Consider the following 56,476-nt stretch of genomic DNA (forward strand, 5'->3'; position numbering starts at 1 on the left):
AGGACCGGGATGGACGCACCGCTGGTGTACCAGTTGTCTTGCCAAAGGCATAGCTGGGTAGCTACGTGCGGACGGGATAAGTGCTGAAAGCATCTAAGCATGAAGCCCCCCTCAAGATGAGATTTCCCATAGCGCAAGCTAGTAAGATCCCTGAAAGATGATCAGGTTGATAGGTCTGAGGTGGAAGCGTGGTGACACGTGCAGCTGACAGATACTAATCGATCGAGGACTTAACCAATTGAAAAGCGGAGAAAGCCCGCATAAACCGGTAGGATGATGGAGCTTCTGGCGGAAGAGACGGACGTCTCAGACAGAAGAAGCGAAGCAGCCGTACGGTTTGGCTTTCGCAGCCAGACAGCATGTATTGTTTTAAAAGGCAAAAATCTTCTTCTATTATCTAGTTTTGAAGGAACAACGTTCCTCATAGTTTGGTGGCGATAGCGAAGAGGTCACACCCGTTCCCATTCCGAACACGGCAGTTAAGCTCTTCAGCGCCGATGGTAGTTGGGGGTTCTCCCCCTGTGAGAGTAGGACGCCGCCAAGCTTACATATATGGAGGATTAGCTCAGCTGGGAGAGCATCTGCCTTACAAGCAGAGGGTCGGCGGTTCGATCCCGTCATCCTCCACCATATTATTTCACCTGCCGGTGTAGCTCAATTGGTAGAGCAACTGACTTGTAATCAGTAGGTTGGGGGTTCAAGTCCTCTTGCCGGCACCATCATTGTTTTGATGATTAGAATGTTTTGAGCCATTAGCTCAGTTGGTAGAGCATCTGACTTTTAATCAGAGGGTCGAAGGTTCGAATCCTTCATGGCTCACCATTCATATGCGGGTGTGGCGGAATTGGCAGACGCACCAGACTTAGGATCTGGCGCCGCAAGGCGTGGGGGTTCAAGTCCCTTCACCCGCACCATATGCGGAAGTAGTTCAGTGGTAGAATACAACCTTGCCAAGGTTGGGGTCGCGGGTTCGAATCCCGTCTTCCGCTCCATTATTTCGTATATGCCGGGGTGGCGGAACTGGCAGACGCACAGGACTTAAAATCCTGCGGTAGGTGACTACCGTACCGGTTCGATTCCGGTCCTCGGCACCACTATTTTAATATGCGCCCGTAGCTCAATTGGATAGAGCGTCTGACTACGGATCAGAAGGTTATGGGTTCGACTCCTTTCGGGCGCGCCATATTACGGGAAGTAGCTCAGCTTGGTAGAGCACTTGGTTTGGGACCAAGGGGTCGCAGGTTCGAATCCTGTCTTCCCGACCAGTTTTTCTTTATGTTATGGGGCCTTAGCTCAGCTGGGAGAGCGCCTGCCTTGCACGCAGGAGGTCAGCGGTTCGATCCCGCTAGGCTCCACCAATAATTTAGTCGTTTGCTAGGTAAATGACAGAAATTGCTCTTTGAAAACTGAACAAAACTAAGCGCCAACGTTTTAAAATAGTGAGCACACACTCTAAAAGCAAATGAGCAAGTCAAACATTTCTTCGGAGAGTTTGATCCTGGCTCAGGACGAACGCTGGCGGCGTGCCTAATACATGCAAGTCGAGCGAATGGATGGGAGCTTGCTCCCTGAAGTTAGCGGCGGACGGGTGAGTAACACGTGGGCAACCTGCCTGTAAGACTGGGATAACTTCGGGAAACCGGAGCTAATACCGGATACGTTCTTTCCTCGCATGAGGAAAGATGGAAAGACGGTTTCGGCTGTCACTTACAGATGGGCCCGCGGCGCATTAGCTAGTTGGTGAGGTAATGGCTCACCAAGGCCACGATGCGTAGCCGACCTGAGAGGGTGATCGGCCACACTGGGACTGAGACACGGCCCAGACTCCTACGGGAGGCAGCAGTAGGGAATCTTCCGCAATGGACGAAAGTCTGACGGAGCAACGCCGCGTGAGCGAAGAAGGCCTTCGGGTCGTAAAGCTCTGTTGTTAGGGAAGAACAAGTGCCAGAGTAACTGCTGGCACCTTGACGGTACCTAACCAGAAAGCCACGGCTAACTACGTGCCAGCAGCCGCGGTAATACGTAGGTGGCAAGCGTTGTCCGGAATTATTGGGCGTAAAGCGCGCGCAGGTGGTTCCTTAAGTCTGATGTGAAAGCCCACGGCTCAACCGTGGAGGGTCATTGGAAACTGGGGGACTTGAGTGCAGAAGAGGAAAGTGGAATTCCAAGTGTAGCGGTGAAATGCGTAGAGATTTGGAGGAACACCAGTGGCGAAGGCGACTTTCTGGTCTGTAACTGACACTGAGGCGCGAAAGCGTGGGGAGCAAACAGGATTAGATACCCTGGTAGTCCACGCCGTAAACGATGAGTGCTAAGTGTTAGAGGGTTTCCGCCCTTTAGTGCTGCAGCTAACGCATTAAGCACTCCGCCTGGGGAGTACGGCCGCAAGGCTGAAACTCAAAGGAATTGACGGGGGCCCGCACAAGCGGTGGAGCATGTGGTTTAATTCGAAGCAACGCGAAGAACCTTACCAGGTCTTGACATCCTCTGACAACCCTAGAGATAGGGCGTTCCCCTTCGGGGGACAGAGTGACAGGTGGTGCATGGTTGTCGTCAGCTCGTGTCGTGAGATGTTGGGTTAAGTCCCGCAACGAGCGCAACCCTTGATCTTAGTTGCCAGCATTCAGTTGGGCACTCTAAGGTGACTGCCGGTGACAAACCGGAGGAAGGTGGGGATGACGTCAAATCATCATGCCCCTTATGACCTGGGCTACACACGTGCTACAATGGATGGTACAAAGGGCAGCAAAGCCGCGAGGCCGAGCAAATCCCATAAAGCCATTCTCAGTTCGGATTGCAGGCTGCAACTCGCCTGCATGAAGCCGGAATCGCTAGTAATCGCGGATCAGCATGCCGCGGTGAATACGTTCCCGGGCCTTGTACACACCGCCCGTCACACCACGAGAGTTTGTAACACCCGAAGTCGGTGGGGTAACCTTTATGGAGCCAGCCGCCTAAGGTGGGACAGATGATTGGGGTGAAGTCGTAACAAGGTAGCCGTATCGGAAGGTGCGGCTGGATCACCTCCTTTCTAAGGAAAATAACGTTCGCTTACGTTTTGTTCAGTTTTGAAAGAAGCAATTCTTTCAGAACTTTGTTCTTTGAAAACTAGATAATAGATAGAAGGCAAATTTTTGCGTCAATCTTTTCAAAAACATACCATGTTTATGGTTAAGTTAGAAAGGGCGCACGGTGGATGCCTTGGCACTAGGAGCCGATGAAGGACGGGACTAACACCGATATGCTTCGGGGAGCTGTAAGTAAGCTTTGATCCGGAGATTTCCGAATGGGGAAACCCACTGTTCGTAATGGAACAGTATCTTTACCTGAATACATAGGGTACTGAAGGCAAACCCGGGGAACTGAAACATCTAAGTACCCGGAGGAAGAGAAAGCAAATGCGATTTCCTGAGTAGCGGCGAGCGAAACGGAATTAGCCCAAACCAAGAGGCTTGCCTCTTGGGGTTGTAGGACACTCAACATGGAGTTACAAAGGAACGGGGTAAATGAAGAGGCTTGGAAAAGCCCGTCAGAGAAGGTAATAACCCTGTAGTTGAAACTTCGTTCCCTCCTGAGTGGATCCTGAGTACGGCGGGACACGAGAAATCCCGTCGGAAGCAGGGAGGACCATCTCCCAAGGCTAAATACTCCCTAGTGACCGATAGTGAACCAGTACCGTGAGGGAAAGGTGAAAAGCACCCCGGAAGGGGAGTGAAATAGATCCTGAAACCGTGTGCCTACAAGTAGTCAGAGCCCGTTAATGGGTAATGGCGTGCCTTTTGTAGAATGAACCGGCGAGTTACGATTTCATGCAAGGTTAAGTTGAGAAGACGGAGCCGCAGCGAAAGCGAGTCTGAATAGGGCGAATGAGTATGAGGTCGTAGACCCGAAACCAGGTGATCTACCCATGTCCAGGGTGAAGTTCAGGTAACACTGAATGGAGGCCCGAACCCACGCACGTTGAAAAGTGCGGGGATGAGGTGTGGGTAGCGGAGAAATTCCAATCGAACCTGGAGATAGCTGGTTCTCTCCGAAATAGCTTTAGGGCTAGCCTCATAATGAGAGTCTTGGAGGTAGAGCACTGATTGGACTAGGGGCCCTCATCGGGTTACCGAATTCAGTCAAACTCCGAATGCCAAAGACTTATTTATGGGAGTCAGACTGCGAGTGATAGATCCGTAGTCAAAAGGGAAACAGCCCAGACCACCAGCTAAGGTCCCAAAGTATACGTTAAGTGGAAAAGGATGTGGAGTTGCTTAGACAACCAGGATGTTGGCTTAGAAGCAGCCACCATTTAAAGAGTGCGTAATAGCTCACTGGTCGAGTGACTCCGCGCCGAAAATGTACCGGGGCTAAACGTATCACCGAAGCTGTGGATTGACACCTCTGGTGTCAGTGGTAGGAGAGCGTTCTAAGGGCGTTGAAGCTAGACCGTAAGGACTGGTGGAGCGCTTAGAAGTGAGAATGCCGGTATGAGTAGCGAAAGAAGGGTGAGAATCCCTTCCACCGAATGCCTAAGGTTTCCTGAGGAAGGCTCGTCCGCTCAGGGTTAGTCAGGACCTAAGCTGAGGCCGAAAGGCGTAGGCGATGGACAACAGGTTGATATTCCTGTACCACCTATTCATCGTTTGAACGATGGGGGGACGCAGGAGGATAGGGTAAGCGCGCTGTTGGATATGCGCGTCCAAGCAGTTAGGCCGGAAACGAGGCAAATCCCGTTTCCATGAAGGCGGAGCTGTGATGGCGAGGGAAATATAGTACCGAAGTTCCTGATTCCACACTGCCAAGAAAAGCCTCTAGTGAGATGAAAGGTGCCTGTACCGCAAACCGACACAGGTAGGCGAGGAGAGAATCCTAAGGTGTTCGAGAGAACTCTCGTTAAGGAACTCGGCAAAATGACCCCGTAACTTCGGGAGAAGGGGTGCTTTTTAGGGTGAATAGCCCGGAAAAGCCGCAGTGAATAGGCCCAGGCGACTGTTTAGCAAAAACACAGGTCTCTGCGAAGCCGCAAGGCGAAGTATAGGGGCTGACACCTGCCCGGTGCTGGAAGGTTAAGGGGAGAGGTTAGCGCAAGCGAAGCTTTGAACCGAAGCCCCAGTAAACGGCGGCCGTAACTATAACGGTCCTAAGGTAGCGAAATTCCTTGTCGGGTAAGTTCCGACCCGCACGAAAGGTGTAACGATCTGGGCACTGTCTCAACGAGAGACTCGGTGAAATTATAGTACCTGTGAAGATGCAGGTTACCCGCGACAGGACGGAAAGACCCCGTGGAGCTTTACTGCAGCCTGATATTGAATTTTGGTACAGCTTGTACAGGATAGGTAGGAGCCTGAGAAGCCGGAGCGCCAGCTTCGGTGGAGGCGTCGGTGGGATACTACCCTGGCTGTATTGAAATTCTAACCCGCGCCCCTGATCGGGGCGGGAGACAGTGTCAGGTGGGCAGTTTGACTGGGGCGGTCGCCTCCTAAAGAGTAACGGAGGCGCCCAAAGGTTCCCTCAGAATGGTTGGAAATCATTCGCAGAGTGTAAAGGCACAAGGGAGCTTGACTGCGAGACCTACAAGTCGAGCAGGGACGAAAGTCGGGCTTAGTGATCCGGTGGTTCCGCATGGAAGGGCCATCGCTCAACGGATAAAAGCTACCCCGGGGATAACAGGCTTATCTCCCCCAAGAGTCCACATCGACGGGGAGGTTTGGCACCTCGATGTCGGCTCATCGCATCCTGGGGCTGTAGTCGGTCCCAAGGGTTGGGCTGTTCGCCCATTAAAGCGGTACGCGAGCTGGGTTCAGAACGTCGTGAGACAGTTCGGTCCCTATCCGTCGTGGGCGCAGGAAATTTGAGAGGAGCTGTCCTTAGTACGAGAGGACCGGGATGGACGCACCGCTGGTGTACCAGTTGTCTTGCCAAAGGCATAGCTGGGTAGCTACGTGCGGACGGGATAAGTGCTGAAAGCATCTAAGCATGAAGCCCCCCTCAAGATGAGATTTCCCATAGCGCAAGCTAGTAAGATCCCTGAAAGATGATCAGGTTGATAGGTCTGAGGTGGAAGCGTGGTGACACGTGCAGCTGACAGATACTAATCGATCGAGGACTTAACCAATTGAAAAGCGGAGAAAGCCCGCATAAACCGGTAGGATGATGGAGCTTCTGGCGGAAGAGACGGACGTCTCAGACAGAAGAAGCGAAGCAGCCGTACGGTTTGGCTTTCGCAGCCAGACAGCATGTATTGTTTTAAAAGGCAAAAATCTTCTTCTATTATCTAGTTTTGAAGGAACAACGTTCCTCATAGTTTGGTGGCGATAGCGAAGAGGTCACACCCGTTCCCATTCCGAACACGGCAGTTAAGCTCTTCAGCGCCGATGGTAGTTGGGGGTTCTCCCCCTGTGAGAGTAGGACGCCGCCAAGCAAAACGAGAGGCCAGCAGAGATGCTGGCCTCTTTTGTGCGCAGAAATGATATTTCATAAGAGCTCAAAAGAGGAAACGAGTCCAGGTAAGCCAATACCTGAATGCAGAGCCAAAAAAATTGAACGATGTTTGAACCGTTACGATGTACACGGGGAGCGGCAGAAGCTGATGATAAAGTACCCCAGTCCGGTTACCGCTGTTCAGGTGTTCGAACGCAGGCAGTTAAACTCGGTACCGGGGCTGGAAGGAACTTCTGCTAAAACCGCAGCGTCCTGTGACAGAGCAGAAGGTAATACAGTACCATTTACCAGGATTAATTAGGGCTTAATGCAATTTGCCCAGATTAAAAGGCTATGAATTGTAAATCACAAATAAAAGCAATAACGCTTATATAGAGGAATATCTGATTATGACTCACATAAAGGGCTTCTGACTCATAGTATCTTATAGGCGCTAATTTGAGGTTTTGGGAAAGCATGCATATAAAAATTTGGATTTTGTCCGAAGGCAGCGTTTTACATGATTCAATATGAGGTATAAATATATATAAAAAAATTAATTTTTAGAGTATGCCGCCCCCTGCATTTTGGAGAAAATGGTTAATGCATTTACATAAAGCGTATGTGTTGCAAATTGTGATTTTCAATGTATAATAAAAGTCAAATATAGTCAAAGTCAGAATGGGGGAGGCGTAGTGAAGAATATATCTGATGTTATCGAAAACTATTTGAAGCAGATTTTAGAGATAAGTCAGAAGGATATTTTAGAAATAAAGAGAAGTGAAGTGGCAGATAAGTTTCAATGCGTTCCTTCTCAAATAAATTACGTAATCAACACCCGATTTACGATTGAAAGAGGTTATGTGGTTGAAAGCAAGCGCGGCGGCGGGGGCTATATAAGGATCATGAAAGTAAAATCATACGATCACGCGGAGCTAATCGATCAATTGATGTCTCTTTTGGGCTTAAGGGTTTCACAGTCAACGGCAGAAGGGGTTATTTTCCGGCTGATAAATGAAGAGATTATTAATAAAAGAGAAGCGAAGATTATGATGAGCGTTATTGATCGTTCTGTCATTTACATGGATCTGCCAGAGCGTGATGAATTGAGATCCCGTATATTGAAAGCCATGCTTACCACATTAAAATATAAATAGTCCGGCAGAGGTGATGAGAATGAATTGCCAGGAATGCAATCAAAGACCTGCAACTCTTCATTTTACGAAAATTATAAATGGCGAAAAGACTGAAGTCCATCTTTGTGAAGTATGTGCACAGGAAAAAGGCGATATGTTTATGCCCAATGGAGCACAAGGCTTCTCATTCAATCATTTGCTTGCAGGTTTGCTTAATAATATTGAACCTGGATTTCAGCAGACGAAAGCTAGTTCGTTTCCAAAGCGCGAAGAATTGCGGTGCAGCCGATGTAATCTTTCCTTTCAGCAATTTGTACATGTAGGCAAGTTCGGCTGTGCGGAATGCTATCAGTCCTTCAATGAACAGCTCAATCCTATCTTTAAGCGGGTGCATAGCGGCAATACCGCACATATCGGAAAAATACCAAAGAGGATTGGCGGAACGATTCATCTGAGAAAACAAATTACGGATTTGAAGGATGTGCTGAAGCAGCATATTGATCAAGAGGAATTTGAAGAAGCAGCTGAAGTCAGGGATAAAATACGCTCACTGGAAAAAAGGCATGAAGAGCAAGAGGGGGTCGACCATTCATGAGCCTTGAACGATTTGTTCAAAATGCAATGAGCTCTTGGTTAACAGAAGAAGGTCCTGAAAATGATATTGTTTTAAGCTCGCGTGTCCGCTTGGCAAGGAATTTTAAGGACTTCACTTTCCCTACTTTCTTTAAGCAAGAAGAAGCTCAGCAAATTCTGGGTTTAATTAAAAACAGGCTTGAAGAGTCAGACTCCGTACATCCTGGTGTCGGCAAGCTTGAGTTTATTGACATGGGAGAACTGCAGCCGCTGGAAAAAAACGTACTGGTGGAGAAACACCTGATTAGCCCCCATTTGGCTGAGGAATCGCCTTATGGAGCATGCCTTCTATCTGAAAATGAAGAAGTCAGCATTATGCTGAATGAAGAAGACCACCTGCGCATACAGTGTTTATTTTCAGGGCTTCAGCTTACCGAGGCATTGAAGCTTGCAAATACAATTGACGACTGGGTCGAAGAAAATTTGGATTATGCATATGATGAGGAAAGAGGTTATTTGACCAGCTGCCCTACAAATGTGGGAACGGGCTTAAGGGCTTCAGTTATGATGCATTTGCCGGGCCTGGTGCTGACACAGCAGCTTAACCAAATTATCCCTGCTATGAATCAGCTGGGGCTGGTGGTAAGGGGGATATATGGCGAAGGCAGTGAAGCCCTGGGGAATATTTTTCAGATATCCAATCAAATTACCCTGGGTAAATCTGAAAAAGACATCATTGAGGATCTTTCTATGGTGGTAAAACAGATAATCGCCCAGGAAAGGTCAGCAAGAGAAGCATTAGTTAAGACCTCTAACATACAATTAGAAGATAGAATATACCGATCTTATGGTATTTTATCAAATGCAAGAATTATTGAGACCAAGGAAGCGGCCAAATGCATATCTGATGTTAGAATGGGGATTGATTTGGGCTATATCACCAACGTTTCCAAGAATATTTTAAGCGAGCTGATCATTTTGACTCAGCCGGGTTTCCTGCAAAAATATGCCGGGGGTCCACTGAGAGCCCGGGAAAGAGATATACGGCGTGCTTCATTGATAAGAGAACGATTAAATGAAGAGAAAAACGAAAATTCTGAAGGAGGAATTACCCTATGATGTTTGGTCGTTTTACTGAGAGAGCCCAAAAGGTCTTAGCCTTGGCACAAGAAGAAGCAATTCGTTTAGGACATAACAATATTGGAACAGAACATATATTACTGGGTTTGGTCAGAGAAGGGGAAGGCATAGCAGCTAAGGCTTTGCATGCTCTTGGACTTGGTGCTGAAAAAATCCAGAAAGAAGTGGAAAATCTTATTGGCCGCGGACAGGAAACTGCACAAACTATCCATTACACTCCCCGTGCAAAAAAGGTAATTGAACTATCCATGGATGAAGCGAGAAAGTTAGGCCATTCCTATGTTGGAACCGAGCATGTGCTTTTAGGGCTTATCCGTGAGGGTGAAGGTGTAGCGGCACGTGTGCTCAATAACTTAGGAGTAAGCCTTAACAAGGCTCGCCAGCAGGTGCTGCAGCTATTGGGAAGCAATGAATCAGGCGGCCACCAGGGGAATGCTTCTGCAAATGCGAGCACTCCGACTCTTGATAGCCTTGCCCGCGATTTAACAGCTATCGCCCGTGAAGGCAGCCTTGATCCAGTTATTGGCCGCAGCAAGGAAATTCAGCGTGTTATTGAGGTGTTGAGCCGACGGACAAAAAATAACCCAGTTCTTATCGGGGAGCCGGGTGTCGGAAAGACAGCGATTGCTGAAGGTCTTGCCCAGCAAATCATTAATAATGAAGTGCCGGAAATCCTTCGTGATAAGCGTGTTATGACCCTTGATATGGGAACTGTTGTAGCGGGTACCAAATACCGCGGTGAATTTGAAGACCGTTTGAAAAAGGTCATGGATGAAATACGCCAGGCAGGAAACATTATACTGTTTATTGATGAGCTTCATACACTGATTGGAGCAGGCGGAGCAGAAGGCGCAATCGATGCTTCAAATATTCTAAAGCCTTCATTGGCACGCGGTGAATTGCAGTGTATCGGTGCAACCACTTTAGATGAATACCGCAAATATATCGAAAAGGATGCTGCACTTGAGCGGCGGTTCCAGCCGATTCAGGTCGATGAGCCGACTATCAGCGAATCCATTCAGATTTTGCGAGGCCTTCGTGACCGCTATGAAGCGCATCACCGTGTTTCAATTACAGATGAAGCCATTGATGCAGCAGTTAAATTGTCAGATCGCTACATTTCAGACAGATTCCTTCCGGATAAGGCGATTGATTTAATAGATGAAGCGGGTTCAAAGGTAAGGCTTCGTTCTTACACAACACCGCCGAACTTAAAGGAACTTGAGCATAAGTTAGATGAAGTACGCAAAGAAAAGGATGCATCGGTCCAGAGCCAGGAATTTGAAAAGGCTGCTTCCTTAAGGGATACAGAGCAGCGGTTAAGAGAGCAGCTTGAAGAAACTAAAAAGACCTGGAAGGAAAAGCAGGGGCAGGAAAACAGCGAAGTAACCGTGGACGATATTGCCCATGTAGTATCAAGCTGGACTGGAGTTCCGGTAACGCGCCTTGCCCAGACTGAGTCTGACAAACTTCTTAATATGGAGGAGATCCTTCACTCCAGGGTTATAGGACAGGAAGAAGCGGTTAAAGCAGTATCGAAAGCCGTCCGCCGTGCAAGAGCAGGGCTGAAGGATCCGAAACGCCCGATTGGTTCATTCATTTTCCTTGGGCCGACTGGTGTAGGTAAAACAGAGCTTGCAAGAGCTCTTGCAGAGTCCATCTTCGGTGATGAAGAATCCATGATCCGAATTGATATGTCTGAGTATATGGAAAAACATTCGACATCACGTCTTGTCGGATCGCCTCCAGGATATGTAGGATATGAAGAAGGCGGGCAATTAACAGAAAAGGTCCGCAGAAAACCATATTCAGTAGTGCTGCTGGATGAGATTGAAAAAGCGCATCCTGACGTGTTTAATATTCTTCTTCAAGTTCTTGAAGACGGAAGATTGACGGATTCCAAAGGACGCACAGTAGATTTCAGGAATACCATCCTGATTATGACTTCAAATGTCGGTGCATCTGCACTAAAAAGCAATAAATATGTAGGCTTTAATATCCAGGATGAAGGACAGGATTATAAAGATATGAAAGGGAAAGTAATGGAAGAGCTAAAGCGTGCCTTCCGTCCAGAGTTCCTGAACCGTATCGATGAAACGATTGTTTTCCACTCCTTGGAGAAAAAGCATTTGAAGGAAATTGTCACTCTTATGGCAGATCAATTAATTACACGCCTGAAAGAGCAGGATATCTTACTGGAACTTACTGATGCAGCAAAAGAAAAAGTGGCAGATGAAGGATTTGACCCTGAATACGGGGCAAGGCCAATCCGCAGGGCGATCCAAAAGCATGTAGAAGATTACCTTTCTGAAGAATTGCTCAAAGGCAACGTCCAAAAAGGGCATAAAGTAGTCCTGGATGTTCAAAATGGAGAATTTACGATTAAGCAGGGAGCAACTGTTAACGCTGATTAACTTTGAACAGCAAGGAGGTACACGCATATTTGCAGTGTACCTCTATTTTTTGGCTGTTTTATGGCGAGTGCTTCATAATGGGAAATGATGATTGAAGCGGAAAATTAGAGCCCGGAGCGGAAATTATCAGTCATTAACAAATCTTAATAAAATTAGAAGGATTAAACCGCCAGGACATTTAATATGTTAGTAGTGGTGGCTGCAATTCTTAAAAGATTGCAAATGAAAAGGAGTTAATTATGGCTGCAAAAAAGAAGACAAAATTTATGTGCCAATCCTGCGGTTATGAATCTGCAAAATGGATGGGCAAATGCCCGGGGTGCGGTGAATGGAATCAGATGGTGGAGGAAGTTGAAATCGTCAAACCCGCCAGAAGAGGCGCTTTTTCGCATTCCGACCCTGCCGGATTGGGAGCTGGCCGCCAAAAGGCTGCACCTATAACTACCATTGAAACATCACAGGAGCCCCGGATTGCCACTGACTTGGGAGAGCTGAACAGGGCGCTTGGCGGAGGAATTGTCCAAGGTTCACTGGTGCTGATAGGAGGGGACCCTGGAATCGGAAAGTCCACTCTGTTGCTGCAGGTATCTTCACAATTGGCGAGAAAACAAAAAAAGGTTCTTTATATATCGGGAGAAGAATCCGTTAAGCAGACCAAGCTTAGAGCGGATCGTCTCGGGGCCGCTTCAGAAAATTTATTTGTTTATTCGGAAACAGATATGGATTACATTCAGCAGGCCATTAGCGATGTTCAGCCTGACCTTGTCATAATAGATTCGATTCAGACAGTCTTTCAATCTGAAGTAACATCTGCCCCTGGCAGCGTTTCTCAGGTCCGAGAGTGCACTTCCACGCTGATGCGGATTGCCAAGACAACAGGTGTTGCCATTTTTATTGTCGGCCATGTGACGAAAGAAGGAGCAATTGCCGGTCCCCGGCTATTAGAGCATATGGTGGATACTGTCCTGTATTTTGAAGGAGAGCGGCATCATACCTACCGGATCATCAGGGCGGTTAAAAACAGATTCGGTTCTACAAATGAAATGGGTATTTTTGAAATGAAGGAAAACGGGCTTGAAGAAGTCGGAAATCCGTCGGAAATATTTTTGGAGGAGCGCTCACAAGGCACATCCGGCTCCACGGTTGTTGCTTCCATGGAAGGAACCCGTCCTGTACTCGTAGAAATTCAGGCGCTAATTTCACCTACCAGCTTCGGGAATCCAAGGAGAATGGCAACAGGCATTGACCATAACCGGGTTTCTCTATTAATGGCTGTTTTGGAGAAAAGGGTTGGACTGCTTCTGCAGAACCAGGATGCTTACTTAAAGGTCGCTGGCGGAGTAAAGCTGGATGAACCGGCCATTGACCTCGCTGTATCGGTCAGCATTGCCTCCAGTTTCCGTGATAAACCGACAAAGCCATCTGACTGCCTGATTGGCGAAGTGGGGCTTACAGGGGAAGTCAGAAGGGTTTCACGCATTGAACAGCGGGTGCAGGAAGCTGCTAAGCTTGGCTTTGAACGCATTATCATCCCGTCGAATAACATAGGCGGATGGAGTGTTCCAAAAGGAATAGAAATCGTAGGGGTATCAACTGTGGCGGAGGCTCTTAAATATGCTTTAGGAGGGTGACGATGACAGATAAAAAGGCTTTTGAGAAAATGAAATTGGATATCCTTCAAGTGGTTGCTCCCGGAACTCCCCTGAGAGAAGGAATTGATAACGTATTACGGGCCAATACAGGCGGATTGATTGTAGTAGGCTGCAATGACCGTGTACGCTCTATCGTTGATGGAGGATTTTTAATCAACTGCCCCTGTACATCCAGTACCATGTATGAGCTGGCTAAGATGGATGGAGCGATTATCCTGAATGAAAAAGCCAATCAGATCATTCTTGCCAATGCACAACTTGCGCCGGATACCTCTGTCCCTTCTACAGAAACGGGAATGAGGCATCGGACAGCTGAGCGGGTTGCGAGGGAAACGAAGACACTTGTTATTGCAATATCCCAAAGGCGGAATGTCATTACCCTTTATCAAGGCAATTTCCGCTATGCACTCAAAGATATCGCAGTCATTTTAGCAAAAGCCAACCTAGCCATTCAAACCCTTGAGAAATATAAAGCCGTTCTGCAGCAAAGCATATCGGACTTAGGTTTGCTGGAATTTGAGGAAATGGTCACGTATGCTGACCTTCTTCGGGTATTTCACAGGTATGTAATGGTGCTAAGGATTAAGGGGGAGCTTCTTGCTTATCTGCATGAGCTGGGAACTGAAGGGCGGCTGATCCGGCTCCAGATGAATGAGCTGCTGTTTGACCTTGAACTGGAGGGAAGGCTGCTTATTAAAGATTACAGCTTTGATAAGGAGGAAAAGCCTGAAGGAATTATCGGGCGTCTTGAGGAGATGGCGCAGCTGGAAAAAATGGAAGACAGCCTATTGATCAAGGCACTTGGATACAATGGTTATATACACCTGGACGAAAGCGTAAAAACCAGAGGTTACCGGCTTCTGCACAAAATTCCGCGGCTTCCCTCCTTGATTATTGAAAATCTGATAAAACAGTTCAGTGATTTCACCCATATAAGCAAAGCATCTGTCGAACAGCTGGATGATGTAGAAGGAATTGGGGAAGTAAGGGCAAATAAAATAAAAGAGGGTCTGAAAATACTAAGAAACCAGCTGATTACTGAAAGAAAAATGTAGGGTTTCAAAGTGTGAAAAATTTATGACAGCCTCCTTTTGCAGATGTTCTTTATCAGTTTCTTATTTTTGACACCCCTTTCCCCTGATGCTAGGCTAATGGTACAATCAACCCCGCTTCATGAAAGCTAGTGACAAAATAATTATTTTGCTGAATAAAAGCAACAATTTTGAAAACAGGGTTTCAATTTTTTTAAAGTGTCAATAATGATTAAAAGGAGGTGAGAGGATGTTAAAACGCATTATTCAAGCATGCTTTTTGATTTTAGGCGGAACTCTGGGCAGTTTCCTGATTCCTGAACTATTAACGTTGTTACATGCAGATGATATTGCTTTTATAAACAATCCTTATGTTAGTGTGATTTTAGGCGCAATTATATTCTATCTTTTTACTTTTTGGGCAGTGGAGTATGTAGTCAACTTTATGAAATGGTTTGAAGAAACGCTCGTTAAAGCCCCAATAACAGATATTATATTCGGGAGCCTTGGACTTATTGTAGGACTGTTTGCTGCCTTTTTAATAGGATCTGCTCTTAATTTAATCCAGGTTCCGGTCATTAATACGGTAGCGCCAATTCTCTTAACCCTGTTATTCGGTTATTTAGGCTTTCAGGTGGGATTTAAAAAACGTGATGAATTGCTGCATTTATTCTCAAGAAGTACGAAAAGAAAGGGTTTGGACGGCCATTCAGAAGATGGCGAGGATGATAGAAGCAAGCTGAAGATTCTTGATACAAGTGTTATTATTGATGGAAGAATCGCCGATATCTGCCAGACTGGGTTCCTGGAAGGAACAATCGTCATTCCTCAATTCGTGCTGCATGAACTGCAGCATATCGCAGATTCCTCTGATGCACTGAAGAGAAACCGAGGCAGGCGCGGACTGGATATTCTGAATCGTATCCAAAAAGAAGTGCCGATAAAAGTGGAAATGTATGAAGGCGATTTTGAAGATATCCAAGAAGTCGACAGTAAGCTTGTTAAGCTTGCGAAGATTTCAAACGGCATTGTTGTAACAAACGATTTTAACCTGAATAAAGTTTGCGAGTTTCAGAATGTTCAGGTGCTGAATATCAATGATTTGGCTAATGCCGTAAAACCTGTAGTTCTTCCAGGAGAAGAGATGAATGTACAAGTCATTAAGGATGGAAAAGAACAGAATCAGGGGATTGCATATTTAGATGACGGAACCATGATCGTGGTGGAAGGCGGCAGGGATCATATCGGCAAACGCCTAGATGTTCTTGTGACTAGTGTCCTTCAGACATCTGCCGGCCGCATGATTTTTGCCAAGCCTAAATTGTTGGAAAAAGCATTATAAAACAGGTTAGGGGAAGAGATATGTTTTATGAAGTAGTAATACCTGCAGCAGGCCAGGGGAAGAGAATGAATGCCGGTAAAAATAAATTGTTCATTGAGCTTGCACAAATTCCTATTATCGTTCATACTCTCAAGGTTTTTGAAGGTGATCCCAATTGCCAGGGAATCATCCTCTCCATTAATCCTGCTGAAGAAGCGATATTCTCAGGCCTTATTTCCCTTTATGGTTTTAAAAAGATAAGTAAATTAACGGCAGGCGGCAGTGAACGCCAGCAAAGTGTATTCAATGGAATCAGGGAGTTATCAACTAGTGATATTGTGCTGGTTCACGACGGAGCACGCCCCTTTATCGATTCCGGAATGATTGCCGCGCTGGCAGATGCTGCATCCGTACACGGAGGAGCGGTGGCGGCTGTTCCCGTGAAAGATACCATAAAAAAAGCAAAAGACGGAGCTGTACTGGAAACCGTTGAACGATCTGGCTTGTGGGCGGTTCAGACACCACAGGCTTTTCGTGTTTCAGCCCTGCTTGAAGCACATAAAAGAGCGGAAGCGGAAGGGTATCTGGGGACAGATGACGCAAGCCTGCTTGAAAGATCAGGCCAGCCTGTTGTCATTATAGAGGGAAACTATGATAACATTAAAATAACCACAAAAGAAGACTTATACTTTGCCGAAGCAATTTTACATAAAAAAAGCGGAAGCGCCTTGAACAGCCTCGACTAGCATAAGACGCGTAAGAAAAAAAGGCGCACTTTGGCTTCATTTCTTAGGTGGTTTATGGCCTCGGGAGGCGAGTCACAGCTTTCTTAACTAAAAAAACAGATTACATGTGGAAAAAGGAGAGGGCTGTATGTTTAGAATTGGACAGGGATATGATGTGCACCAGCTTGTAGAAGGAAGGCCGCTAATTATTGGAGGGATCGATATTCCTTATGAAAAGGGATTGCTTGGTCACTCGGATGCGGATGTTTTGCTGCATACTGTTGCTGATGCGTGCTTGGGTGCAATTGGTGCGGGAGATATCGGAAAGCATTTTCCGGATACAGATCCGGAGTTTAAGGATGCTGATTCAGCCAAGCTTCTTCAGCATATTTGGACAATTGTAAAGAAAGAAGGATATGTGCTGGGAAATGCCGATTGTACGATTATTGCCCAAAGCCCCAAAATGGCTCCTTATATTGAGCAAATGAAGGAACGAATTGCTGAACTGCTTGAAGCAGCTCCAGACCAAATAAACGTGAAGGCAACAACTACCGAAAAGCTTGGATTTACCGGGAGAAGCGAAGGGATTGCTGCACAGGCAGTTGTTCTTTTGGTCAAAGCGGATTGAAGCTGTTATTGGGATGCTTTATAATGTGATCCTAAAATGATAAAATGGAATGATAATACCTTAGGAGGCGTCAAAATGACTAGCGAAGTTCGAGTACGTTATGCACCAAGCCCGACTGGGCATCTGCATATTGGGAATGCGCGTACTGCTTTATTTAATTACCTGTTTGCAAGACACCAAGGCGGAAAATTCATCATCCGCATTGAAGATACAGACCAAAAGCGCAACATTGAAGGCGGAGAAGAAAGCCAGCTGAAGTATTTGGATTGGCTGGGCATGGACTGGGATGAAGGCGTGGATGCCGGAGGAGAATACGGTCCTTACCGCCAGTCTGAAAGAAACGAAATATATAGCGGCCTTTATACAAAGCTGCTGGATCAAGGGCTTGCCTATAAATGCTACTGTACGGAGGAAGAAATTGAAGCGGAGCGGGAAGAACAGGTTGCACGCAATGAAACACCGAAGTATTCCGGAAAATGCCGCTATCTGTCCAATGAAGACCGGGCAAAATTAGAAGCTGAAGGAAGAAAACCGAGCATCCGTTTTGCTGTGCCCACGGGCAAGGTTTACACGTTCAATGACATGGTCAAAGATGAAGTTTCCTTTGAATCTGACGGCATCGGCGACTTTGTTATTGTAAAAAAAGATGGGATCCCAACTTATAATTTTGCCGTAGCAGCAGATGATCACCTGATGGAAATTTCCCACGTGCTGCGCGGGGATGATCATATCTCGAATACACCGAAGCAGCTGATGATTTATGAAGCATTTGGCTGGGAGCCTCCTGTTTTTGGCCATATGACGTTAATTGTAAATGAAAGCAGAAAAAAGCTAAGCAAGCGGGATGAATCAATCATTCAGTTTATCGAGCAATATGAAGATTTAGGATATCTGCCCGAAGCCCTCTTCAACTTTATTGCCCTGCTTGGGTGGTCTCCGAGCGGGGAAGAAGAAATCTTCACAAAAGAAGAATTCATCGAGAAATTTGAAGCAGAACGCCTGTCCAAGTCACCTGCTCTTTTTGATCAGCAAAAGCTGGCATGGATGAATAACCAATATGTGAAAGAGATTTCTGCTGAAAGAGCCATGGAGATATCCCTTCCCCACTTAATTAAAGCAGGAAGAGTATCTGCTGATTTGAGTGAGCAGGAAACTGAATGGGTGAAGGACTTAGTTTCACTGTATCAGGAGCAAATGAGCTGCGGAGCAGAAATTGTGCCGCTTTCCGGACTGTTCTTTAAAGACACCATTGACTTTGAAGAAGAAGCAAAGGAAGTTCTTGCTGAGGAACAAGTTCCTGAAGTGATGAAAGCATTTCTTGAGGAAGTTAACTCAATTGAGGACTTTACCGCTGAGGCCGTTAAAAAGGCGATTAAAAATGTGCAAAAGGGCACAGGCCATAAAGGGAAGAAGTTATTTATGCCGATCCGTTCCGCTGTTACCGGCCAGACCCATGGCCCCGACCTGCCTAAGGCAATCGCTCTTTTAGGCAAAGAAAAAATTAAACAGCGTCTAGAAAGCATTTTAAGTTAACAATTTGGTGAAAATATAATATAGTAATAAATAATCTTATACGATAAAAGCGCCGATGGGGAGAAGTATGTAAACAAAGCTTATTAGAGAGAACCACAGCCTGCTGAAAGTGGTTTAAGCCTCTTGTTTCTGAAATGCACCCTTGAGTTCTTTGCTGAACATTTTTCAGTAGGTAAAGACGGTATTTCCTCCGTTAAAGGATATAAGTTGGGGATGATCTGTTTTTGCACATGATGGCAAAAACACTACGACATTCCAAACAGAGTGGAACCGCGCTTGATAAGCGTCTCTGTCATTATGGCAGAGGCGCTTTTTTGTTTTCTAAAAAATAGAAGAGACATAAACAGGGCAAAAAAAGATGGGGAGTCAGGAGGAAACACGGTGTTTAAAGTTTTTAAAGAAGACTTAGATGTGGTCTTTGACCAGGATCCTGCAGCACGCAGCTATTTAGAAGTCATATTGACTTACGCAGGCCTTCATGCCATTTGGAGCCACCGGCTTGCACATGCTTTGTTTAAAAGAAAGCTTTACTTTCTGGCGCGGATAATTTCACAAATCAGCCGATTTTTCACAGGAATTGAAATTCATCCAGGCGCAAAGATTGGAAAACGTTTTTTCATTGACCATGGAATGGGAGTAGTCATTGGGGAAACCTGTGAAATTGGCAATAATGTTTCTGTGTTTCAAGGGGTAACGCTAGGCGGAACAGGAAAAGAAAAAGGCAAACGCCACCCCACTATCAGGGATAATGTGTTAATCGCAACAGGAGCAAAGGTTCTAGGCTCCATTATCATAGGGGAAAACTCAAAAATCGGGGCAGGCTCCGTCGTGCTGAAAGAAGTACCGCCAAACTCGACAGTTGTAGGCATTCCGGGGAAAGTGGTTAAAAGGGACGGGATGAAAATCAATAAAGACCTTAATCATTCAGACCTGCCTGATCCAACTGGAGACAGATTTAAAGATCTGGAAAGACAAATACATGAATTAAAAGCTGAATTAAAGCTTTGGCAGGAAAAAGGAGCAATCAAAAATGGCGATTAAAATTTATAATACCGTCACTAGAAAAAAAGAGGATTTTAAACCGTTAGAAGAAGGAAAAGTAAAAATGTATGTATGCGGTCCTACCGTATATAATTATATCCATATAGGAAATGCAAGGCCAGCTATCGTATTTGATACAGTAAGAAGGCATCTTTCCTACCGAGGCTATGATGTTCAGTTTGTTTCTAATTTCACGGATGTAGACGATAAACTGATCCGGGCAGCCAAAGAGCTTGGAGAAGATGTTCCGGCTATTTCGGAAAGATTCATTAATGCCTACTTTGAGGACGTATCAGCACTCGGATGCAAAAGAGCGGATGCCCACCCCACCGTCATGGAAAATATGGACAGCATCATTGATTTCATTGCCGCATTAATTGATAAAGGCTATGCATATGAATCTGAAGGAGATGTCTATTACAGGACACGGAAATTTGAGGGATATGGTAAGCTGTCGCATCAATCCATTGATGAACTCCGCGTTGGCGCAAGGATTGAAGTAGGCGAAAAGAAGCAGGATGCACTTGACTTTGCACTTTGGAAAGCGGCCAAAGAAGGTGAAATCTCCTGGAACAGTCCATGGGGCATGGGACGCCCGGGATGGCATATCGAATGCTCGGCAATGGTGCGGAAATATCTTGGGGACACAATTGATATCCATGCTGGCGGACAGGATTTGGCATTCCCGCATCATGAAAACGAAATTGCCCAGTCGGAAGCAATGACAGGCAAGACATTTGCGAATTATTGGATGCATAACGGTTATATAAATATTGATAATGAAAAAATGTCTAAATCGCTTGGCAATTTTGTGCTTGTGCATGATATTATCAAAAAACATGACCCGAATGTACTGAGATTTTTCATGCTTTCCGTTCATTATCGCCATCCGATTAATTATAGTGAAGAGTTATTGGAAAATATGAATGCAGCAATGGATCGCTTAAAGACCTCTTACCAGAATCTGAAACATCGCTTGAATTCAAGTGACGGTTTAACGGCAAATAACGAAGAATGGCTGAAGAATATTTCAGAGTTTCATGAACAATTCCTGAAAGAGATGGATGATGATTTCAATACAGCCAATGCCATTTCTGTACTTTTTGAGCTTTCTAAACAGGCTAATTACTACTTGATGGAAAAAAACACGGATAAAAAGGTGATTGAGGCATTCATCAGCGAATTTGAAACCTTATTCGATATTTTAGGGCTGACCCTAGAGGAAGAAGCCTTATTGGATGAAGACATTGAAGCGCTGATTCAGCAAAGGATACAGGCCCGAAAAGACCGCAATTTTAAACTTTCTGATGAAATCAGGGACCGTTTGAAGGATATGGATATCATTCTTGAAGATACACCACAGGGGACAAGATGGAAAAGAGGGTAAGCATGCTTCACTATGACAATAAAGTTGATGAAAAGACACTGAATAGCCTTGCCCTTGCTTACATGGGTGATGCCGTATATGAAACGTATATCCGGCATCACCTTATTCAAAAGGGAGCGGTAAAGCCCAATTTGCTGCATAGAGAAGCTACTTCCTTTGTATCTGCCAAAGCCCAAAGTAAAATCATTCATTTCTTCATCGAAACAAAAAGGCTGACAGATGAAGAAACGGCAGTGGTGCGGAGAGGGAGAAATGCAAAGTCCGGTACCGTTCCAAAAAATACGGACGTCCAGACATACCGATATGGAACAGCGTTTGAAGCATTAATGGGCTTCTTGTATTTATCCGGACAAAAAGAAAGACTGGAAGAGCTTGTTTTGGCCGCCATTAATTATATTGAAGACGAAAAAGGGAGATGAACCTATGAGCGAAGAATACATTATTGGAAAAAACCCCGTTTTGGAAGCTCTCCGTTCCGAGCGGGATATTAATAAAATCTGGATCGCAGAAGGATCTCAAAAAGGGCAAATGCAGCAAATTTTTTCCCTGGCAAAGGAAAATGGCGTTCTTGTGCAAATAGTGCCAAAGAAAAAGATTGACCAAATGGCAGAAGGAAATCACCAGGGGGTCGCCGCCCTGGTGGCAGCTTATGAATATTCAGAGGTGGATGATTTGTTCGCCGTTGCGGAAGAGCGGAATGAAGCACCTTTTTTCATTCTCCTGGATGAAATTGAAGATCCCCATAATCTTGGCTCCATCATGCGTACGGCAGATGCTGTGGGCGCACATGGGATTATTATTCCAAAGCGCAGGGCAGTAGGTTTGACTGCGACGGTTGCCAAAGCATCAACAGGTGCAATAGAGTACATCCCTGTGGCCCGTGTGACAAATATGGCAAGAACAATCGACGAATTGAAGGAGCGGGCTGTCTGGATTGTCGGAACGGATGCTAAGGGCAGCGATGACTACCGGAGCATGGACGGCAAAATGGCGATTGGACTTGTCATTGGGAGTGAAGGAAAGGGTATGGGCAGGCTTGTCAGGGATAAATGTGATTTCCTGATTAATTTGCCGATGGCTGGGAGAGTCACCTCTTTAAATGCTTCTGTAGCAGCTAGCCTGCTGATGTATGAAGTGTATCGAAAAAGAAATCCTCTAGGGGAATAGAACATGAATATTCTGTTGGTAGACGGTTACAACATCATTGGAGCCTGGCCGGAACTAAGAGAATTAAAAGATAAAGATCTTGCGGCAGCCAGGGACCGGCTGATTGAGCAAATGGCTGAATACCAAGCATTTACAGGCGATCGGGTAATCATCATCTTTGATGCGCAATTCGTCCAGGGAATTGCCAGAAAGTATAACAATTATAAGGTGGAAGTGATTTTTACCCGGGAAAATGAAACGGCAGACGAGCGGATTGAAAAAATGGCCATCGACTTAAATAATGTGAAGACCCAGGTTCATGTAGCTACTTCTGATTACACGGAACAATGGGTCATTTTCGGACAAGGTGCTCTAAGAAAGTCAGCCCGCGAGTTATTAATCGAAGTATCACAGATACATGCCGATATTGAAAAAAGCGTGAAAAAGACGGTGAAAATAAAACCAGCCACAAAAATCCAGCTTTCAGAAGAAGTTGCAGAAATATTCGAAAAATGGAGACGGGGACAGCTGTAGGCTGTTGACGTATAAAATTTCCCTACTGTATAATATTGCTAACTACTGTGTACGGTCAGGGGGGGCAAATGTGGGTGTCAATTTCTCAATGAGGCATGATGAAAAGTATCTGCAATTTGATGATGATGTACTTATAGACTTGGTACATAAAGGCGACAGCGAAGCCTTGGATTTTTTAATCCATAAGTACAGAAACTTTGTCAGGGCCAAAGCAAGAACTTATTTTCTAATCGGTGCTGACAAGGAAGATATCGTTCAGGAAGGCATGATCGGCCTGTATAAAGCAATCCGTGACTTTAAAGGGGACAAGCTCTCTTCTTTTAAAGCCTTTGCTGAACTTTGCATTACAAGGCAGATAATCACAGCAATCAAGACAGCCACACGACAAAAGCATATCCCGCTGAACTCCTATATTTCTCTGGATAAGCCGATTTATGATGAAGAATCCGACCGGACACTCATGGATGTTATTTCAGGGACAAAAGCCCAGGATCCTGAAGAGCTGATCATCAGCCAGGAAGAATTCGATGACATTGAATTAAAGATGGCTGAATTGCTCAGTGATCTCGAAAGAAAAGTATTGTCTCTTTATTTGGATGGACAATCCTATCAGGAGATTTCCGAAGAGCTGAATCGGCACGTTAAGTCTATTGATAATGCGCTCCAGCGTGTGAAGCGGAAGCTGGAACGCTATTTGGAGGTAAGGGAAGTTACACTTTAGCCGCCCCCTTTTACTATTGTGCAAGACAGATAGAACACGATTGGGCAGGTATAAAGCCTGCCTTTTCTCATTTTTTTGATTATTGACAATAAAAGACAGCCGTGATAAGGTTTTATGGACATAAAGATAGGACAGGTGTATGTTATGAGAAAAAAAATCATCCTGGCTTGTACCGATTGCGGTTCCAGGAATTACAGCTCTGAAAGCAATAAAGAGTCTGGCACTGAACGGCTTGAGGTCAAGAAATATTGCAGTACATGCAATGCCCATACAGTCCACAAGGAAACAAAATAAACATTTTAAATAGATTTGAAAAAAGCTATCCCTATTTGTTGGAGGTACATTCATGAATCGCTTAACTGAGTTTTTCCGCGGAGTAGGCCGCGAGATGAGAAAAGTAAGCTGGCCTAAACGAAAAGAGCTTGCAAGATATACAGTCGTTGTTGTAACAACTGTAGCTGTAATGGCTGTGTTTTTTACAGTTGTGGATTTAGGGATTTCTAAATTAATTCGCTTTGTTCTTGAATAAGAGATTTAAAAATAAGGTATAATAGTGATAGAATAATAAGTGTCAGAAGAAAAGCCCGGAAACGGGTTTTTTAATTTGTCTTTTTTTATTTACAATAAAAACGCTATTTTATTGTTCGTATGTCAGTTTGTTCACGCGGCTGCCGCCAGGGCATAAGACAGTGTTCCGAAAAAACGGATCCGTCGCCCGGGACTGGAGCAAATTGGGGAGGCGCCGGATATGGCCGGCCCTGGATCCTTTTGTCCCGCGAACAGGCTGCAGCACTTGTGTCAGACTAGTAAATAATGGCATGTATTGCCTTGCGAAAATAGAAATTAACACGGGGAGGGATGGACGAAAAGTCCAAATGAATGGAAAAGAACTGGTATGTTGTGCACACTTATTCAGGATATGAAAATAAAGTAAAAACAAATCTTGAAAAACGTGTAGAAACAATGGGTATGCAAGATAAGATATTCCGGGTAGTTGTACCGGAAGAGGAAGAAACAGAAATCAAAGACGGCAAAAAGAAGGTAATGAAAAAGAAAGTGTTTCCAGGCTATGTGCTTGTAGAGATTATCATGACTGATGATTCATGGTATGTTGTGCGAAACACACCGGGAGTTACAGGATTTGTTGGCTCATCTGGAGCGGGATCCAAGCCGACTCCATTATTGCCTGAAGAAATTGAAGTAGTTCTGAAGCGCATGGGAGTAGATGAAAAACGCATTGAAGTTGACTTCGAAATCGGTGAAACCGTACAGGTGAAAGAAGGTCCGTTTGCGAACTTTACCGGATTGATCGAAGAGCTTGATAAAGATAAAAGCAAAGTCAAGGTGCTCGTCAACATGTTTGGCCGGGATACACCGGTTGAACTTGATTTTAACCAGGTAGAAAAATTATAATTTGAAATAACTTGAAATCACTTTTGGAAAGTGGTAAAATTTCAAAGGTCAGTATGTTTCATATGAGACCTTAACGATCTAAACATTCTTTATTCACAATATAAAGAATTACGATGAGTGGGAGGGTAAATACCCTATTACCACATCACGGACTTATAAGGAGGTGTGTCTCGTGGCTAAAAAAGTAATTAAAATGGTTAAATTGCAAATTCCTGCTGGTAAAGCTAATCCGGCTCCACCGGTTGGTCCTGCATTGGGTCAAGCTGGTGTTAATATCATGGGATTCTGTAAGGAGTTTAATGCTCGTACAGCAGACCAAGCTGGTCTTATCATACCTGTAGAGATCACAGTATTTGAAGACCGTTCATTTACATTTATTACAAAAACTCCGCCGGCTGCAGTATTGCTTAAAAAAGCGGCTGGAATTGAGTCTGGTTCTGGTGAACCTAACCGTAACAAAGTTGCTACAGTCAAGCGTGATAAAGTACGTGAGATTGCTGAAACTAAAATGCCTGATCTAAACGCAGCAAACGTTGAATCTGCTATGCGTATGGTTGAAGGTACAGCACGCAGCATGGGTATTGTCATCGAAGACTAATCCATGTAAAAGCTATTGGTTTCTACGAGGTTGCGATTGATACTCGCAACCTTTATTCGTGGGAGGTCATTCCGTTAAAACCACAATTTAGGAGGATTTATATCATGGCAAAAAAAGGTAAACAGTATCTTGAAGCAGCTAAACTAGTTGACAGTTCAAAAGCTTACTCAGCGGCTGAAGCTGTTGAATTAGCAAAAAAAGTTAATTTTTCAAAATTCGATGCAACAGTTGAAGTGGCTTTCCGTTTAGGCGTAGACCCTAAGAAAGCAGATCAGCAAATCCGTGGAGCAGTAGTGCTTCCTAACGGAACTGGTAAAACTCAGCGTGTATTGGTTTTTGCAAAAGGCGAAAAAGCTAAAGAAGCAGAAGCTGCCGGAGCTGACTTCGTTGGCGATACAGACTACATCACTAAAATCCAGCAAGGATGGTTTGACTTCGATGTAATCGTAGCTACTCCTGACATGATGGGTGAAGTTGGTAAACTTGGACGTGTATTAGGACCTAAAGGCTTAATGCCAAACCCTAAAACAGGAACAGTTACATTTGATGTTACTAAAGCGGTTAACGAAATCAAAGCTGGTAAAGTAGAATACCGCGTTGATAAAGCTGGTAATATTCACGCTCCAATCGGTAAAGTTTCTTTCGAAGACAGCAAATTGGTTGAAAACTTTACAACAATCTATGATACATTGATGAAAGTTAAGCCTGCAGCTGCTAAAGGAACTTACATGAAGAATGTTTCTGTAACGACTACAATGGGCCCTGGCGTGAAGGTTGATCCTTCTTCTTTCGTAGCAGTAAAAAATTAATTTGACAATCCAAAACGATTATTGATATAATACGTTTTGTGTTAATAAATGAATATCATTTGTACCGAAGACAGCAGGGGCTTTTGGCTTAATATCCTGCCTAGGTAATTCGATAAATATAGTTTTAGGACTATGACTTTTGAAATTACTGCCTTCATGTCTGCTTGATATGAAGGCTTTTTCTTTAAACGGTATAAATGTTTTCAAGCAAATCAATAGGAGGTGTAAGGATGAGCAGCGTTATCGAACAAAAGAAACAAATCGTTGAAGAGATTGCTGATAAATTTAAAGCAAGCCAATCAACTGTTGTAGTTGACTACCGCGGACTGACTGTTAGTGAAGTTACTGAACTTCGTAAACAGCTTCGTGATGCAGGCGTTGAGTTCAAGGTTTACAAAAACTCAATGACTCGCCGTGCAGTTGAAGCAGCTGAACTTACTGGTTTGAACGAATCTCTTACAGGACCAAATGCAATTGCGTTCTCTAGTGAAGATGTTATTGCGCCAGCGAAAATCCTTAACGATTTCGCGAAAAAACATGAAGCATTAGAAATCAAAGCTGGAGTTATCGAAGGAAATGTTGCATCTGCTGAAGAAATTAAAGCACTTGCAGATCTTCCATCACGTGAAGGCTTGCTGTCTATGCTACTAAGCGTGCTTCAGGCACCTATCCGCAATCTTGCTCTTGCAGCAAAAGCTGTTGCAGATCAAAAAGAAGAGCAAGGCGCGTAAGCTAATAGCCGCTACCGGCTGATTTTAAAAAAAACAACCATTTTAGGAGGAACTATACAATGACTAAAGATCAAATCATTGAAGCAGTTAAAAACATGACTGTTTTAGAATTAAATGACCTTGTAAAAGCAATCGAAGAAGAATTTGGCGTAACTGCTGCTGCTCCTGTAGCAATGGGCGGCGGAGCTGCTGCTGGCGGTGCTGCTGAAGAACAAACTGAATTTGATGTTATTCTTGCTAGCGCTGGAGATCAAAAAATCAAAGTCATCAAAGCTGTTCGCGAAATCACAGGTCTTGGACTTAAAGAAGCGAAAGAACTTGTTGACAACACACCTAAAGCTATCAAAGAAGGCGTGTCTAAAGAAGAAGCAGAAGAAGTTAAAGGTAAACTTGAAGAAGTTGGAGCAAACGTTGAAGTTAAGTAATGTTGCTTGATAAAAAAGCTCGCTTATATTAGCGGGCTTTTTTTCACTTCATTTCTTGTTTTCTCCATGTCTGTACGGCTGATTAGGGATTGTGGCCGTTATGAATAACTGGATTCTTGAGGCGGTGCCAACAGGGAATTCTCTTGTTAAATAAAGAATCCGCGACTCCGTTTCTTGAAAAATCTTCTCTCATATTTTCTTCAATTATTCCTTTCCGATAGGAGGAGATGACTCTGTCAGACCACTACTATTCACAAAATCCGGATGTGGAAAGCAATCCGAAATTTTGGGATTATACATTAAGAGGACGTAAACTCCGTTTTAAAAGTGATAATGGCGTATTCTCTAAAAATGAAATTGATTTTGGTTCGCGTCTTCTAATTGAAACCTTTCAATTTGATAGTGAACTGAGAGGGGATATCCTGGATGTTGGCTGCGGATACGGTCCTATTGGGCTATCGATTGCAGCTTCTTTTCCGGAAAGAACCATAGAAATGGTAGATATCAATAACCGTGCTGTAGAACTTGCTAAAGATAACGCAAAAGCCAACGGAATAAGCAATGTGAAAATCTATGAAAGTGACAGGCTGGAAAATGTTCAATCCTCCCAGTTTGCTGCTATTTTAACAAATCCTCCTATAAGGGCGGGAAAAAAGGTTGTTCATGAGATTTTCGAGGAAAGTTTTAAGAAATTAGTGACTGGCGGCGAATTGCGGGTTGTCATTCAAAAAAAGCAGGGTGCGCCATCAGCAATGGATAAAATGGAGCAGCTTTTTGGAAATGCAGAGATAGCAGAAAAGAAAAAGGGCTATTGGATTCTTGTATCTAAAAAGGTTTGACTCTGTTTTTTGGCTATGTTAGTATTATATAATGCATATATATAATTCCTTAACTATGCAATTTTTGTACCATTTTTAGTATAAAAAATGCATAATGTGGAAAAAATATATAAATAATAGTTCGTTTTATGAGTAATAGTGGTTTTTTTAAAACAAAAACCATTTTCTTTTTGTCTTTTGGAATTTAACAAGTCCAAGAGATGATTAGATCCTTATAATGCTTGATTTAAGGGGTGAATCTGTTGACAGGTCAACTTGTTCAGTATGGACGACACCGCCAGCGCAGAAGCTATGCTAGAATTAGCGAGGTTTTGGAATTACCAAATCTTATTGAAATTCAAACAGCTTCTTATCAATGGTTTTTAGACGAAGGTCTTAGGGAAATGTTTCAGGATATTTCTCCGATTGAAGATTTTACAGGTAATTTATCACTTGAGTTTATTGATTATAGCCTGGGTGACCCGAAATACTCTGTAGAAGAAACAAAAGAGCGGGATGTTACATACTCTGCTCCTCTTCGTGTAAAGGTACGTCTTGTAAATAAAGAAACAGGGGAAGTAAAAGACCAGGATGTTTTCATGGGCGATTTCCCTCTTATGTCTGAAACCGGCACATTTATTATAAATGGTGCTGAGCGTGTTATTGTATCACAGCTGGTGCGTTCTCCGAGTGTATATTACAACGGTAAAATGGACAAAAACGGCAAGCGCGGATACAGTGCAACTGTCATTCCTAACCGCGGTGCTTGGCTGGAGTACGAAACAGATGCCAAAGATGTAGTTTACGTAAGGATTGACCGCACCAGAAAGCTGCCTATTACGGTATTGCTTCGTGCGCTTGGTTTTGGCACAGATCAGGAAATCATTGATTTAATCGGTGATAATGAATATATCCGCAACACGCTTGAAAAAGACAATACTGAAAGTGTTGAAAAAGCGCTGCTCGAAATTTATGAGCGTCTGCGTCCGGGTGAACCGCCTACTGTAGAAAACGCCAAGAGTCTTTTGGTGTCCAGATTCTTTGATCCTAAACGATATGATCTGGCTAACGTAGGGCGTTATAAGATAAATAAAAAGCTTCATATTAAAAACCGCTTGTTTGGCCAGCGCATCGCTGAAACGTTAATTGATCCTGAAACAGGTGAAATTGTCGTTGAAAAAGGCACATTGCTTGATCGCCGTAATCTGGATAAAATCCTGCCAAACATCGAAGCGGGAATCGGTTTTAAAACCTACCATCCAACAGGCGGGGTAGTAGAAGAAGAAACTCTTCTTCAGCCTATTAAAATATATGCTCCAAATGATGCTGAAGGGGAAAAAGTAATTAATGTCATCGGCAATGCTTATGTATCCGATCAGGTGAAGAACATTACACCTGCTGATATTATTTCTTCTATCAGTTATTTCTTCAACCTGCTGCACCAGGTCGGAATTACGGATGATATTGACCATTTGGGAAATCGCCGTCTCCGTTCTGTCGGTGAATTGCTTCAGAACCAATTCCGCATCGGCTTATCCCGTATGGAGCGTGTTGTCCGCGAGAGAATGTCGATTCAGGATACGAACACAATTACACCTCAGCAGCTTATTAATATTCGTCCTGTCATTGCTTCTATTAAAGAGTTCTTTGGAAGCTCTCAATTATCGCAATTCATGGACCAGACGAATCCTTTGGCAGAATTGACTCATAAACGCCGTCTTTCTGCATTGGGACCAGGCGGGTTAACCCGTGAGCGTGCCGGCTTTGAAGTACGTGACGTTCACTACTCCCACTATGGCCGCATGTGTCCGATTGAGACACCAGAGGGCCCGAACATCGGTCTGATTAACTCTCTTTCCAGCTATGCAAAGGTGAACCCTTATGGATTTATTGAAACTCCATATCGCCGTGTAGATCCGGAAACAGGAAAAATTACTAATCGCATCGACTATTTGACAGCTGATGAAGAAGATAACTATGTTGTAGCCCAGGCAAATGTCCGTCTTTCTGATGATGGTTCATTTGTTGATGAAGATGTTGTAGCCCGTTTCCGGGGAGAAAACACTGTAGTTCCGCGTGATCGCGTTGACTACATGGATGTATCTCCTAAACAGGTTGTATCTGCTGCGACAGCATGTATTCCTTTCCTTGAAAATGATGACTCCAACCGTGCGCTTATGGGAGCGAACATGCAGCGTCAAGCAGTTCCGTTAATGCAGCCGGAAGCTCCGCGTGTCGGAACCGGTATGGAATACGTTTCTGCAAAGGATTCTGGAGCTGCAGTAATATGCAAGCATCCAGGCATTGTAGAGCATGTTGAGTCCCGTGAAGTATGGGTGCGCCGTGTGAGTGAGGTTGACGGACAGGAAGTTAAAGGAAACCTTGACAAATACCGCATGCTTAAATTTATCCGTTCCAATCAGGGAACGTGCTATAACCAGCGTCCGATTGTCAGTGTCGGCGATAAAGTGGTAAAAGGAGAAATCCTTGCTGATGGCCCTTCAATGGAAAAAGGAGAGCTGGCACTTGGCCGTAATGTCCTTGTTGCCTTCATGACATGGGATGGCTACAACTATGAAGATGCCATCATTATGAGTGAACGCCTTGTAAAAGATGATGTTTATACATCTATCCATATTGAAGAATATGAGTCAGAGTCACGTGATACCAAGCTTGGACCTGAAGAAATCACCCGTGATATTCCAAACGTCGGTGAAGACGCATTGCGCAATCTTGACGAGCGCGGAATCATCCGTGTGGGTGCAGAAGTAAAAGACGGGGATCTCCTTGTAGGTAAAGTAACTCCTAAAGGGGTGACGGAACTTACTGCTGAAGAACGTCTATTGCATGCAATCTTTGGTGAAAAAGCACGTGAAGTCCGTGATACATCACTTCGGGTTCCGCATGGCGGCGGAGGGATCGTACTGGATGTCAAAGTATTCAACCGTGAAGACGGAGATGAGCTTCCTCCAGGCGTAAACCAGCTTGCCCGTGTGTACATCGTTCAGAAACGTAAAATTCACGAAGGCGATAAAATGGCCGGACGACACGGAAACAAAGGTGTTATCTCCCGCATCCTGCCTGAAGAAGATATGCCTTACATGCCTGATGGCACACCGGTTGATATCATGTTGAATCCTCTGGGTGTTCCGTCCCGTATGAATATCGGCCAGGTACTTGAGCTTCACCTTGGAATGGCAGCCCGTGCACTAAATATTCACGTAGCTTCACCAGTATTTGACGGAGCGCGTGAAGAAGATGTATGGTCTACAATTGAAGAAGCTGGAATGGCGAGAGATGCAAAGACTGTTCTTTATGATGGACGTTCTGGTGAACCATTTGATAACCGTGTTTCCGTTGGTGTCATGTATATGATTAAGCTTGCCCACATGGTTGACGATAAGCTTCATGCCCGTTCAACTGGACCTTACTCACTTGTAACGCAGCAGCCTCTTGGCGGTAAAGCGCAATTTGGCGGACAGCGTTTTGGGGAAATGGAAGTTTGGGCTCTTGAAGCATACGGTGCTGCTTATACTCTTCAAGAAATCCTTACCGTTAAATCTGATGACGTGGTTGGACGTGTTAAAACTTACGAAGCCATCGTCAAGGGCGAAAACGTTCCTGAGCCTGGAGTGCCTGAATCATTCAAAGTATTGATAAAAGAACTCCAAAGCTTAGGATTGGATGTCAAGATCATGAATGCAGAAGACCGTGAAATTGAAATGCGTGATTTAGAAGATGAAGATGATCCTAACCAATCGGATTCTTTGTCCATTGAAGGCCAAAATAAAGATATGGTTGCTTCTGAAGCAGGAGCTAAAAACGCAGGCAACAATTAATTAATGATATGCACTGACGGGCAGTTACTGGTATCCCTGCATTTTGCCGGGGCACCGGCTGCCTGTTGGAGCATTTAATTTAAATACTGTCTGACAGGATAATAGCAATCTTGTCTGATAGACACTCATCTAATATCTCGGCAGAGCTTGGCTATACAAGCAATAAGGGTAAAACCTGGATAACAAAAGGGAGGTAGGCCCCTTGCTAGACGTTAATAATTTTGAATATATGAAGATTGGTTTGGCTTCACCGGACAAGATTCGTTCTTGGTCCCATGGTGAAGTAAAAAAACCTGAAACAATCAACTACCGTACATTAAAGCCAGAAAAAGACGGCTTGTTCTGCGAACGGATCTTGGACCGCAAAAAGACTGGGAATGTCATTGCGGTAAATATAAACGTGTACGTTATAAAGGTGTAGTATGTGACCGATGCGGAGTTGAGGTTACCAGAGCAAAAGTGCGCCGTGAGCGTATGGGGCACATCGAGCTTGCTGCTCCTGTATCTCATATCTGGTACTTTAAAGGCATTCCTAGCCGAATGGGATTAGTCCTTGATATGTCACCTCGTGCTTTAGAGGAAGTCATTTACTTTGCATCATATGTTGTCACTGAAACAGGCGACACATCACTTGAAAAGAAACAGCTCCTTTCTGAGAAGGAATACCGCGCATACCGCGAAAAATACGGAAAAAAATTCCAGGCTGCGATGGGTGCCGAAGCCATTAAAAAGCTTCTTCAAGACATCGATACTGAAAAAGAGGTTGAATCTCTTAAAGAAGAGCTTAAAACCGCTCAAGGACAGCGCAGAACGCGTGCTATCAAGCGGCTTGAGGTGCTTGAGGCTTTCCGTAACTCCGGTAACGAGCCATCATGGATGATCCTTGATGTGCTTCCTGTCATTCCTCCAGAGCTTCGTCCGATGGTTCAATTGGATGGAGGGCGTTTCGCTACATCTGACCTGAATGACCTGTACCGCCGTGTAATTAACCGGAACAACCGTCTAAAAAGACTTTTGGATTTAGGTGCGCCTAGTATTATCGTACAAAATGAAAAGCGTATGCTTCAAGAAGCTGTAGATGCTTTAATTGATAATGGCCGCCGCGGTCGTCCGGTTACTGGACCAGGAAACAGGCCTTTGAAATCCCTGTCACATATGCTGAAGGGTAAACAAGGACGTTTCCGTCAAAACCTTCTTGGTAAACGTGTTGACTATTCCGGACGTTCCGTTATCGTAGTTGGACCTAACCTGAAAATGTATCAGTGCGGACTTCCTAAGGAAATGGCAATTGAATTATTCAAACCTTTCGTTATGAAGGAATTGGTACAAAAAGGATTGGCGCATAACATCAAGTCTGCCAAACGCAAAATTGAACGTTTGTCTCCTGAATCTGGGATGTCCTAGAAGCTGTAATCAAGGAGCATCCGGTATTGCTGAACCGTGCACCAACGCTTCACAGATTGGGTATCCAGGCATTTGAACCTACACTTGTAGAAGGCCGGGCAATCCGTCTTCATCCGCTTGTATGTACAGCATACAATGCTGACTTTGACGGTGACCAAATGGCTGTTCACGTTCCTTTATCTGCAGAGGCACAGGCAGAAGCGCGCATGCTGATGCTTGCAGCTCAAAACATCTTGAATCCTAAGGACGGAAAACCGGTTGTTACTCCTTCACAGGATATGGTACTGGGCAACTATTACCTTACCCTTGAAAGAGAAGACGCAATTGGTGAAGGCATGGTCTTCAAGGATACAAGCGAAGCGCTGCTTGCCTATCAAAATGGCTATATTCATTTGCATTCCCGCTGTGCGGTACACGCTTCTTCATTAAATAATGAGACGTTTACAGAAGAACAAAATAGGCAGCTTCTCATCACAACAGTTGGAAAGCTTGTCTTTAATGAAATTCTTCCTAAATCGTTCCCTTACATTAATGAACCGACAAAATTAAACTTGGAAGTGAAAACTCCTGAGAAATATTTTGTGGAAAAAGGCGCAGACATTAAGGAATTAATCAAGGCTCAGGAAATCATTGATCCTTTCAAGAAAAAGATACTTGGTAATATCATCGCGGAAGTATTTAAACGTTTCAAAATTACTGAAACATCCAAAATGCTTGACCGCATGAAAGACCTTGGATTTAAATATTCTACTAAAGCCGGCATTACGGTTGGTGTTGCTGATATCGTTGTATTGGGCGAAAAGCAGCAGATCATCGAAGAAGCACAGCATAAAGTAGATAATGTTCTAAAACAGTTCAGACGTGGTCTAATCACCGAAGATGAGCGTTACGATCGTGTTATTTCAATTTGGAGCGCTGCCAAGGATACCATTCAGTCCAAACTGATGAATTCCCTTCACCGCCGCAACCCGATCTTCATGATGAGTGATTCCGGAGCGCGTGGTAACGCATCTAACTTCACTCAGCTTGCTGGTATGCGCGGATTGATGGCCAACCCGGCTGGGCGAATTATTGAATTGCCGATTAAATCAAGCTTCCGTGAAGGCTTAACAGTTCTGGAGTACTTCATCTCTACCCATGGTGCTCGTAAAGGTCTTGCGGATACAGCCCTTAAAACGGCGGATTCAGGTTACCTTACACGCCGTCTCGTTGACGTGGCGCAAGATGTCATCGTCCGTGAAGATGATTGTGGTACAGACCGCGGATTGCTGATTTCTGCTCTGAAAGATGGAACAGAAATTATCGAAAAACTTGAAGAACGTCTAATAGGCCGACATGCAAGAAAAGCGATCAAACATCCGGAAACGAATGAAGTAATCGTGCCTGAAAACGGCCTGATCACTGAAGATCTAGCTATCTATATCGAAGAAGTTGGCGTTGAACAAGTTTGGATCCGTTCTGCATTTACATGTAACACCAGCCATGGTGTATGTAAAAAATGTTACGGACGCAACCTGGCAACTGGCCAAGAGGTTGAAGTTGGTGAAGCAGTCGGAATCATTGCTGCCCAATCAATCGGTGAACCAGGAACACAGCTTACAATGCGTACGTTCCATACAGGCGGTGTTGCCGGTGATGATATCACTCAAGGTCTTCCTCGTATTCAAGAGATATTTGAAGCAAGGAACCCTAAAGGTCAAGCGATTATCTCTGAAATTGAGGGTACGATTGTATCAATTAATGAAATTCGCGATAAACAGCAGGAAATCGTTGTTCAGGGTGCAGTTGAATCCCGCACTTACACAGCGCCATATACAGCGCGCCTGAGAGTAACCGTGGATTCGCACATCGGCCGCGGCCATGAATTAACAGAGGGTTCCATCGATCCTAAGGAACTCTTAAAAGTAACAGATGTATTATCTGTTCAAGAATACCTGCTTCGTGAAGTTCAGAAGGTTTACCGTATGCAAGGCGTTGAAATTGGCGACAAACATATCGAGGTAATGGTAAGGCAGATGCTGCGCAAAGTAAGAGTCATTGACGCAGGAGATACAGATGTCCTTCCAGGAACCCTTTTGGATGTACACCAATTTACACAGGCAAATACAGCTGCGCTTCTATCAGGTAAAATTCCTGCGACTGGCCGCCCTGTATTACTGGGTATTACGAAAGCATCACTTGAAACGGATTCATTCTTATCTGCGGCATCTTTCCAGGAAACTACAAGAGTCTTGACTGATGCAGCAATCAAAGGCAAGCGCGATGAATTGCTTGGTCTTAAAGAGAATGTTATCATAGGTAAATTAGTACCTGCAGGAACAGGAATGCTGCGCTATAGAAAAGCACAGCCAGTATTCAAAGAAACTGCAGATGAAGAAATTGTGCCAGCAGATTAAGTAAAAACTGGTACATGGCAAATGATGATCATAAAGAGAAGCTTTCTCTTTATGATCTATTCATTGCTTTAGGCTATTGCATAGCTGTTATTATTAAAAGGAAATCTTTTGCTAGAGTTTTTTTTCTAAAAGAAAGTTGACAGTATACTAGTTGTAGTGATACTATAGCAAAGGTGCTCCTATAAAACCCTGTTACTTTGGAGGATATGAATCATGTCTTATGAAAAAGTGCTACAGGCAAAGTCAGTGGTTATAGGAACAAAACAAACAGTGAGAGCTCTTAAAAATAGTTTGATTCAGGAAGTTTTTATCGCTCAGGATGCTGACATTTTCTTGACAGCCCGGGTTGCAGAAACAGCCAAAGAATTAAATGTTCCAATCACATACGTTGATTCGATGCGAATGCTGGGTAAGGCATGTGGTATAGATGTCGGAGCAGCAACTGTTGCCATTAAAAAGTAAAACTGTTTTTGCGAATATCTTTTGCAAGAACTTTGTTTTTGCTCATTTATGAACCACCTGGATGTGTGGTACTAGAACGAAAAAGTGAAGGGAGGAAACAAAAATGCCTACTATTAATCAATTAGTGCGCAAAGGACGCGAGTCCAAGATCGAAAAATCAGATTCACCAGCACTAAACAAAGGCTACAACAGCTTTAAGAAAGCACAAACTAACGTATCATCTCCGCAAAAGCGTGGTGTTTGTACTCGTGTTGGTACAATGACTCCAAAGAAACCAAACTCCGCGTTGCGTAAATATGCACGTGTACGTTTGACAAACGGTATCGAGGTAACAGCTTATATCCCAGGTATCGGACACAACCTGCAAGAACACAGCGTGGTACTTATCCGCGGCGGACGTGTAAAGGATTTACCAGGGGTACGTTACCACATCGTTCGTGGTGCGCTTGATACTGCTGGTGTAAACAACCGTATGCAAGGACGTTCTAAGTATGGAACAAAGCGTCCAAAAGCACCGAAAAAATAATAATAACTAAAAATATGAACTTTCTCGAAAGGAGGAAATGTAATGCCTCGTAAAGGACCAGTAACAAAAAGAGATGTATTGCCAGATCCGATTTATAATTCTAAGCTTGTAACTCGTTTAATCAACAAAATGATGGTTGATGGACAAAGAGGTAAATCACAAAAAATTCTTTACTCAGCACTTGACCTTATTAAGGAACGTACTGGTAACGAACCGATTGAAGTGTTTGATCAAGCACTAAAAAATATCATGCCTGTATTAGAAGTTAGAGCTCGCCGTGTGGGTGGTGCAAACTACCAAGTACCAGTTGAGGTACGCCCTGACCGCCGCTCTACTCTAGGACTTCGCTGGTTGGTTAACTACTCTCGTCTTCGTGGAGAAAAAACGATGGAAGAGCGTTTGGCTAACGAAATTATGGATGCTGCAAACAACACTGGAGCTTCTGTAAAGAAACGTGAAGATACACACAAAATGGCTGAAGCTAACAAAGCATTCGCTCACTACCGCTGGTAAGATCGGCCTTGCTTTTAAAAACATTCTAATACTAGGAAGGAGAAAGACCAAATGGCAAGAGAGTTCTCCTTAGCAAATACTCGTAATATCGGCATCATGGCTCACATCGATGCTGGTAAAACGACTACAACAGAACGTGTTCTTTATTATACAGGCCGTATCCACAAGATCGGTGAAACTCATGAAGGTGCATCTCAGATGGACTGGATGGAGCAGGAACAAGAACGCGGAATTACAATCACTTCTGCAGCAACAACTGCACAATGGAAAGGCCACCGTGTAAACATTATTGATACACCGGGACACGTAGACTTCACAGTAGAAGTTGAACGTTCCCTTCGTGTACTTGATGGTGCAGTAGCAGTACTTGATGCACAATCAGGTGTTGAGCCTCAAACTGAAACAGTTTGGCGCCAGGCTACTACTTACGGTGTACCGCGTATCGTATTTGTAAACAAGATGGATAAAATTGGTGCTGATTTCCTATACTCAGTTAAAACCATTCATGACCGTCTTCAAGCAAATGCACATCCTATTCAATTGCCAATCGGCGCTGAAGATGATTTCGAAGCTATCATTGACTTAATCGAGATGAAAGCTACTTTCTACAGCAACGATTTAGGCACTGATATGGAAGTGCGTGATATTCCTGAAGAGCATAAAGAACTTGCTGAAGAATACCGTGAAAAGCTAATTGAAGCAGTAGCGGAATTAGACGAAGACTTAATGGAAAAATACCTTGGCGGTGAAGAAATCACTAACGAAGAGCTTAAAGCTGGCATTCGTAAAGGTACTGTTAATGTTGAGTTTTTCCCTGTAATCTGTGGATCAGCATTTAAAAACAAAGGTGTTCAGCTAATGCTGGATAACGTTATCGACTTCCTTCCATCTCCATTAGATGTACCTGCTATCAAAGGTACTATCCCTGATACAGAGGAAGAAGTAGAACGTCATTCAGATGATAGCGAACCATTCTCAGCTCTAGCTTTCAAAGTTATGACTGACCCTTATGTTGGTAAACTGACATTCTTCCGCGTATATTCCGGAACTTTGCAGTCTGGTTCTTATGTTATCAACTCTACTAAAGGAAAACGTGAACGTATCGGGCGTATCCTTCAAATGCACGCTAACAGCCGCCAAGAGATCTCTGAAGTACATGCAGGAGACATTGCAGCTGCAGTAGGTTTGAAAGATACTACTACTGGTGATACACTATGTGACGACAAGAATCTTGTAATTCTTGAGTCTATGGAATTCCCTGAACCGGTTATCTCACTTTCAGTTGAGCCTAAGTCCAAAGCAGACCAAGACAAAATGTCTAATGCTCTTCAAAAGCTACAAGAAGAAGATCCTACTTTCCGTGCACATACTGACCAGGAAACTGGACAAACAATCATTGCTGGTATGGGTGAACTTCACCTTGATATCATCGTTGACCGTATGCGACGCGAATTCAAAGTCGAAGCTAATGTTGGTGCCCCTCAGGTTGCATATCGTGAAACTTTCCGCGGCTCTGCGCAAGTCGAAGGTAAGTTTGTACGTCAATCAGGCGGACGCGGACAATTCGGACATGTTTGGATTGAGTTCTCTCCAAACGAAGAAGGAAAAGGATTCGAATTTGAGAATGCTATCGTCGGTGGTGTAGTTCCTCGTGAATACATCCCTGCTGTTCAAGCGGGTCTAGTAGATTCCCTTGATAATGGTGTTCTTGCAGGATTCCCGCTTGTTGACATCAAAGCTAAATTATTTGATGGATCTTACCATGACGTTGACTCCAACGAAATGGCCTTCAAAATTGCAGCTTCAATGGCACTTAAAAATGCGGCTTCTAAATGTAAACCAGTTATTCTTGAGCCAATCATGAAAGTAGAAGTTGTTATTCCTGAAGAATACATGGGCGACATCATGGGAGATATCACTTCCAGACGCGGACGTGTAGAAGGTATGGAAGCACGCGGAAACACACAAGCTGTCCGTGCGATGGTTCCATTATCTGAAATGTTCGGTTATGCAACATCTCTACGTTCTAACACTCAAGGACGCGGAACATTCTCTATGCACTTCGACCATTATGAAGAAGTACCAAAGAGCATTTCTGAAGAAATTATCAAAAAAAATAAAGGCGAATAATTGATTTTCGCCTTTTAATCAAGTATAACTACTTATATAAGCTATGAAAGCAGGAAACCCTTGTTTTCATAGCCATAATATACTTAAACTTTTATATAATTTTAAGGAGGAATATCCTAATGGGAAAAGCTAAATACGATCGCTCAAAACCGCACGTTAATATCGGTACAATTGGTCACGTTGACCATGGTAAAACAACTTTAACAGCTGCTATCACTACTGTTCTTGCTAAAGCTGGTGGAGCTGAAGCACGTGGGTACGATCAAATCGACGCAGCTCCAGAAGAAAGAGAGCGTGGAATCACAATCTCTACTGCACACGTTGAGTACGAAACTGAAACTCGCCACTATGCACACGTTGACTGCCCTGGACATGCTGACTATGTTAAGAACATGATCACTGGTGCTGCTCAAATGGACGGCGGTATCCTAGTTGTTTCTGCAGCTGATGGCCCAATGCCACAAACTCGTGAGCACATCCTTCTTTCTCGTCAAGTTGGTGTTCCTTACCTAGTAGTATTCATGAACAAATGCGACATGGTTGATGACGAAGAACTACTTGAACTAGTTGAAATGGAAATTCGTGATCTTCTTTCTGAATATGAATTCCCTGGCGATGATATCCCAGTAATCAAAGGTTCTGCTCTTAGAGCTCTTGAAGGCGATGCAGCATGGGAAGAAAAAATCGTTGAATTAATGTCAGCTGTTGATGAGTATATCCCAACTCCAACTCGTGACACTGAAAAACCATTCATGATGCCTGTTGAGGATGTTTTCTCAATCACTGGACGCGGAACAGTTGCTACTGGCCGTGTTGAGCGTGGACAAGTTAAAGTCGGCGATGTAATTGAAATCGTTGGTTTAGCTGAAGAAGCAAAATCTACAACTGTAACTGGTGTTGAAATGTTCCGTAAGCTTCTTGATTATGCAGAAGCTGGCGATAACATTGGTGCTCTTCTTCGTGGTGTTGCACGTGAAGACATCCAACGTGGACAAGTACTTGCTAAGCCAGGTACAATCAACCCACACACAAAGTTCAAAGCTGAAGTTTATGTTCTTTCAAAAGAAGAAGGCGGACGTCATACTCCTTTCTTCACTAACTACCGCCCACAGTTCTACTTCCGTACAACTGATGTAACTGGTATCTGCAACCTTCCTGAAGGCGTAGAAATGGTTATGCCTGGCGATAACATTGAAATGACTGTTGAACTTATTGCTTCTGTTGCTATCGAAGAAGGTACAAAATTCTCTATCCGTGAGGGTGGACGTACTGTTGGTGCTGGAGTAGTAGCTACAATCCAAGAGTAATTTTAACATTTTTATATCGAAAGGGACGCCTTTCACAGAAGAGCAGATGGGACGCCATCTGCTCTTTTTGTTTTGTTTAAATATATTAAATAGGCTCTGCTAAAGAAACATATTAATTGGAGCAAGTGGGTTAGACTATTCCTTTCGGATAAATATGTTTATGAAGAGCGATGGTCCTCAGGAAAGGCCGGAATTCAAAACTCCTCGGAGTCTATCGTGTTTAGAGAGGATATCAGCAGGAATATATGCAGAGACATTAATAAGAAATGCAAATCATGCAGAGTATATTTAGCTCATGTTTGTGATCACCAGCATGTATATTTCTGTTAGATACAGTCTTGATATTTTCTATATAATAGAAGCAAATGGACAAATGAAATTAACCGTAAAGATTTACTTGATAAAATGTAATAGCGTATGTATAATAGTAGAAGTGTGTTGCACATTGAATCAGTTAAAGTTTTTACTTGCTAATTCATAGTGTTTTATGTATAATAGACAATGTTGGTCTTTGACTGCGATGATATGGAAGGTTGCTGACACACCCGGCCGCTTTGCCATGGCGGGTATGTGGGAAATTTCCATTGAGAAGGTCTATTTCTAAAATAGGCGAAAAGGAGGGAAAATAATGGCAAAACAAAAAATTCGTATTCGTTTGAAAGCATATGATCACAGAATTCTTGATCAATCTGCTGAGAAAATTGTAGAAACTGCAAAACGTTCTGGTGCGGCTGTATCTGGCCCAATTCCATTACCGACAGAAAGATCTGTTTACACGATCCTTCGTGCGGTTCATAAGTACAAAGATTCTCGTGAACAATTCGAGATGCGTACACACAAACGTCTAATCGATATCGTTAATCCAACTCCGCAAACAGTTGATTCACTTATGCGTTTGGATTTACCATCCGGTGTTGACATTGAAATTAAACTTTAATATATAAAAACAATTATTTTTCAGGAGGTGTGACTAATGACCAAAGGAATCTTAGGAAGAAAAATCGGTATGACGCAAGTATTTGCTGAAAACGGCGAGCTTATCCCGGTAACTGTTATTGAAGCAGCTAACAACGTTGTACTTCAAAAGAAAACAGTTGAAGTTGATGGCTATGAAGCTGTTCAAATCGGTTACGAAAATAAACGTGAAAAACTTTCCAACAAACCTGAACAAGGACATGTTGCGAAGGCAAACACGGCACCTAAGCGCTTCATTCGCGAATTCCGCGATACAAATCTCACTGATTATGAGATGGGTCAAGAAGTCAAAGTTGATATTTTCGCCGAAGGCGATGTAGTTGATGTTACAGGAATCTCAAAGGGTAAAGGTTTCCAGGGTGCTATTAAACGCCACGGACAATCACGCGGACCAATGGCTCACGGATCACGTTACCACCGCCGCCCAGGTTCAATGGGTCCTGTTGCTCCAAACCGTGTATTCAAAGGTAAATTATTGCCTGGACGTATGGGTGGAGAACAAATCACTGTACAAAACCTAACTATCGTTAAAGTTGATCTTGAGCGCAACCTTCTTTTAATCAAGGGTAATGTGCCTGGACCTAGAAAAGCTTTAATTAAAGTTAAAACTGCAGTTAAAGCTAAGTAATTTTCCGAGAAAGGAGGAGCATTAGAATGCCAAAAGTTACAATGTTCAACCAAGCTGGTTCTCAAGTTGGCGATATTGAGCTAAATGAGTCTATTTTTGGAATTGAGCCTAACAATAGTGTTTTATTTGAAGCAATCATCATGCAAAGGGCTTCCTTGCGACAAGGAAACCATAAAGTAAAAAACCGTTCTGAAGTGGCAGGCGGCGGACGTAAACCTTGGAAACAAAAAGGTACTGGACGCGCTCGTCAAGGATCTATCCGTTCACCACAATGGCGTGGAGGCGGTACTGTATTCGGTCCTACACCAAGAACTTATAGCTACAAACTGCCTAAAAAGGTACGTCGTCTAGCTATTAAATCTGCTTTATCTGCTAAAGTTTTGGAAGAGAACGTACTAGTTCTTGAAAGCTTGTCTTTCGAAACTCCGAAAACAAAAGAATTTGCAGCTGTACTGAAAGGTCTTTCTGTAGACACTAAAGCACTAATTATAACTGATGGAGTAGATGAGAAAGTTGCTTTATCTGCACGTAACCTTCCTGGTGTTACAGTAGTAGAAGCTAACGGTCTTAACGTTCTTGATGTTGTGTCCCACAGCAAACTGATCTTGACTAAATCAGCTGTTGAAAAAGTAGAGGAGGTGCTTGCATAATGGATGCACGCGATATCATTAAGCGCCCCGTAATTACTGAACGTTCTTCAGACTTAATGGCTGAGAAAAAATACACTTTTGAAGTCGATGTTAGAGCTAATAAAACTCAAGTTAAAGATGCTGTTCAAGAAATCTTCGGCGTTGAAGTTGAAAAAGTTAACATCATGAACTACAAAGGTAAATTCAAGCGCATGGGTAAACATGCCGGCTACACAAACAAGCGCCGTAAAGCAATTATTAAATTAACTGCTGACAGCAAAGAAATCGAGCTATTTGAAGCTTAATTCATTAGAGAAGGAGGGAAATACACATGGCGATTAAAAAGTATAAACCTACCTCTAACGGTCGACGCGGCATGACGGTGTCTGATTTCGCAGAAATCACAACTGACAAACCGGAAAAATCATTGCTTGCTCCTTTAAAAAATAAAGGCGGCCGTAACAACCAAGGTAAGTTGACAGTTCGTCATCAAGGTGGCGGCCATAAGCGTCAATACCGTATCATTGACTTCAAACGTCAAAAAGATGGTATACCAGGACGCGTTGCTACTATTGAGTACGATCCGAATCGTTCAGCAAATATTGCATTAATTAATTATGTGGATGGAGAAAAACGTTATATCCTTGCTCCGAAAAACCTAGAAGTAGGTATGGAGGTTATGTCAGGTATTGAAGCTGACATCAAAGTAGGTAACTCTCTTCCATTATCAAACATTCCAGTTGGTACAGTTATTCATAACATCGAGCTTAAACCAGGAAAAGGCGGACAATTAGTTCGTTCAGCAGGTACATCTGCACAGGTTCTTGGTAAAGAAGGCCGTTATGTTCTTGTACGTTTAAACTCTGGTGAAGTTCGCATGATTCTAGCTACTTGCCGTGCAACAATCGGCCAAGTCGGCAACGAGCAGCACGAACTAATCAACATTGGTAAAGCAGGACGTTCTCGCTGGTTAGGCAAACGCCCGACAGTCCGCGGATCTGTAATGAACCCTAATGATCACCCACACGGTGGTGGTGAAGGTCGTTCTCCAATCGGACGTAAGTCTCCAATGTCTCCATGGGGCAAACCGACTCTTGGATATAAAACACGTAAGAAGAAAAACAAGTCCGATAAATTTATCGTTCGTCGTCGCAAAAAATAACGGGGTTGCACTACGGTTCATATATAGAACCGTAGAACAATCACGAAGGGAGGTACACATATGGGACGCAGCACTAAAAAAGGGCCTTTTGTTGATGAGCATTTAATCGTTAAGGTTGAAAAGTTAAATGAAGCTGACAAGAAACAGGTAGTAAAAACTTGGTCTCGTCGTTCAACAATCTTCCCGCAATTCATCGGCCACACAATCGCTGTTTATGATGGACGCAAACACGTGCCGGTATATGTAACTGAAGATATGGTAGGCCACAAGCTTGGCGAATTCGCGCCTACACGTACTTACAAAGGTCACGCAAGTGACGATAAGAAAACAAGACGTTAATGAGAGGAGGGCATCTCATGGAAGCAAAAGCTGTTGCAAAAACAGTCCGTATTGCTCCTCGTAAAGTCCGTTTAGTAGCAGATTTAATTCGAGGAAAACAAGTAGGTGAAGCGGTAGCGATTTTACGCTTAACTCCAAAAGGCGCTTCTCCAGTCGTAGAAAAAGTTCTTAAGTCTGCTGTTGCAAACGCGGAACACAACTACGAAATGGATATTAATAACCTAGTTGTTTCAGAAGCATACGTTAACGAAGGACCAACTTTAAAACGTTTCCGTCCTCGCGCAATGGGACGTGCGAGTGCGATCAACAAACGTACTAGTCATATTACAATCGTTGTATCAGAAAAGAAGGAGGGATAACCTGTGGGTCAAAAGGTAAATCCAGTCGGTTTGCGTATCGGGATCATTCGTGATTGGGAATCAAAATGGTACGCTGATAAAGACTACGCAGCACTTTTGCATGAAGACCTTAAAGTTCGTGAGTACATCACGAAGCGTTTAAGTGATGCTTCTGTATCTAAAGTAGAAATCGAACGTGCGGCTAACCGCATTAACATTTCTGTACACACTGCTAAACCAGGAATGGTTATTGGTAAAGGCGGTACTGAAGTGGAAGCACTTCGTAAAGCACTTAACCAGTTAACTGGCAAGCGTGTACACATCAATATTATTGAAATCAAAAGAGCTGATCTTGATGCAAAATTAGTTGCAGAAAACATCGCTCGCCAGCTTGAAAACCGTGTATCTTTCCGTCGTGCACAAAAACAGGCTATCCAACGCACTATGCGTTCTGGCGCACAAGGAATCAAAACAATGGTATCTGGACGCTTAGGCGGCGCTGATATCGCTCGTGCTGAACATTATAGCGAAGGAACTGTTCCACTTCACACACTTCGCGCTGATATCGACTATGCACATGCTGAAGCTGATACTACTTATGGTAAGCTTGGCGTGAAAGTATGGATCTATCGTGGAGAAGTTCTTCCTACTAAGAAGAAATCCGAGGAAGGAGGAAAATAATATGTTATTGCCTAAACGCGTTAAATACCGTCGCGAACATCGCGGTAAGATGAGAGGTAATGCTAAAGGCGGCACTGAAGTTCATTTTGGTGAATTCGGTTTGCAGGCTCTTGAAGCATCATGGATCACTAACCGCCAAATCGAAGCTGCCCGTATTGCAATGACTCGTTACATGAAACGTGGCGGTAAAGTTTGGATTAAAATCTTCCCAAGCAAGCCGTTCACTGCAAAACCTCTTGAAGTACGGATGGGTTCTGGTAAAGGTGCTCCTGAAGGCTGGGTAGCAGTAGTGAAACCAGGAAAAGTTATGTTTGAAATCTCCGGTGTATCTGAAGAGGTGGCACGAGAAGCATTGCGCCTTGCAGCACACAAACTTCCTATTAAATGTAAGTTTGTAAAAAGAGAAGAAATTGGTGGTGAATCAAATGAAAGCTAATGAAATCAAAGAACTTACCACTGCCGAAATTGAACAAAAAGTAAAATCTCTTAAAGAAGAACTATTTAATCTTCGTTTCCAGTTAGCTACTGGACAACTTGAAAATACAGCACGCATCCGTGAAGTGCGCAAATCGATCGCTCGTATGAAAACAGTTGTTCGCGAAAGAGAGATCGGTGTCAACAATCGATAATGAATGGAGGTTTGCAGAATGAGCGAACGCAACCAACGCAAAGTCTACACTGGACGCGTAGTATCCGACAAAATGGATAAAACGGTAACCGTTGTTGTAGAGACCTATAAAAAGCATTCTTTATACGGTAAGCGCGTGAAATATTCTAAAAAGTTTAAAGCTCATGACGAGCAAAACGAAGCTAAAATTGGCGATGTAGTACGTATTATGGAAACTCGTCCACTTTCAGCTACAAAACGCTTCCGTCTTGTAGAAGTAGTAGAAAAAGCTGTTATTATTTAATTCAGTTCGGATTAAGTAAATCCGAAGGGAGGTTTCGTACATGATCCAACAGGAATCACGTTTAAAAGTCGCTGACAACTCTGGTGCCCGTGAGGTTCTTACAATTAAAGTACTTGGTGGCTCTGGCCGTAAAACTGCTAACATCGGTGATATAATCGTGTGTACAGTAAAACAAGCAACACCAGGTGGCGTTGTTAAAAAGGGTGACGTAGTTAAAGCAGTTGTTGTCCGTACAAAACGCGGTGTACGTCGTCCTGACGGTTCTTACATTCGTTTCGATGAGAATGCTTGTGTAATTATCCGTGACGATAAGAGCCCGCGTGGAACACGTATCTTTGGACCAGTTGCTCGTGAATTGCGCGACAACAGCTTCATGAAGATTGTTTCTCTAGCTCCAGAAGTTCTGTAATGATAAATATTTGTAAAAAGCCTTTCAAGGAGGTGCGAAGCTAATGCATGTTAAAAAAGGTGACAAAGTCGTGGTCATCTCTGGTAAGGACAAAGGCAAACAAGGTGTTATCCTTGAAGCATTCCCTAAGAAAAATCGAGTGCTTGTAGAAGGAGTTAACATCGTGAAGAAGCATTCAAAGCCATCTCAAGTTAATCCGCAAGGCGGAATTAACAGCCGAGAAGCTGCTATTCACGTATCCAACGTTATGCCGCTTGATCCGAAATCAGGTAATCCGACTCGTGTTGGTTACAAGATGGTAGACGGCAAAAAAGTACGCGTAGCTACAAAATCAGGTGAATCTTTAGATAAATAAGTCATTAAAGAAGGGAGGTACACGAAATAATGAACCGCCTAAAGGAAAAATTCCAAAAAGAAGTTTCTCCAGCTCTTATGAGCAAGTTTAACTATAAGTCAGTAATGCAAGTGCCACAGCTTGATAAAATTGTGGTAAACATGGGTGTCGGTGATGCTGTTTCTAATTCAAAAGCTTTAGATAACGCTGTTGAAGAATTAACATTGATCACTGGTCAAAAACCTGTTGTTACAAAAGCAAAGAAATCAATCGCTGGTTTCCGTTTACGTGAAGGCATGCCTATCGGAGCGAAAATCACATTGCGCGGCGAGCGTATGTATGAATTCTTTGATAAACTAGTATCTGTTTCTTTACCACGTGTACGTGACTTCCGCGGTGTTTCCAAGAAGTCATTTGATGGTCGCGGTAACTACACATTAGGTATTAAAGAACAACTTATTTTCCCTGAAATTGACTATGATAAAGTGAGCAAAGTCCGTGGTATGGATATCGTTATCGTAACGACTGCTAACACAGACGAAGAAGCTCGCGAATTACTTACTCAATTCGGAATGCCGTTCCAAAAGTAATCTCTAAATAAAGGGAGGCGAAAACGTGGCTAAAAAATCTATGATCTTAAAGCAAAAGCGCGGATCAAAGTTTAAAGTGCAAGAATACACACGCTGCGAACGTTGCGGACGTCCACATTCTGTATACCGTAAATTTAAGCTTTGTCGTATTTGTTTCCGCGAACTTGCATATAAAGGACAAATTCCTGGTGTTAAGAAAGCCAGCTGGTAAAACCCGAGTTTGGGAAGGAGGTAAATTAAAATGGTCATGACAGATCCTATTGCAGATATGCTTACTCGCATCCGTAATGCGAATATGGTTCGTCACGAAAAACTAGAGGTTCCTGCTTCTAAGATCAAAAGAGACATTGCTGAGATCTTAAAGCGCGAAGGCTTCGTACGTGACGTTGAATTTATCGAAGACAATAAACAAGGTATTATCCGTATCTTCTTGAAATACGGTGCTAACAACGAGCGTGTAATCACTGGATTAAAGCGTATCAGCAAGCCTGGTCTACGTGTTTATGCAAAAACTGGTGAGGTTCCACGCGTTCTTAATGGTTTAGGTATCGCAATTGTTTCTACTTCTCAAGGAGTTTTAACAGACAAGGAAGCTCGCGCTAAACAAGTTGGCGGAGAAGTTCTAGGATACGTTTGGTAATACATTTTCACAAGAATGGAGGTGCACTAGATGTCACGTATAGGTAAAAAACCTGTTGAAATCCCTAACGGCGTAACAGTTACACTTAACGAAAATGCTGTAACTGTTAAAGGCCCTAAAGGTGAATTAACAAGATCTTTTAATCCTGATCTTTCAATCACTGTTGAGGAGAACGTTCTAACTGTAGTTCGTCCTTCTGACGCGAAGGAACACCGTGCTTTACACGGTACCACTCGCGCAGTTATCTCAAATATGGTTGAGGGTGTTTCAAAGGGATTTGAAAAATCACTTGAACTTATCGGTGTTGGTTACCGTGCACAAAAGCAAGGTACTAAGCTTATCCTTAACGTAGGATACTCTCACCCGGTAGAAATCGAACCTGAAACAGGACTTGAAGTTGAAGTTCCTTCCAATACAAAAATCATCGTAAGAGGCGCTAACAAAGAACGTGTAGGAGCACTTGCTGCTAACATTCGCGATGTACGCCCTCCTGAGCCTTATAAAGGCAAAGGTATCCGTTACGAAGGTGAATTCGTTCGCCGCAAAGAAGGAAAAACTGGTAAGTAATGCCGCATAGGTAAACGAAAGGAGTGACGTAAATGATTACGAAGCTTGATAAAAATTCTGTTCGTCAGAAAAGACACGCACGTGTCCGTGCTAAGATTTCTGGAACTGAAGCTCGTCCTCGTTTAAATGTGTACCGTTCTAACAAACACATTTACGCACAATTAATTGACGATGCAAAAGGCATAACTCTTGCAAGTGCTTCTACTCTTGATAAAGAGATCGGCATCGAAGCAACTGGAAATGCTGAAGCAGCTCAAAAAGTTGGCGAACTTATTGCGAAACGCGCTGTAGAAAAAGGAGTTTCTGCTGTGGTATTTGACCGCGGAGGATACCTTTTCCACGGACGTGTAAAAGCACTAGCTGACGCTGCTCGTGAAAATGGATTACAATTTTAATAGTCAAAGGAGGGACAAAGCAGATGCTTCGTATTGATCCTAATAAATTAGAGCTTGAAGAACGTGTAGTTACTATTAATCGCGTAGCTAAAGTTGTAAAAGGCGGACGTCGTTTCCGTTTCACTGCACTTGTAGTTGTAGGCGATAAGAATGGCCACGTTGGATTTGGTACTGGAAAAGCTCAAGAGGTTCCAGATGCAATCCGTAAGGCTATTGAGGATGCTAAGAAAAACCTTGTTACTGTACCTATGGTTGGTACAACAATTCCACATCTTGTGAACGGTCGTTTTGGTGCAGGCCATATCTTATTAAAACCTGCTTCTGAAGGTACTGGAGTTATTGCTGGCGGACCGGTTCGTGCGGTACTAGAATTAGGCGGAGTCAGTGATATCCTTTCTAAATCTTTGGGTTCAAACACACCAATTAACATGGTTCGTGCAACATTAGAAGGAATTAAGCAATTAAAACGTGCTGAAGACGTAGCAAAATTACGTGGTAAATCAGTAGAAGAACTATTAGGATAAGGAGGGAAATCAAATGGCTAATAAATTAGAAATTACCCTCACTCGCAGCTTAATAGGTCGTCCTGAAGACCAGCGCGTTACAGTTAACACACTGGGTCTACGCAAAATGCATCAAACAGTTGTTCATGATGATAACCCTGCGATTCGCGGTATGATTACCAAAGTTGCTCATCTTGTTACTGTAAAAGAACAATAAAATATATTTTCTCTTAACAAGGAGGTGCCAACATGAAACTTCATGAGTTAAAAGCTGCAGAAGGTTCTCGTAAAGAACGTAAACGTAAAGGACGCGGTATCGGGTCTGGAAACGGTAAAACAGCAGGTAAAGGTCATAAAGGTCAAAACGCTCGTTCAGGCGGCGGTGTCCGTCTAGGTTTTGAAGGAGGTCAAACTCCATTATTCAGACGTTTACCGAAACGCGGTTTTACAAACATCAACCGTAAAGATTACGCTATTGTGAATCTTGATGTACTTAACCGCTTCGAAGACGGTACTGAAGTAACACCTGCTCTATTAATCGAGACAGGTATCGTCAGCAAAGAAAAAGCAGGAATCAAGATTCTTGCAAAAGGAAACGTTGAGAAAAAGCTTACTGTTAAAGCTCACAAATTCTCCTCTGCCGCTAAAGAAGCTATCGAAGCTGCCGGCGGTCAAACTGAGGTGATCTAATGTTTCGTACGATCTCCAATTTTATGCGCGTGGGTGAAATAAGAAACAAAATTATTTTTACCCTGTTAATGTTAGTCGTCTATCGCATCGGTACATTTATACCTGTACCGAATGTGAATGCCGACTTATTAGCTTCACAGGATCAGCTAAGCGTCTTTGGTATTCTTAATACCTTTGGCGGAGGTGCTCTTAAGAAATTTTCCATATTAGCTATGGGGATCATGCCTTACATTACTGCCTCAATCATCATTCAGCTGCTCCAGATGGACGTTGTGCCTAAGTTCACTGAATGGTCTAAGCAAGGAGAAGCAGGGCGCCGCAAGTTAGCTCAGTTTACCCGTTATGGCACCATCATACTTGGATTTATCCAAGCTTTTGGTATGTCATATGGCTTTAATAATTTAGCTGGCGGTCAACTGATTCAAAATCCTGGAGTAGGAACTTACCTGCTTATTGCAACTGTCCTGACGGCCGGTACAGCTTTTCTATTGTGGCTTGGTGAGCTTATTACTGCTAAAGGTGTTGGCAATGGTATCTCCATTATTATCTTTGCTGGGATTGTTGCTGGAATACCTACTACGGTTAACCAGATTTATGCTCAGCAGTTTGAAAATGCAGGAGATCAGCTTTTCTTGAAAATCGTTACTGTTGCCCTTATCATTATTGCAATATTAGCCGTTGTGGTTGCTGTTATTTTCATTCAGCAAGCACTTCGTAAAATCCCGATCCAATACGCAAAACGTGCTGCAGTCGGACGCACACAGGTGGGAGGCCAGTCCACTCACTTGCCTTTGAAAGTGAATGCTGCGGGAGTTATTCCCGTCATCTTTTCAATGGCGTTTATCATTACTCCGAGGACGATTGCCTCGTTCTTTGGTTCTAATAACGTAACACAATGGATAGAAGCTACATTTGACTATACCAAGCCAATCGGCATGATTGTCTATGTTGCCCTGATCATTGCCTTCTCTTACTTTTATGCTTTCATTCAGGTCAATCCTGAACAAATGGCGGACAATTTAAAGAAACAAGGCGGTTACGTTCCGGGAATACGTCCTGGTAAAAGCACTCAAGACTATTTGACTCGTGTGTTATACCGTTTGACGTTTGTAGGCTCTATATTCTTAGCGATAGTAGCCATACTGCCGGTCATCTTCATCCAGCTTGCTAATTTGCCGCAATCAGCCCAAATCGGCGGAACAAGCTTGCTAATCGTTGTCGGGGTTGCCCTTGATACGATGAAACAGCTTGAAGCGCAATTAGTGAAGCGCCACTATAAAGGTTTTATAAAGTAATGAGTTTTGGGAACAGGTTTGTGTTCCCTTGCCCATTATGGAGTTTGAGGGGGAACTAATTGTGAATCTTGTGTTGATGGGACTGCCAGGTGCTGGTAAAGGTACCCAGGCCGAAAGAATCGTAGAAAAGTATAACATCCCTCATATTTCAACTGGAGATATGTTCCGGGCAGCTATTAAAGATAGCACGGAGCTTGGCTTACAGGCTAAATCATTCATGGATAAAGGCGAACTTGTACCTGATGAAGTTACAATTGGCATTGTGCGTGAACGACTAGGCAAACAAGATTGTGAACATGGTTTCTTGCTTGATGGCTTTCCTCGTACGGTTGCCCAGGCAGATGCACTTGAAAACATTCTTGGAGATTTAAATCGTAAAATTGATTTTGTTATTAATATCGATGTTGATAAAGCTATACTCATGGAAAGATTAACTGGCCGCCGTATTTGTAAATCATGCGGTGCTACTTATCATCTTGTTTTCAATCCTCCTGCAAAAGAGGGAGTATGCGATCGCTGCGGCGGTGAACTTTATCAGCGTGCTGACGATAATGAAGAAACCGTTCAGAATCGCTTGGATGTAAATCTTAAGCAGACACAGCCACTTCTTGATTTCTATGAATCTAAAGGGTATGTGCGCAACATTAACGGACAGCAGGATATTAACAAAGTTTTTGAAGACGTTGATGTGCTCCTCAAAGGATTGCGTTAATGATCATTTGTAAAACTCCTCGCGAAATAAACATCATGCGTGAAGCCGGAAGAATTGTTGCTTTAACTCATCAAGAGCTAAAGGAACATATTGCTCCAGGCATTACGACTAAAGAGCTGGATAGAATTGCTGAAAGCTTTATAGATAAACATGGTGCATTCCCTTCATTTAAAGGGTATAATGGATTTCGCGGCAGTATTTGCACATCTGTTAACAATGAACTTGTCCATGGTATTCCAGGGGATCGGGTTTTGTATGAAGGCGATTTGATAAGTATCGATATCGGTGCTGAATATAATGGCTATCATGGAGACTCCGCTTGGACATATCCGGTCGGCAAAATTGATGTAGAAATGCAGCGACTCTTAGAAGTTACCGAAGAGTCATTATATAGAGGGTTGAAAGAAGCTAAGCCAGGCGTGCGCCTTTCAAACATCTCCCATGCTATTCAAACCTATGTCGAGGCTAATAACTTCTCAATTGTGAGAGAGTATGCAGGCCACGGAATCGGTCAAGACTTACATGAGGATCCAACAATTCCTCATTTCGGTCCACCTGAAAAAGGTCCTCGGTTAATGCCTGGTATGGTGCTCGCTGTTGAACCAATGGTGAATGCCGGTAGCAGATATGTGAAGACCTTAGAGGATAACTGGACTGTAGTAACGGTTGACGGAATGATGTGTTCTCATTTTGAGCATACAATTGCAATCACAGACAAAGGGTTTGATATTCTTACTATACTTTGAAGTGGCTGCACTGAATGCTGATGATCTGAGTTCACGCATAGAGAAGGGAGAATCATTTAATGGCGAAAGATGATGTAATTGAAGTAGAAGGTAAGGTTTTAGAAACTTTGCCAAATGCAATGTTTAAGGTAGAATTAGAAAATGGTCATACTGTTTTAGCTCATGTATCCGGTAAAATTCGTATGCACTTTATTCGCATTTTGCCTGGTGATAAAGTAACAGTTGAGCTTTCCCCGTATGATCTAACTCGCGGCAGAATCACATACCGATTTAAATAAATCGGTTACGCTCCGATCTGTATAAGGAGGTTAGATAGCAATGAAAGTCAGACCATCTGTAAAGCCAATCTGCGAAAAGTGTAAAGTTATCCGCAGAAAAGGTAAAGTTATGGTTATTTGCGAAAACCCTAAACATAAACAAAAACAAGGCTAATTAGAAGGAGGTGCACTAAAGCATGGCACGTATTGCTGGTGTAGATATTCCCCGTGACAAACGTATTGTCATTTCTTTAACATACATTTACGGTATTGGTAAACAAACAGCTATCAAGGTTCTTGCTGAAGCTGGTGTTTCTGAAAACACACGTGTACGGGACTTAACAGAAGATGAATTAAATAAAATCCGTGATATCATTGACAAGTTAAAGGTAGAAGGCGACCTTCGCCGTGAAATCTCCCTTAACATCAAACGTCTAATGGAAATCGGCAGCTTCCGCGGTCTTCGTCACCGTCGTGGACTACCTGTTCGTGGACAAAATACTAAAAACAATGCTCGTACGCGTAAAGGACCTCGTCGTACAGTAGCTAACAAGAAAAAATAATCAGTAAAGGAGGTTACTTTTCATGGCACGTAAAACTAATACACGTAAACGTCGTGTGAAAAAGAATATAGAAACTGGTATTGCACATATTCGTTCTACATTTAACAACACTATTGTTACGATCACAGATGCTCATGGTAACGCTATTTCTTGGTCAAGTGCAGGAGCTTTAGGTTTCAGAGGTTCACGTAAATCTACTCCATTCGCTGCACAAATGGCTGCAGAAACTGCTGCTAAAACATCTATCGAACATGGTATGAAAACTCTTGAAGTAACAGTTAAAGGCCCTGGTGCTGGTCGTGAAGCAGCTATCCGTGCTCTTCAAGCTGCTGGTCTTGAAGTAACTGCTATTAAAGATGTAACTCCAGTTCCGCATAACGGATGCCGTCCGCCAAAACGTCGCCGTGTTTAATTTTTCTGTATAGAATTTTGTATCCTTGTCTATAATGGGATACAATACTAGGTTTGCGTTCTTACAGAAGGATTATTTCAGTTGTTGCGCACAAGCGGGAACGTATACATGGGGAATTTCGGTTACATGTGAATAGATATTCACTAGCCGGGGTTTTGACGTTTTGAAGGAGGGTTTAATGAATGATCGAAATAGAAAAACCAAAAATCGAAACGGTTGAAATCAACGATGACGCCAAGTATGGCAAGTTCGTCGTAGAGCCACTAGAGCGTGGGTATGGTACTACCTTGGGTAATTCCCTGCGTCGTATTCTTTTATCCTCACTTCCAGGTGCTGCTGTCACATCTATACAAATTGATGGAGTGCTGCATGAGTTCTCAACAATTGAAGGCGTCGTAGAAGATGTAACTTCTATCATTCTAAATGTGAAAAAGCTAGCTCTTAAGATTTATTCCGATGAAGAAAAGACGCTTGAAATTGATGTGCAGGGAGATGGAGTCATTACAGCAGCCGATATTACCCATGATAGCGATGTTGAAATTCTGAATCCTGAATTGTACATTGCTACCATCGGCAAAAATGGCCATATGCGCATGCGTTTAACAGCACGCCGAGGCCGCGGTTATACTCCTGCAGATCAGAATAAAAGAGAAGATCAGCCAATTGGCGTGATTCCGATCGATTCTATCTACACTCCTGTCTCTCGTGTGTCCTACCAGGTAGAAAATACACGTGTAGGCCAGTTGTCCAATTTCGACAAGTTAACTCTTGATGTTTGGACAGATGGAAGCAATGCTCCGCAAGAAGCTGTAGCACTAGGAGCCAAGATTTTAACAGAGCATTTGAATATCTTTGTTGGTTTAACGGATGAAGCACAAAATGCTGAAATCATGGTAGAAAAAGAAGAAGACCAAAAAGAAAAAGTCTTGGAGATGACCATCGAAGAGCTTGATCTTTCAGTCCGTTCTTACAACTGCCTGAAACGTGCCGGAATCAACACCGTTCAAGAGCTTGCTCATAAAACGGAAGAAGATATGATGAAAGTGCGTAACTTGGGACGCAAATCACTTGAAGAAGTGAAAGCGAAACTTGAAGAATTAGGCCTTGGTCTGCGTAAAGATGACTGACTTCTAGATAGCCTGGTGCTACGCTAGGATTTTGGTCTGAACCTTAAATAAAGAATATAACACTTCAACAAAGGAGGGAATCCTCAATGGGTTACAGAAAGTTAGGACGCACTAGCGCCCAACGTAAAGCATTACTTCGTGATCTAGCTACTGATCTAATTATCCATGAGCGCATTGAAACTACAGAAGCACGTGCTAAAGAATTACGTTCTGTTGTAGAAAAAATGATCACTCTTGGCAAACGCGGTGACTTGCATGCACGCCGTCAAGCTTCTGCTTACGTGCGCAATGAAGTGGCTGATGCTGAAAAAGGTCAAGATGCCGTTCAAAAATTGTTCAGTGACATTGCTTCACGTTATGAAGAACGTCAAGGCGGTTACACACGCATCATGAAAATGGGACCACGCCGCGGTGACGCTGCACCAATCGTGGTTATCGAACTAGTTTAATAACGATGGAATAAAAGGGCGGGACAGTTGAACATTACCCTGTCTTCTGCCCTTTTTCTCTATCTTTATTTTACCTTTGAACCCTACAAGAATACGCTTGAGTGATACGATGGCTGGCAGCCCTTTTTCTGGGAGCCTTCACGTCTAGCTCTCGCACCCCTTCCCGCTTTTCAGTAAGCGTTAATAAGATATTCCTGGTTAACGGATCAGGACCATGTAAGCTGCTCTTAATTTGCCGATAATTTTCGGCGGAAGGGGTGCAGCGTTTTTTTATATCCAAAAATAGAAGTTATTCATTTTATAAGCGAGCAGAGCTGAGATATGATAGAGAAATAGCTGAGTACAGGGAGGGCCACATGAAAGAGA

The 56,476-nt window shown here is 43.5% G+C and carries 61 protein-coding genes, 9 tRNA genes, 5 rRNA genes, 1 pseudogene and 2 other annotated features (2 of these 78 only partly in view); all 76 genes and pseudogenes read left to right on the forward strand.

Annotation, left to right across the window (positions count from 1 at the left end; genetic code table 11):
• Window positions 1–238: ribosomal RNA gene (locus ACN6MY_RS02425) — 23S ribosomal RNA — on the forward strand; it begins 2,693 nt to the left of the window's first position.
• A gap of 189 nt (window positions 239–427) precedes the next feature.
• A 5S ribosomal RNA gene (rrf, locus tag ACN6MY_RS02430) occupies window positions 428–544 on the forward strand.
• 10 nt (window positions 545–554) lie between these two features.
• A tRNA-Val gene (locus tag ACN6MY_RS02435) sits at window positions 555–630 on the forward strand.
• Window positions 631–643: 13 nt separating this feature from the next.
• Window positions 644–719, forward strand: a tRNA-Thr gene (locus tag ACN6MY_RS02440).
• A 27-nt stretch (window positions 720–746) separates the two neighbouring features.
• Window positions 747–822: transfer RNA gene (locus ACN6MY_RS02445), tRNA-Lys, on the forward strand.
• A 7-nt stretch (window positions 823–829) separates the two neighbouring features.
• Window positions 830–914: transfer RNA gene (locus tag ACN6MY_RS02450), tRNA-Leu, on the forward strand.
• A 3-nt stretch (window positions 915–917) separates the two neighbouring features.
• Window positions 918–992, forward strand: a tRNA-Gly gene (locus tag ACN6MY_RS02455).
• A gap of 13 nt (window positions 993–1,005) precedes the next feature.
• Window positions 1,006–1,094 (forward strand) — tRNA-Leu (locus tag ACN6MY_RS02460).
• 12 nt (window positions 1,095–1,106) lie between these two features.
• A tRNA-Arg gene (locus ACN6MY_RS02465) sits at window positions 1,107–1,183 on the forward strand.
• 5 nt (window positions 1,184–1,188) lie between these two features.
• A tRNA-Pro gene (locus tag ACN6MY_RS02470) sits at window positions 1,189–1,265 on the forward strand.
• A gap of 17 nt (window positions 1,266–1,282) precedes the next feature.
• A tRNA-Ala gene (locus tag ACN6MY_RS02475) sits at window positions 1,283–1,358 on the forward strand.
• Between the two features lie 122 nt (window positions 1,359–1,480).
• Window positions 1,481–3,031, forward strand: a 16S ribosomal RNA gene (locus ACN6MY_RS02480).
• A gap of 138 nt (window positions 3,032–3,169) precedes the next feature.
• Window positions 3,170–6,100 (forward strand): 23S ribosomal RNA (locus tag ACN6MY_RS02485).
• A 189-nt stretch (window positions 6,101–6,289) separates the two neighbouring features.
• Window positions 6,290–6,406: ribosomal RNA gene (gene rrf / locus ACN6MY_RS02490) — 5S ribosomal RNA — on the forward strand.
• Together the 16S, 23S and 5S rRNA genes with 9 tRNA genes alongside form the textbook arrangement of a ribosomal RNA operon.
• 694 nt (window positions 6,407–7,100) lie before the next feature.
• The gene (locus tag ACN6MY_RS02495; RefSeq protein ID WP_071351422.1) at window positions 7,101–7,562 is read left to right on the forward strand and encodes a CtsR family transcriptional regulator; all 462 of its coding nucleotides are present in this window, start codon (window positions 7,101–7,103) and stop codon (window positions 7,560–7,562) included.
• Window positions 7,563–7,581: 19 nt separating this feature from the next.
• A complete protein-coding gene (locus ACN6MY_RS02500; protein WP_419882642.1) occupies window positions 7,582–8,136 on the forward strand; it encodes a UvrB/UvrC motif-containing protein in 555 nt (184 codons plus the stop codon).
• Complete coding sequence (locus ACN6MY_RS02505) at window positions 8,133–9,233, forward strand: protein arginine kinase (RefSeq protein ID WP_419882643.1); 1,101 nt, start codon at window positions 8,133–8,135, stop codon at window positions 9,231–9,233. The genes ACN6MY_RS02500 and ACN6MY_RS02505 overlap by 4 nt, the downstream gene beginning before the upstream one ends.
• Entirely contained in the window at window positions 9,230–11,668 is a 2,439-nt protein-coding gene (gene clpC, locus ACN6MY_RS02510; protein ID WP_419882644.1) for an ATP-dependent protease ATP-binding subunit ClpC, read from the forward strand. The genes ACN6MY_RS02505 and clpC overlap by 4 nt, the downstream gene beginning before the upstream one ends.
• A 239-nt stretch (window positions 11,669–11,907) precedes the next feature.
• Window positions 11,908–13,299, forward strand: coding sequence for a DNA repair protein RadA (radA, locus tag ACN6MY_RS02515; RefSeq protein ID WP_071351418.1), 1,392 nt, complete (start codon window positions 11,908–11,910; stop codon window positions 13,297–13,299).
• Window positions 13,300–13,301: 2 nt separating this feature from the next.
• Window positions 13,302–14,375: a DNA integrity scanning diadenylate cyclase DisA gene (gene disA / locus ACN6MY_RS02520; RefSeq protein WP_419882645.1), complete on the forward strand. Its 1,074-nt coding sequence runs from the start codon at window positions 13,302–13,304 to the stop codon at window positions 14,373–14,375.
• A gap of 226 nt (window positions 14,376–14,601) precedes the next feature.
• Complete coding sequence (locus tag ACN6MY_RS02525) at window positions 14,602–15,693, forward strand: PIN/TRAM domain-containing protein (protein WP_419882646.1); 1,092 nt, start codon at window positions 14,602–14,604, stop codon at window positions 15,691–15,693.
• Window positions 15,694–15,713: 20 nt separating this feature from the next.
• Window positions 15,714–16,418: a 2-C-methyl-D-erythritol 4-phosphate cytidylyltransferase gene (ispD, locus tag ACN6MY_RS02530; protein WP_419882647.1), complete on the forward strand. Its 705-nt coding sequence runs from the start codon at window positions 15,714–15,716 to the stop codon at window positions 16,416–16,418.
• Between the two features lie 127 nt (window positions 16,419–16,545).
• A complete protein-coding gene (gene ispF, locus ACN6MY_RS02535) occupies window positions 16,546–17,025 on the forward strand; it encodes a 2-C-methyl-D-erythritol 2,4-cyclodiphosphate synthase (RefSeq protein ID WP_071351414.1) in 480 nt (159 codons plus the stop codon).
• A 75-nt stretch (window positions 17,026–17,100) separates the two neighbouring features.
• Window positions 17,101–18,558, forward strand: coding sequence for a glutamate--tRNA ligase (gene gltX / locus ACN6MY_RS02540; protein WP_419882648.1), 1,458 nt, complete (start codon window positions 17,101–17,103; stop codon window positions 18,556–18,558).
• 43 nt (window positions 18,559–18,601) lie between these two features.
• Window positions 18,602–18,852 (forward strand) — a binding site (T-box leader).
• Window positions 18,853–18,939: 87 nt separating this feature from the next.
• Window positions 18,940–19,599, forward strand: a complete 660-nt coding sequence (gene cysE, locus ACN6MY_RS02545) for a serine O-acetyltransferase (RefSeq protein WP_071351412.1) — start codon at window positions 18,940–18,942, stop codon at window positions 19,597–19,599.
• Window positions 19,589–20,986 carry a cysteine--tRNA ligase gene (gene cysS, locus ACN6MY_RS02550; RefSeq protein WP_419882649.1) on the forward strand — a complete coding sequence of 466 codons (1,398 nt, stop codon included), beginning with the start codon at window positions 19,589–19,591 and terminating at the stop codon, window positions 20,984–20,986. The genes cysE and cysS overlap by 11 nt, the downstream gene beginning before the upstream one ends.
• Before the next feature lie 2 nt (window positions 20,987–20,988).
• Window positions 20,989–21,405 (forward strand): Mini-ribonuclease 3, encoded by a 417-nt coding sequence (locus ACN6MY_RS02555; protein WP_419884050.1) that lies wholly within the window; start codon window positions 20,989–20,991, stop codon window positions 21,403–21,405.
• Between the two features lie 4 nt (window positions 21,406–21,409).
• Window positions 21,410–22,153 (forward strand): 23S rRNA (guanosine(2251)-2'-O)-methyltransferase RlmB, encoded by a 744-nt coding sequence (gene rlmB / locus ACN6MY_RS02560; protein WP_419882650.1) that lies wholly within the window; start codon window positions 21,410–21,412, stop codon window positions 22,151–22,153.
• A gap of 3 nt (window positions 22,154–22,156) precedes the next feature.
• Entirely contained in the window at window positions 22,157–22,666 is a 510-nt protein-coding gene (locus ACN6MY_RS02565; RefSeq protein ID WP_090991245.1) for an NYN domain-containing protein, read from the forward strand.
• A gap of 88 nt (window positions 22,667–22,754) precedes the next feature.
• Entirely contained in the window at window positions 22,755–23,387 is a 633-nt protein-coding gene (gene sigH, locus ACN6MY_RS02570; RefSeq protein WP_419884051.1) for an RNA polymerase sporulation sigma factor SigH, read from the forward strand.
• A 144-nt stretch (window positions 23,388–23,531) separates the two neighbouring features.
• Window positions 23,532–23,681 carry a 50S ribosomal protein L33 gene (rpmG, locus tag ACN6MY_RS02575; RefSeq protein ID WP_083392117.1) on the forward strand — a complete coding sequence of 50 codons (150 nt, stop codon included), beginning with the start codon at window positions 23,532–23,534 and terminating at the stop codon, window positions 23,679–23,681.
• A gap of 52 nt (window positions 23,682–23,733) precedes the next feature.
• A complete protein-coding gene (gene secE / locus ACN6MY_RS02580; RefSeq protein WP_071351406.1) occupies window positions 23,734–23,916 on the forward strand; it encodes a preprotein translocase subunit SecE in 183 nt (60 codons plus the stop codon).
• Between the two features lie 350 nt (window positions 23,917–24,266).
• Window positions 24,267–24,800, forward strand: a complete 534-nt coding sequence (gene nusG, locus ACN6MY_RS02585; RefSeq protein WP_419882651.1) for a transcription termination/antitermination protein NusG — start codon at window positions 24,267–24,269, stop codon at window positions 24,798–24,800.
• Between the two features lie 172 nt (window positions 24,801–24,972).
• The gene (rplK, locus tag ACN6MY_RS02590) at window positions 24,973–25,398 is read left to right on the forward strand and encodes a 50S ribosomal protein L11 (protein ID WP_029282857.1); all 426 of its coding nucleotides are present in this window, start codon (window positions 24,973–24,975) and stop codon (window positions 25,396–25,398) included.
• Between the two features lie 104 nt (window positions 25,399–25,502).
• The gene (gene rplA / locus ACN6MY_RS02595; protein ID WP_419882652.1) at window positions 25,503–26,207 is read left to right on the forward strand and encodes a 50S ribosomal protein L1; all 705 of its coding nucleotides are present in this window, start codon (window positions 25,503–25,505) and stop codon (window positions 26,205–26,207) included.
• Between the two features lie 46 nt (window positions 26,208–26,253).
• Window positions 26,254–26,399, forward strand: a sequence feature (ribosomal protein L10 leader region).
• 38 nt (window positions 26,400–26,437) lie between these two features.
• Window positions 26,438–26,938 (forward strand): 50S ribosomal protein L10, encoded by a 501-nt coding sequence (gene rplJ / locus ACN6MY_RS02600; RefSeq protein ID WP_419882653.1) that lies wholly within the window; start codon window positions 26,438–26,440, stop codon window positions 26,936–26,938.
• A 59-nt stretch (window positions 26,939–26,997) separates the two neighbouring features.
• A complete protein-coding gene (rplL, locus tag ACN6MY_RS02605; protein WP_071351402.1) occupies window positions 26,998–27,363 on the forward strand; it encodes a 50S ribosomal protein L7/L12 in 366 nt (121 codons plus the stop codon).
• Window positions 27,364–27,596: 233 nt separating this feature from the next.
• On the forward strand, window positions 27,597–28,202 hold the full coding sequence (locus ACN6MY_RS02610) for a class I SAM-dependent methyltransferase (RefSeq protein WP_419884052.1): 606 nt from the start codon (window positions 27,597–27,599) through the stop codon (window positions 28,200–28,202).
• 242 nt (window positions 28,203–28,444) lie between these two features.
• Window positions 28,445–32,020, forward strand: a complete 3,576-nt coding sequence (gene rpoB, locus ACN6MY_RS02615) for a DNA-directed RNA polymerase subunit beta (protein WP_419882654.1) — start codon at window positions 28,445–28,447, stop codon at window positions 32,018–32,020.
• Window positions 32,021–32,222: 202 nt separating this feature from the next.
• Window positions 32,223–35,820, forward strand: a pseudogene (gene rpoC / locus ACN6MY_RS02620) (DNA-directed RNA polymerase subunit beta').
• A gap of 213 nt (window positions 35,821–36,033) precedes the next feature.
• Window positions 36,034–36,282 (forward strand): 50S ribosomal protein L7ae-like protein, encoded by a 249-nt coding sequence (locus tag ACN6MY_RS02625; RefSeq protein ID WP_071351399.1) that lies wholly within the window; start codon window positions 36,034–36,036, stop codon window positions 36,280–36,282.
• 103 nt (window positions 36,283–36,385) lie between these two features.
• A complete protein-coding gene (gene rpsL, locus ACN6MY_RS02630) occupies window positions 36,386–36,808 on the forward strand; it encodes a 30S ribosomal protein S12 (RefSeq protein WP_071351398.1) in 423 nt (140 codons plus the stop codon).
• A 42-nt stretch (window positions 36,809–36,850) separates the two neighbouring features.
• Window positions 36,851–37,321 carry a 30S ribosomal protein S7 gene (gene rpsG, locus ACN6MY_RS02635; protein WP_071351397.1) on the forward strand — a complete coding sequence of 157 codons (471 nt, stop codon included), beginning with the start codon at window positions 36,851–36,853 and terminating at the stop codon, window positions 37,319–37,321.
• A gap of 51 nt (window positions 37,322–37,372) precedes the next feature.
• On the forward strand, window positions 37,373–39,451 hold the full coding sequence (gene fusA / locus ACN6MY_RS02640) for an elongation factor G (RefSeq protein WP_419882655.1): 2,079 nt from the start codon (window positions 37,373–37,375) through the stop codon (window positions 39,449–39,451).
• A 119-nt stretch (window positions 39,452–39,570) separates the two neighbouring features.
• Window positions 39,571–40,758 carry an elongation factor Tu gene (gene tuf, locus ACN6MY_RS02645; RefSeq protein WP_071351395.1) on the forward strand — a complete coding sequence of 396 codons (1,188 nt, stop codon included), beginning with the start codon at window positions 39,571–39,573 and terminating at the stop codon, window positions 40,756–40,758.
• 628 nt (window positions 40,759–41,386) lie between these two features.
• Complete coding sequence (rpsJ, locus tag ACN6MY_RS02650; RefSeq protein WP_019244375.1) at window positions 41,387–41,695, forward strand: 30S ribosomal protein S10; 309 nt, start codon at window positions 41,387–41,389, stop codon at window positions 41,693–41,695.
• A 36-nt stretch (window positions 41,696–41,731) separates the two neighbouring features.
• Entirely contained in the window at window positions 41,732–42,361 is a 630-nt protein-coding gene (rplC, locus tag ACN6MY_RS02655; RefSeq protein ID WP_071351394.1) for a 50S ribosomal protein L3, read from the forward strand.
• Between the two features lie 26 nt (window positions 42,362–42,387).
• On the forward strand, window positions 42,388–43,011 hold the full coding sequence (rplD, locus tag ACN6MY_RS02660) for a 50S ribosomal protein L4 (protein WP_071351393.1): 624 nt from the start codon (window positions 42,388–42,390) through the stop codon (window positions 43,009–43,011).
• Entirely contained in the window at window positions 43,011–43,295 is a 285-nt protein-coding gene (gene rplW / locus ACN6MY_RS02665) for a 50S ribosomal protein L23 (RefSeq protein WP_071351392.1), read from the forward strand. Before rplD ends, rplW begins: the two co-directional genes overlap by 1 nt.
• Before the next feature lie 26 nt (window positions 43,296–43,321).
• A complete protein-coding gene (rplB, locus tag ACN6MY_RS02670; RefSeq protein ID WP_419882656.1) occupies window positions 43,322–44,152 on the forward strand; it encodes a 50S ribosomal protein L2 in 831 nt (276 codons plus the stop codon).
• A 60-nt stretch (window positions 44,153–44,212) separates the two neighbouring features.
• On the forward strand, window positions 44,213–44,491 hold the full coding sequence (gene rpsS, locus ACN6MY_RS02675) for a 30S ribosomal protein S19 (RefSeq protein WP_071351390.1): 279 nt from the start codon (window positions 44,213–44,215) through the stop codon (window positions 44,489–44,491).
• Window positions 44,492–44,508: 17 nt separating this feature from the next.
• Window positions 44,509–44,850, forward strand: coding sequence for a 50S ribosomal protein L22 (gene rplV / locus ACN6MY_RS02680; protein WP_071351389.1), 342 nt, complete (start codon window positions 44,509–44,511; stop codon window positions 44,848–44,850).
• A gap of 3 nt (window positions 44,851–44,853) precedes the next feature.
• A complete protein-coding gene (gene rpsC, locus ACN6MY_RS02685) occupies window positions 44,854–45,510 on the forward strand; it encodes a 30S ribosomal protein S3 (protein ID WP_071351388.1) in 657 nt (218 codons plus the stop codon).
• Window position 45,511: 1 nt separating this feature from the next.
• Window positions 45,512–45,946 (forward strand): 50S ribosomal protein L16, encoded by a 435-nt coding sequence (gene rplP / locus ACN6MY_RS02690; RefSeq protein ID WP_071351387.1) that lies wholly within the window; start codon window positions 45,512–45,514, stop codon window positions 45,944–45,946.
• Window positions 45,936–46,139 carry a 50S ribosomal protein L29 gene (rpmC, locus tag ACN6MY_RS02695; RefSeq protein WP_028390454.1) on the forward strand — a complete coding sequence of 68 codons (204 nt, stop codon included), beginning with the start codon at window positions 45,936–45,938 and terminating at the stop codon, window positions 46,137–46,139. Before rplP ends, rpmC begins: the two co-directional genes overlap by 11 nt.
• Before the next feature lie 18 nt (window positions 46,140–46,157).
• Complete coding sequence (rpsQ, locus tag ACN6MY_RS02700; protein ID WP_071351385.1) at window positions 46,158–46,421, forward strand: 30S ribosomal protein S17; 264 nt, start codon at window positions 46,158–46,160, stop codon at window positions 46,419–46,421.
• 40 nt (window positions 46,422–46,461) lie between these two features.
• Window positions 46,462–46,830, forward strand: coding sequence for a 50S ribosomal protein L14 (rplN, locus tag ACN6MY_RS02705; protein ID WP_071351384.1), 369 nt, complete (start codon window positions 46,462–46,464; stop codon window positions 46,828–46,830).
• Between the two features lie 43 nt (window positions 46,831–46,873).
• A complete protein-coding gene (gene rplX / locus ACN6MY_RS02710) occupies window positions 46,874–47,185 on the forward strand; it encodes a 50S ribosomal protein L24 (protein ID WP_071351383.1) in 312 nt (103 codons plus the stop codon).
• A gap of 29 nt (window positions 47,186–47,214) precedes the next feature.
• A complete protein-coding gene (gene rplE / locus ACN6MY_RS02715) occupies window positions 47,215–47,754 on the forward strand; it encodes a 50S ribosomal protein L5 (protein ID WP_071351382.1) in 540 nt (179 codons plus the stop codon).
• A gap of 25 nt (window positions 47,755–47,779) precedes the next feature.
• Entirely contained in the window at window positions 47,780–47,965 is a 186-nt protein-coding gene (locus ACN6MY_RS02720) for a type Z 30S ribosomal protein S14 (protein ID WP_071351381.1), read from the forward strand.
• A 30-nt stretch (window positions 47,966–47,995) separates the two neighbouring features.
• Entirely contained in the window at window positions 47,996–48,394 is a 399-nt protein-coding gene (rpsH, locus tag ACN6MY_RS02725; RefSeq protein WP_071351380.1) for a 30S ribosomal protein S8, read from the forward strand.
• Window positions 48,395–48,424: 30 nt separating this feature from the next.
• Complete coding sequence (rplF, locus tag ACN6MY_RS02730; protein ID WP_419882657.1) at window positions 48,425–48,961, forward strand: 50S ribosomal protein L6; 537 nt, start codon at window positions 48,425–48,427, stop codon at window positions 48,959–48,961.
• A 32-nt stretch (window positions 48,962–48,993) separates the two neighbouring features.
• Entirely contained in the window at window positions 48,994–49,356 is a 363-nt protein-coding gene (rplR, locus tag ACN6MY_RS02735; protein WP_071351378.1) for a 50S ribosomal protein L18, read from the forward strand.
• A 23-nt stretch (window positions 49,357–49,379) separates the two neighbouring features.
• A complete protein-coding gene (rpsE, locus tag ACN6MY_RS02740; RefSeq protein ID WP_071351377.1) occupies window positions 49,380–49,880 on the forward strand; it encodes a 30S ribosomal protein S5 in 501 nt (166 codons plus the stop codon).
• Between the two features lie 13 nt (window positions 49,881–49,893).
• A complete protein-coding gene (rpmD, locus tag ACN6MY_RS02745) occupies window positions 49,894–50,076 on the forward strand; it encodes a 50S ribosomal protein L30 (RefSeq protein ID WP_053349054.1) in 183 nt (60 codons plus the stop codon).
• 32 nt (window positions 50,077–50,108) lie between these two features.
• Window positions 50,109–50,549 carry a 50S ribosomal protein L15 gene (gene rplO / locus ACN6MY_RS02750; protein WP_071351376.1) on the forward strand — a complete coding sequence of 147 codons (441 nt, stop codon included), beginning with the start codon at window positions 50,109–50,111 and terminating at the stop codon, window positions 50,547–50,549.
• Window positions 50,549–51,844 (forward strand): preprotein translocase subunit SecY, encoded by a 1,296-nt coding sequence (gene secY, locus ACN6MY_RS02755; protein WP_071351375.1) that lies wholly within the window; start codon window positions 50,549–50,551, stop codon window positions 51,842–51,844. Before rplO ends, secY begins: the two co-directional genes overlap by 1 nt.
• 61 nt (window positions 51,845–51,905) lie before the next feature.
• Window positions 51,906–52,556 carry an adenylate kinase gene (locus ACN6MY_RS02760; RefSeq protein WP_071351374.1) on the forward strand — a complete coding sequence of 217 codons (651 nt, stop codon included), beginning with the start codon at window positions 51,906–51,908 and terminating at the stop codon, window positions 52,554–52,556.
• Window positions 52,556–53,302 carry a type I methionyl aminopeptidase gene (gene map, locus ACN6MY_RS02765; protein ID WP_419882658.1) on the forward strand — a complete coding sequence of 249 codons (747 nt, stop codon included), beginning with the start codon at window positions 52,556–52,558 and terminating at the stop codon, window positions 53,300–53,302. Before ACN6MY_RS02760 ends, map begins: the two co-directional genes overlap by 1 nt.
• 59 nt (window positions 53,303–53,361) lie before the next feature.
• A complete protein-coding gene (infA, locus tag ACN6MY_RS02770; protein ID WP_071351372.1) occupies window positions 53,362–53,580 on the forward strand; it encodes a translation initiation factor IF-1 in 219 nt (72 codons plus the stop codon).
• A 40-nt stretch (window positions 53,581–53,620) separates the two neighbouring features.
• Entirely contained in the window at window positions 53,621–53,734 is a 114-nt protein-coding gene (gene rpmJ / locus ACN6MY_RS02775; RefSeq protein ID WP_003156543.1) for a 50S ribosomal protein L36, read from the forward strand.
• Between the two features lie 22 nt (window positions 53,735–53,756).
• Window positions 53,757–54,122, forward strand: coding sequence for a 30S ribosomal protein S13 (gene rpsM, locus ACN6MY_RS02780; RefSeq protein WP_071351371.1), 366 nt, complete (start codon window positions 53,757–53,759; stop codon window positions 54,120–54,122).
• Window positions 54,123–54,144: 22 nt separating this feature from the next.
• Window positions 54,145–54,534: a 30S ribosomal protein S11 gene (gene rpsK / locus ACN6MY_RS02785; protein WP_040372575.1), complete on the forward strand. Its 390-nt coding sequence runs from the start codon at window positions 54,145–54,147 to the stop codon at window positions 54,532–54,534.
• A gap of 182 nt (window positions 54,535–54,716) precedes the next feature.
• On the forward strand, window positions 54,717–55,661 hold the full coding sequence (locus ACN6MY_RS02790) for a DNA-directed RNA polymerase subunit alpha (protein ID WP_071351370.1): 945 nt from the start codon (window positions 54,717–54,719) through the stop codon (window positions 55,659–55,661).
• Between the two features lie 86 nt (window positions 55,662–55,747).
• Window positions 55,748–56,110 carry a 50S ribosomal protein L17 gene (gene rplQ, locus ACN6MY_RS02795; RefSeq protein ID WP_090991237.1) on the forward strand — a complete coding sequence of 121 codons (363 nt, stop codon included), beginning with the start codon at window positions 55,748–55,750 and terminating at the stop codon, window positions 56,108–56,110.
• 356 nt (window positions 56,111–56,466) lie between these two features.
• Window positions 56,467–56,476 carry the beginning of an energy-coupling factor ABC transporter ATP-binding protein gene (locus tag ACN6MY_RS02800; protein ID WP_419882659.1) on the forward strand. 830 nt of this gene lie beyond the right edge of the window, so only the first 10 of its 840 coding nucleotides appear in the window; the start codon lies at window positions 56,467–56,469; the stop codon falls past the right edge of the window.

This window comes from Peribacillus sp. B-H-3, assembly GCF_048572925.1.
Taxonomy (GTDB): Bacteria; Bacillota; Bacilli; order Bacillales; family DSM-1321; genus Peribacillus.

What these genes read in the sequence shown, in the direction of transcription:
- rpsG (WP_071351397.1), top strand. Translation starts at nt 36,851, where the DNA reads ATGCCTCGTAAAGGACCAGTAACAAAAAGAGATGTATTGCCAGATCCG.
- ACN6MY_RS02555 (WP_419884050.1), top strand. Translation starts at nt 20,989, where the DNA reads ATGCTTCACTATGACAATAAAGTTGATGAAAAGACACTGAATAGCCTT.
- rpsH (WP_071351380.1), top strand. Translation starts at nt 47,996, where the DNA reads ATGGTCATGACAGATCCTATTGCAGATATGCTTACTCGCATCCGTAAT.
- infA (WP_071351372.1), top strand. Translation starts at nt 53,362, where the DNA reads ATGGCGAAAGATGATGTAATTGAAGTAGAAGGTAAGGTTTTAGAAACT.
- rplP (WP_071351387.1), top strand. Translation starts at nt 45,512, where the DNA reads ATGTTATTGCCTAAACGCGTTAAATACCGTCGCGAACATCGCGGTAAG.
- ACN6MY_RS02565 (WP_090991245.1), top strand. Translation starts at nt 22,157, where the DNA reads ATGAATATTCTGTTGGTAGACGGTTACAACATCATTGGAGCCTGGCCG.
- rpsQ (WP_071351385.1), top strand. Translation starts at nt 46,158, where the DNA reads ATGAGCGAACGCAACCAACGCAAAGTCTACACTGGACGCGTAGTATCC.
- rplQ (WP_090991237.1), top strand. Translation starts at nt 55,748, where the DNA reads ATGGGTTACAGAAAGTTAGGACGCACTAGCGCCCAACGTAAAGCATTA.
- map (WP_419882658.1), top strand. Translation starts at nt 52,556, where the DNA reads ATGATCATTTGTAAAACTCCTCGCGAAATAAACATCATGCGTGAAGCC.
- ispF (WP_071351414.1), top strand. Translation starts at nt 16,546, where the DNA reads ATGTTTAGAATTGGACAGGGATATGATGTGCACCAGCTTGTAGAAGGA.
- gltX (WP_419882648.1), top strand. Translation starts at nt 17,101, where the DNA reads ATGACTAGCGAAGTTCGAGTACGTTATGCACCAAGCCCGACTGGGCAT.
- ACN6MY_RS02525 (WP_419882646.1), top strand. Translation starts at nt 14,602, where the DNA reads ATGTTAAAACGCATTATTCAAGCATGCTTTTTGATTTTAGGCGGAACT.
- ACN6MY_RS02790 (WP_071351370.1), top strand. Translation starts at nt 54,717, where the DNA reads ATGATCGAAATAGAAAAACCAAAAATCGAAACGGTTGAAATCAACGAT.
- rplF (WP_419882657.1), top strand. Translation starts at nt 48,425, where the DNA reads ATGTCACGTATAGGTAAAAAACCTGTTGAAATCCCTAACGGCGTAACA.
- clpC (WP_419882644.1), top strand. Translation starts at nt 9,230, where the DNA reads ATGATGTTTGGTCGTTTTACTGAGAGAGCCCAAAAGGTCTTAGCCTTG.
- ACN6MY_RS02625 (WP_071351399.1), top strand. Translation starts at nt 36,034, where the DNA reads ATGTCTTATGAAAAAGTGCTACAGGCAAAGTCAGTGGTTATAGGAACA.
- rpmC (WP_028390454.1), top strand. Translation starts at nt 45,936, where the DNA reads ATGAAAGCTAATGAAATCAAAGAACTTACCACTGCCGAAATTGAACAA.
- rplW (WP_071351392.1), top strand. Translation starts at nt 43,011, where the DNA reads ATGGATGCACGCGATATCATTAAGCGCCCCGTAATTACTGAACGTTCT.
- rplR (WP_071351378.1), top strand. Translation starts at nt 48,994, where the DNA reads ATGATTACGAAGCTTGATAAAAATTCTGTTCGTCAGAAAAGACACGCA.
- disA (WP_419882645.1), top strand. Translation starts at nt 13,302, where the DNA reads ATGACAGATAAAAAGGCTTTTGAGAAAATGAAATTGGATATCCTTCAA.
- ispD (WP_419882647.1), top strand. Translation starts at nt 15,714, where the DNA reads ATGTTTTATGAAGTAGTAATACCTGCAGCAGGCCAGGGGAAGAGAATG.
- rpmJ (WP_003156543.1), top strand. Translation starts at nt 53,621, where the DNA reads ATGAAAGTCAGACCATCTGTAAAGCCAATCTGCGAAAAGTGTAAAGTT.
- fusA (WP_419882655.1), top strand. Translation starts at nt 37,373, where the DNA reads ATGGCAAGAGAGTTCTCCTTAGCAAATACTCGTAATATCGGCATCATG.
- rpsS (WP_071351390.1), top strand. Translation starts at nt 44,213, where the DNA reads ATGGGACGCAGCACTAAAAAAGGGCCTTTTGTTGATGAGCATTTAATC.
- secE (WP_071351406.1), top strand. Translation starts at nt 23,734, where the DNA reads ATGAATCGCTTAACTGAGTTTTTCCGCGGAGTAGGCCGCGAGATGAGA.
- rpmG (WP_083392117.1), top strand. Translation starts at nt 23,532, where the DNA reads ATGAGAAAAAAAATCATCCTGGCTTGTACCGATTGCGGTTCCAGGAAT.
- rplX (WP_071351383.1), top strand. Translation starts at nt 46,874, where the DNA reads ATGCATGTTAAAAAAGGTGACAAAGTCGTGGTCATCTCTGGTAAGGAC.
- rplV (WP_071351389.1), top strand. Translation starts at nt 44,509, where the DNA reads ATGGAAGCAAAAGCTGTTGCAAAAACAGTCCGTATTGCTCCTCGTAAA.
- rpsM (WP_071351371.1), top strand. Translation starts at nt 53,757, where the DNA reads ATGGCACGTATTGCTGGTGTAGATATTCCCCGTGACAAACGTATTGTC.
- secY (WP_071351375.1), top strand. Translation starts at nt 50,549, where the DNA reads ATGTTTCGTACGATCTCCAATTTTATGCGCGTGGGTGAAATAAGAAAC.
- rplC (WP_071351394.1), top strand. Translation starts at nt 41,732, where the DNA reads ATGACCAAAGGAATCTTAGGAAGAAAAATCGGTATGACGCAAGTATTT.
- ACN6MY_RS02505 (WP_419882643.1), top strand. Translation starts at nt 8,133, where the DNA reads ATGAGCCTTGAACGATTTGTTCAAAATGCAATGAGCTCTTGGTTAACA.
- rplL (WP_071351402.1), top strand. Translation starts at nt 26,998, where the DNA reads ATGACTAAAGATCAAATCATTGAAGCAGTTAAAAACATGACTGTTTTA.
- rpsE (WP_071351377.1), top strand. Translation starts at nt 49,380, where the DNA reads ATGCTTCGTATTGATCCTAATAAATTAGAGCTTGAAGAACGTGTAGTT.
- rpsJ (WP_019244375.1), top strand. Translation starts at nt 41,387, where the DNA reads ATGGCAAAACAAAAAATTCGTATTCGTTTGAAAGCATATGATCACAGA.
- sigH (WP_419884051.1), top strand. Translation starts at nt 22,755, where the DNA reads ATGAGGCATGATGAAAAGTATCTGCAATTTGATGATGATGTACTTATA.
- rpsK (WP_040372575.1), top strand. Translation starts at nt 54,145, where the DNA reads ATGGCACGTAAAACTAATACACGTAAACGTCGTGTGAAAAAGAATATA.
- rplO (WP_071351376.1), top strand. Translation starts at nt 50,109, where the DNA reads ATGAAACTTCATGAGTTAAAAGCTGCAGAAGGTTCTCGTAAAGAACGT.
- nusG (WP_419882651.1), top strand. Translation starts at nt 24,267, where the DNA reads ATGGAAAAGAACTGGTATGTTGTGCACACTTATTCAGGATATGAAAAT.
- ACN6MY_RS02500 (WP_419882642.1), top strand. Translation starts at nt 7,582, where the DNA reads ATGAATTGCCAGGAATGCAATCAAAGACCTGCAACTCTTCATTTTACG.
- rplB (WP_419882656.1), top strand. Translation starts at nt 43,322, where the DNA reads ATGGCGATTAAAAAGTATAAACCTACCTCTAACGGTCGACGCGGCATG.
- rplE (WP_071351382.1), top strand. Translation starts at nt 47,215, where the DNA reads ATGAACCGCCTAAAGGAAAAATTCCAAAAAGAAGTTTCTCCAGCTCTT.
- cysS (WP_419882649.1), top strand. Translation starts at nt 19,589, where the DNA reads ATGGCGATTAAAATTTATAATACCGTCACTAGAAAAAAAGAGGATTTT.
- rplJ (WP_419882653.1), top strand. Translation starts at nt 26,438, where the DNA reads ATGAGCAGCGTTATCGAACAAAAGAAACAAATCGTTGAAGAGATTGCT.
- rpsL (WP_071351398.1), top strand. Translation starts at nt 36,386, where the DNA reads ATGCCTACTATTAATCAATTAGTGCGCAAAGGACGCGAGTCCAAGATC.
- rplD (WP_071351393.1), top strand. Translation starts at nt 42,388, where the DNA reads ATGCCAAAAGTTACAATGTTCAACCAAGCTGGTTCTCAAGTTGGCGAT.
- radA (WP_071351418.1), top strand. Translation starts at nt 11,908, where the DNA reads ATGGCTGCAAAAAAGAAGACAAAATTTATGTGCCAATCCTGCGGTTAT.
- rplN (WP_071351384.1), top strand. Translation starts at nt 46,462, where the DNA reads ATGATCCAACAGGAATCACGTTTAAAAGTCGCTGACAACTCTGGTGCC.
- rlmB (WP_419882650.1), top strand. Translation starts at nt 21,410, where the DNA reads ATGAGCGAAGAATACATTATTGGAAAAAACCCCGTTTTGGAAGCTCTC.
- tuf (WP_071351395.1), top strand. Translation starts at nt 39,571, where the DNA reads ATGGGAAAAGCTAAATACGATCGCTCAAAACCGCACGTTAATATCGGT.
- rplA (WP_419882652.1), top strand. Translation starts at nt 25,503, where the DNA reads ATGGCAAAAAAAGGTAAACAGTATCTTGAAGCAGCTAAACTAGTTGAC.
- rpmD (WP_053349054.1), top strand. Translation starts at nt 49,894, where the DNA reads ATGGCTAATAAATTAGAAATTACCCTCACTCGCAGCTTAATAGGTCGT.